This window comes from Leeia speluncae (genome assembly GCF_020564625.1).
Taxonomy (GTDB): domain Bacteria; phylum Pseudomonadota; class Gammaproteobacteria; order Burkholderiales; family Leeiaceae; genus Leeia; species Leeia speluncae.
The window spans coordinates 114,206-171,876 of record NZ_JAJBZT010000005.1; the positions used below are offsets into that span (position 1 = coordinate 114,206).

Below are 57,671 nucleotides of genomic sequence, written 5' to 3' on the forward strand. Positions count from 1 at the left end.
CGAATAATCTCTAACGCTTGCGCAGAACTTAAACCACCCGCAACAGGCGTGCCGGTACCCGGTGCAAAAGCAGGGTCTAAGCAATCAATATCAAAGGTTAAGTAGGTTTGGTGTTCACCCACAATTTCCTTTACCTTTTTCACCACTGCTTGCGGGCCATTCGAATGCACCCACTGCGCATCTAGCACATTCATCCCCATAAAATCATCATTCCATGTTCGAATACCAATTTGCACCGAACGCTTAGGATCGATCAGCCCTTCTTGAATGGCTTTATAAAACATCGTGCCGTGATTTAAGCTATCTGGTGAATCATCTGGCCAGGTATCGCAATGCGCATCAAAGTGAATCAAACTTAATGGTGCGCCATATTGTTCTACATGCGCCTTAAGTAGTGGATAGGTGATGTAATGATCACCGCCAAACGTCAGCATCGTTGCCCCAGAAGCAAGGATGGTTCTCGCATGTTCCACAATGCTATTCATGATGGTATGTGGGTGATGCGCATCAAACCAGCAATCGCCATAATCCACCACGGCTAGATCATCAAACGGATCAAAGCCCCATGGGTAAGGTTTTAGCTCGGCCAACTGTACACTCGCCGCACGGATCGCAGCGGGGCCAAGCCGAGCACCCGGGCGAAAGGTGGTGGCTAAATCGAGCGGTACACCGCTAATTACCACATCGGCACCGGTTAAGTCCCTAGTGTAATTACGGCGCATAAAACTCAGCACGCCAGCGTAAGTATTTTCAATGGAACTACCATACAGACTAGTACGGCGAATCGCGCCATCACCATATACCGGATCTTTGGGTTGATTGGGTTGCGTCATTTCAGCTTACCTTTTTTATTCGTTTGATTGATGATGAAGCATTACTTAGCAGATTTAAAGCGATAGAAAAATTGTTGGCGTTTTAGCTGATACGCTTGCGGTGCAGACACGGATAACGCCAATTGGCGAATAGTGTCTGCGGGTAGATAAATTTTAGGATCATTGCGAATTTCAGGCCTCACGAATGCCGTTGCCGCCCCATTAGGATTCACAAACGATAGAAAGTTAGTTGTCTCCGCGGCAACTTTCGCTTCCATCATGTAGTTAATAAACCGATGGGCGTTATCAGGATGCGGCGCGTCTTTAGGAATGGCCATCATATCCATCCAGGCAGGAATCACTTGCTTCGGCAGCAGATAAGTCACGGTATCTTTACTGCCGACTTCTTTCGCCCGTTTTGCCGCTGTATACGCATCACCAGAATACATCATGGCCACGCACACATCGCCACCGCCAACAGGGTCTATCGGTGTCGAGTTAAACAAGCGAACATCCGCTCTGGCGGGTTGAATGACCTTCATCGCCGCATCGAGTGCCGTTAAATCAAACTTGCCACCGACAAGGCTTTTTCCTTGATACGCCAGCGCCATATTGCCAACATCCGTCGCCGCATCTAGGTAAGAAATTCCACATTTTTTTAGTTTGCTGGTGTAACGCGCATCAAATAGCAAAGCAAGCGGGTCTGCAGGCATTGGCATGCCCGCTAATGCCGCTTTTACCGCAGCAGGGCGAATCGCCACGCCAACCGTTCCCCAAACATAAGGCACACCATATCTGTTACCGGGGTCTACATCTGATGCTTTTCCCATCACGTTGCCATCTAAATTATGATAATTCGTCAGCTTCTTTTTATCGATGGGTAGATATAGCCCTGCCGCAATCTGCTTACTCACAAACTCCGAGGCAGGAAACACCACATCGTAACCGCTACGACCGGTTAACAATTTGGCTTGTAAGACTTCATTACTTTCAAACTTATCATAGATGATTTTAATACCGGTCTCTTTGGTAAAACGACTAAGCGCATCTGGCGCAAAATAATCTGCCCAAGCAAAAATATGTAACTCTGGCATTTCAGCGGCCTGCGTCACAGCAGATAACCCCGATAGCACCATTGCAGCGATTAAACGTAATTTCATCCGACCCTCTCCATTTGGTCTATATTGATCCGCCTCATTAGCCAAACTATTAGCAGATAGCCTCTACCTACCCATACATCGCTAACAAATGAGTGACATAACATGAATTTACGTTGACTCTCTATCTCGAGACAATTAGCATCACTGACACCCATATTAGTTTTTCTAATACCAATGAAGCCATTACTCCCACTCCCTCTTTTACAAGCATTCGAAGCGGCTGCCCGCCTAAAGAACTTTTCAAAAGCAGCAGATGAGATGGGTATTACGCAGTCGGCAATCAGCCAGCAAGTGAGAAAACTAGAAGATTTTGTTGGGCAAACCTTATTTACCCGATCAGGGAATGGCGTCGGCTTATCCGCCGCAGGGGAAGTACTATTTCAATCGGTTTATCAATCGCTACAACTGCTCAACCATGGATTAGAGCGTATTGAGCCGTATCGCGACCCGGCATCCGTCATTATTAACGTCCCAGCCGATGTCGCACATGGATGGTTGATTCCCAAATTACCACAACTGCGAAAAACCTTTCCCTCGCAAGAAATCTGGCTAACCATTCAAGAAACAACTGAAACGATCGACAGAATTGATGTAGACATTGCGATCACCCGTAAGCCCATCTTTCAAGAAGAGATTGAATGCACGCCATTATTAGAAGATGAATATATTGCCGTGTGTAGCCGGGAATGGGAGGCAGACCTCACCAGCAAAGGCTACCCCGGCATCTTGAACCATTCACCGCTACTATGCCTAGAACGTGATCCAACCTGGGGCGGCTTATTGGCAAGATCACAAAAAATTCATTACCAGCGCAGCATCACAAGTGACGACCCAAGGGTGTTGCTCGACGCTAGCTTACAATCTGCAGGCATCGCCTATTTGCCGAGACTCCTGTGCTTACCCTACTTAGCCACTGGCAAGCTCATTCACCTATCTCAAATCCCCTCTCAACTACGTGGCAGACTCTGGATTGCTAGGTCTCTACAACTACCTCGCACACCGATTGTAAATGAGGTTTTTGATTGGCTAGCCGCAAATTAGTTTTTTACTATCGAATTATTATTTACAATCAATTAGACCTATCATAATTCTCTCCGTAGACTTGCTCCATATTCACCGGAAACGAAGGAGCACACCATGTCTATCCGTACCCCAAAACATACTTACCAAACCTCTTGGTTAGAAACCTTGGCTGCACTTGCACAAGCTTACTAATTGAATTCACATAATAAATAGAGAGAACAGATCATGACTAAGCCAACACAATGCCCAGTAATGACCACCAGCGCAGGTGCGCCGATTGCGGATAACCAGAATAGTTTGTCAGCCGGCCCACGTGGCCCATTGTTAATGCAAGACTGGCAATTAATTGAAAAGCTAGCACATCAGAATCGCGAACGTATTCCAGAGCGCGTTGTGCATGCAAAAGGCTGGGGCGCCTACGGTACATTAACCATTACAAATGACATTAGCCAATACACCGTTGCAAAAGTCTTTAGTGAAATAGGGAAGAAAACCGAACTGATTGCACGTTTTTCTACCGTTGCGGGCGAACAAGGTGCGGCAGATGCAGAAAGAGATGTGCGCGGCTTCGGGATTAAGTTTTATACCGAAGAAGGTAACTGGGATTTGGTGGGTAACAACACACCGGTATTCTTTATTCGTGATCCGTTGAAGTTCCCAGACTTTATTCGCACCCAAAAACGCCACCCTGCGACAAACCTTCGCTCGAATACCGCCGCATGGGATTTCTGGAGCCATAGCCCTGAATCGCTTCATCAAGTCACCATATTGATGAGTGATCGTGGTATTCCGGCTAGCCCACGCTTTATGAATGGTTACGGCAGCCATACCTTTAGCTTCTGGAATGCAAACGGCGAACGTTTCTGGGTGAAGTTTCACTTTAAAACGAAGCAAGGCCAACATACCTTGAGCAATGAAGAAGCGACTGCGATCATCGGTAAAACGCGTGAAAGTTACCAAGAAGATTTATACGGCGCAATCGCTCGTGGCGACCATCCCAAATGGACGATGTACGTACAAGTGATGCCAGAAAAAGAGGCCGAAACCACACCGTACAACCCATTTGATTTGACCAAAGTATGGCCACATAGCGATTACCCATTGATTGAAGTCGGTGTGATGGAGCTAAACCGCAATGCGGCGAACTACTTTGCCGAGATCGAACAACTCGCGTTGTCACCATCTAATATTGTGCCGGGCATTGGCTTTAGCCCAGATAAAGTATTGCAAGCCCGTGTGTTTAGCTACGCAGATGCGCACCGTTATCGCTTGGGAACGCACTACGAGAGTTTACCGGTTAACCGTCCGAAATGCCCGGTTCATCACTATCACAAAGATGGCTCGATGAACCCTTACGGACAAGATTATGCGCAAATGACAGGACACCCAGATGCGTATTACGAACCCAATAGCTTTGGTGGGGCGACTCAAAACCCTGCGGTGGCAGAACCACCGTTGGCGATTAACCTCGAAGCAGCGCGTTGGAATCATCGTGATGCAAGTGGATCGGGAGATGACTATTACAGCCAGCCTCGCGCCCTTTGGAAATTGTTTGATGCAGCACATCAGGCACGCGTTTGCGCCAACATTGCTGGCAGTATGGCTGGGGTACCAGATTTCATCGTAGAACGTGCATTAGCCCACTTCGATCAAATTGACCCTGCTTACGGTGCTGGAATTCGAAAAGCACTAGGCAAATAACTAGCACACGCCCCTCTTAATGCGAGTAAGCAGCATAAGAGGGGCGTGGCTAATAGTCGCCACCACGTAGCGCTTACAGTACAATTGCATACCTTCATGACAAGGAAGTATGCAATTGATCAGCATCTATCAGTTAAAACCCGCCTTTCAGTCACTTTTACGCCCTTTTGTTCGCCAACTAGCGGCCATTGGCGTGACAGCCAATACAGTCACCCTCTTCGCCTGGCTGATTTCCGTCTTGCTGGGTACTTTTCTATTTTTTGCCAAACCGGCAGCACATTGGTTTTTACTCGTCCCGCTGTGGATGCTACTTCGCATGGCGTTAAATGCCGTGGATGGCATGCTAGCGAGAGAGTTCAACCAAAAAAGCGCCCTCGGTGCGTACTTGAATGAACTCACCGATGTAGTAGCGGATGCCGCCCTCTTCCTTCCTTTTGCCCTCATCTCTCCATTTAGCGTGTGGTCGGTTGGTGTGGTCATTTGGCTAGCAGCCGTTTCTGAAATGACGGGCGCGCTTGGCCCGATGATTGGCGCCCCCAGACAATACGATGGCCCAATGGGGAAGAGCGATCGCGCGTTTATTTTTGGCTTATTAGGCTTATTAATCGGCTTAAACATCCCTCTGCCACAATGGGTGACATGGGTGTTGCCGGCATGTGCGCTGCTCATGGTGCTAAACATCGTTAACCGAATTCGTAGTGGTTTACGACATAGCCAATCCGCTAGCAAGCAATGAGGAAACCGCCATGATCAATCGCTTCATTGCTGGTGGATTTTGCTGGTTTGCGCGTTTACTCACTGGCTTAACCGCCAATTGGATCGGCACCGAACCCAACAAAGTAGCACGAATCTACTACGCCAATCACAGTAGTCATGGTGACTTTTTGCTCATCTGGGCCAGCCTACCAGATGTGCTTCGCCCCTATACCCGCCCCGTCGCTGGTAAAGATTATTGGGACAAAGGGCCAATTCGTCGCTTTCTTATCCAGCAAATTTTTCATGGCGTCTTGCTAGATAGAAGCAACCCGCGCGAAGCAGCAAAGGGGCTGGATGTAATGGCCAAAGTGCTAGATGGTGGGGAATCGCTCATTTTATTCCCGGAGGGCACCCGCAATCAGGGGACCGAACTCCAACCGTTTAAAGGTGGTATCCACCATTTAGCGCAACTCCGGCCAGAAATCGAGTTAGTCCCCGTCTGGATTGAAAACATTGGCAGGGTCATGCCAAAAGGCACCTTTGTACCCGTGCCACTGCTATGCAGCATCCGGTATGGTGCGCCACTGTTACTCCAAGAAAATGAGTCGAAAAAAGAATTCCTGACTCGCCTAGAAAATGCCCTCAAGGCACTTTCCGCCCAATAATGTAGAGAAAATGATGCTCGATACCTTGTTAGCCAATCCGGTCTCCCAAATCTTTGTTGGGGCGTTTGCCTTACTCATTATTTTTAGTGCCATTGGCGCTGGTTTAAAATGGGGAATAGCCAAAGGCAAACCGCATAATGTCATTGATAATATGAATAGCCGCACCAAAGCTTGGTGGGTGATGGTCGGGTTACTTGCCGTCACTTTTTGGCAAGGTCGCAATGCCATCATCGCATTATTTGCGCTGATTTCTTTTCAATGCCTGCGAGAATACCTATCACTTATCCAAACCAGACGTGGCGATTACCGTGCCATGTTGTGGGTATTCTTTTGCTTCTTACCCCTTCAGTATTACCTTATCTGGGATGACTGGTATGGTCTCTATAGCATCTTCATTCCGGTCTACGGCTTTTTGCTTTTGCCAATCTCTGCGTCCCTTGGCAAAGACGTCACCCAATTTTTAGATCGCGCAGCAAAAATCCAATGGGGGCTGATGATCTGCGTGTACTGTCTATCGCACATTCCTGCGCTGCTTACCTTGCATATCCCCGGCTATCCACGCCCAGAACTGCTGATTCTATTTTTGCTGTTTGTGGTGCAGTCGAGCGACGTGTTCCAGTACGTGTGGGGGAAGCTACTCGGCAAACACAAACTCTCCCCTGCTATTTCGCCCTCTAAAACGGTAGAAGGGTTAATTGGCGGCGTATTTACCGCGACCTTAGTTGGCATGTCACTCTGGTGGGCCACCCCATTTACACCGCTTCAAGCTGCACTAATTGCACTCACCATTAACATCCTTGGTTTCTTTGGTGGTTTTGTTCTTTCTGCCATCAAGCGTGATCGGGGCGTAAAAGACTGGGGGGATCTAATTGAAGGCCATGGCGGCATGTTAGACCGGGTCGATTCGCTCAGCTTTGCGGCACCAGTGTTCTTTCACATCATCCGTTACTGGTGGGTTTAAGACAGATTGTTACAAGCCGTCACAAAATGTCATTTGAATTTTTCACGCCGCCTTATTAGCATACCAATCAAAGAAAAACGGCGGGACGGGAAAGATGAAACGGATACACACCTACTTGGTTGGCGGCTTAATTAGCTTAGTTAGCCTTGTCTCTATCGCAGGGCCACTAAGAGACCTCATTGCAGAGCGGGTAAAAGAGCGACGCGAAACAAGGCAAAACGAAGCAAGCGCGGGCAGTACCACCACAGTAGAGATGCGTTTTGATGGCAGAAACCGCACGTTTACCATCCATCTTCCCAAAGGATATAACCCATCCAAAAACACTCCGCTAGTACTGGCATTTCATGGTGGCGGCGGTAGCATGGAATTTATGGGCAAGGACAGTAACTATCACCTGATTAGCAAAAGCGATAGTGCCGGTTTTATTCTCGCCTTACCCAATGGCGTCGGTACAATTGGCGACAAACTTGCCACTTGGAACGCAGGCCGCTGTTGCGGTAAAGCCAGAGATGAAAACGTGAATGATGTGGGCTTTGCCAAAGCCGTTGTCGAATACATGAAGCAGCACTACAGCGTGGATGCTCGCCGCGTCTACGCCATCGGGATGTCTAACGGTGGGATGATGAGCCACCGTCTAGCCTGCGAAGCGAGTGATGTCTTCACCGCCATTGCATCTGTTGCCGGCACCGACAATACCACTAGTTGCAATCCAAGCCGCCCTATCCCGATTCTGCACATCCACGCCAAAGATGATGATCACGTACTGTATAACGGCGGCGCAGGCGAAGGCGCCTTCAGAGACGAATCGAAAGTCACCGACTTCACCTCTGTGCCACAAACCATTAACAACTGGGCAAGCCGAAATCGCTGCTCTTCTGCCCCCGCTAAACGTACCCTCACCGTTGCAGGCGCGTACTGTGAAGATCGTACCGGCTGCGCAGGCGATGCGACGGTCAGACTCTGCGCTACCGACACGGGCGGGCACTCTTGGCCGGGCGGCGGGCAAACCCGATCAGACAAAGCTGGCCCCAGCCAAGCCATTTCAGCGAATGACGAGATCTGGAGGTTTTTTGGTCAGGTGCCGATGAAGTAAAACGATACTGCCGCAATAATCAAACATTCAGCTTTCAAATGTCTTATAGCACTGGCATTTTTTAAAACATCCTCTACACTTAGTCCATTGTATTAATCAAATGTACTTTGGACTAAGTGGCAACCCTCATCCCCAACCTCAATAGCAGCCTTGGCAGAATGACCAATGGCGAAAAACGTTTCGCACGCCGATTAGAATCGCTACTAGAAGAAGATTACCTTTGCTGGTACGACGTTACCGTTGGCGTCAAACGTCGGCGCCCTGACTTTCTGATTCTGAATCCGCATCGCGGTCTGCTTGCGCTGGAAGTCAAAGACTGGAAGCGCGACAGTATTTTGCGAATTGATCCGCAATTAGTCGAAGCAAACTTTAATGGCAAACTCGTCAAAGAACCGAATCCGCTATTAAAAGCACGTGACTTTATTCAAGTAACTGGGGAAGCATTAAAAGCAGATCCACTCCTGTGCTTTCCACCGGATAGCAAATACGCAGGCAAGCTTTGCATGCCGTACGGTCATGGGGTTGTGCTGCCAAATATTACCCGCTCTGTTTTCGATCAGTCCGGTTTAGCAGAAGTGCTTACCTCACACTTAGTCATTTGCCAAGATGAAATGACAGAGTCCGTAGAAGCAGAAACCTTCCAGCAAAGACTGTGGCAAATGTTCAGCCAACCATTCCGCTGCATGCTCACGCTCCCGCAAATCGACCGTATCCGCTGGCGGCTTTTCCCCGATGTGCGCATTAGCGCACATCAGGGATCGTTATTTGAGAGCGCCACCCAAATTGCCGACGCAAGCGCCTTGCCTGAGTTAGTTCGCGTGATGGACATTCAGCAAGAACAACTCGCCAGAAGCCTAGGCGAAGGGCATCGTGTTATTCATGGCGTGGCAGGCTCTGGCAAAACCATGATTCTTGGCTACCGTGCAGAATATTTGGCAAAAACCGCTACCAAGCCGATTCTCATCTTGTGTTTTAACCGTGCCCTCGCCCAAAAACTAAGCGTCTGGATGGCAGAAAAAGGATTATCGCAAAACGTCGTCGTGCGCACCTTCCACCGCTGGTGTCAGGATATGCAAACCACCTACCAGTTAGCCAAACCGCCGGCGGGAGATGGTTATTACGATGCACTAGTGCAAACCGTGATTGATGGCGTCAATCAGAAACAAGTCCCAGCAGGGCAATACAGCGCCTTACTCGTTGATGAAGGACATGATTTCCAGCCAGAATGGTTCCGGCTGATTGTGCAAATGGTCGATCCAGACAGTAATGCGCTGATGGTGTTATACGATAGTGCTCAGGATATTTACCAAAAACGCCGCAAGAATAAATTCAGTTTTGCCAGCGTAGGTATTCAGGCGGTGGGGCGTACCACTATCTTGAAACTCAATTACCGAAATACAGCAGAAGTGCTCGCGGTTGCTCATGCGTTTGCCAGTGAAGTCATGACGCCTGAAGAGGCAAGCGAAGATGGCACACCACTGGTTTCACCAGAAACCGCAGGCAGACACGGCCCCGTACCAGAGTTTATCCAGTTACCCACCTTTAATAGTGAAGTCCGCTATTTGGCAGATCGTTTTACCGGCGCCCATGCGGATGGACTACGGTGGGAGGACATGGCGGTGCTAGCCTATAGCAACCGCCACCTCGATCAAATTCTCGATATGTTCAAATCGTCCAACATCCCGGTCAAAAAAGACCAAACGGACGCAGGCGTTTCTCTGCTCACCCTACACAGCAGCAAAGGACTAGAGTTTCCCCTAGTCGGGATCGCCGGGATTGGAGAATTACCCTACGCCAGCCACGATGCTGCAGAACAAGCACGGGTACTGTATGTTGGGATGACGAGGGCAATGGATCAATTGGTGATGACGAGTAGCAAGGAATCAGAGTTTAGCGAGAAGGTGCGCGCTGTGTGTAGCAGCATTTCGTAAACGACGCCCCCCAATCTTTGCGATGCTACACACAAAGATTGGGGGGCTCTCTCAATGCGCCGCTTCCCAGTTTTCACCGACTCCCACTTCTGCCAGTAGCGGTACGCGCAAGCTAGCAGCACCGGCCATCAGTTCTGGCAGTTTGGTTTTTACCAATTCAAGTTCTGCATCTGGCACTTCCAGCACCAGTTCATCGTGTACCTGCATAATGAGGCGGGTGGTGAGTTTTTCTGTGGTTAGCCAACTATCCACCGCTATCATCGCGAGTTTGATCAGGTCGGCGGCGGTGCCTTGCATTGGGGCATTGATCGCAGCACGTTCGGCACCTTGGCGGCGCATCACGTTAGCGGCTTTGATTTCTGGTAACCATAGCCTACGGCCAAATACCGTTTCGACATAGCCTTGGTCTCGTGCGGCATGGCGGGTGCGCTCCATATAGTCTTTTACGCCAGGGTAGCGTTGGAAGTAGCGGTCGATAAAGCCTTGCGCGGTGCCACGGTCAATTTCTAGCTGAGAAGCCAGTCCAAAAGCGGACATACCGTAAATCAGGCCGAAGTTAATGGTTTTAGCGTAGCGGCGCTGGTCGCTCGTCACCTCCTCTACCGCCACACCAAACACTTCGGATGCCGTTGCACGGTGCACATCCTGCCCATCGGCAAACGCAGCCAACAGCCCAGGGTCTTCCGACAAATGCGCCATGATGCGGAGTTCGATTTGCGAATAGTCGGCACTCACTATCTGGTAGCCAGCCGGGGCAACAAACGCTTCACGAATACGGCGACCTTCTGCAGTACGCACCGGAATGTTCTGCAAGTTAGGTTCGTTGCTAGACAAGCGGCCTGTCACCGCTACTGCTTGCGCGTAGTTGGTGTGTACACGGCCGGTCGCAGCATTGACCATTAGCGGCAGTTTATCGGTGTAAGTCGATTTCAGTTTGCTGAGCGTACGGTTTTCCAGCAGCAGTTTCGGTAGCGGGTAATCTAGTGCCAGTTTTTGCAGCACTTCTTCATCGGTAGAAAAACCACCACTCGCGGTTTTCTTTACATCCTTGGTCGGGATGCCCAACTTTACAAACAAGATTTCCTGCAGCTGTTTTGGCGAATTCAGGTTAAACGGTTGCCCGGCAATCTCATATGCTTTTTGCTCTAACTCCAGCAAACGAGTGCCGATTTCATGGCTTTGACGTGCCAACTTGCCGGTATCTAGCAATACGCCTTGGCGTTCTATTCGGCACAAGATTTCTGACACTGGCAATTCTAGCTGGCGATAAACGTAGTCCAGTTCTTTCGATTTGTTGAGTGATGCTTGGAAATGCTGCACCAGCCGCAAGGTGATGTCAGCATCTTCTGCCGCATACTTGGCTGCGTCTTCAATACTCACTTGGGCAAACGGGATTTGCTTCGCGCCTTTGCCGCAGAGTTCTTCGTACTTTATGGTGGTTTCGCCCAGATACTTCTCGGCCAAATCATCCATATTGTGTGGCTCGTTACTGGCCAGCACGTACGATTGCAGCATACTGTCTTCTGCCACACCGCCCAGCGTAATGCCGTGGTTGGCAAATACGTGGCGATCGTACTTCAGGTTTTGGCCAGCTTTCGGGTACTGATTGCCTTCTAGCCAAGGACGCAAGGTAGTTAGTACTTTGTCTAACGCAAGTTGCTCGGGTGCGCCGGGGTAGCTATGCCCAATCGGGATATACGCAGCTTCGTAAGGCGTCACCGCAAAAGAGATTCCGACAATTCGTGCGACCATGCTGTCTAGGCTATCGGTTTCGGTATCTACCGCAGATAATGATGCACTCGTTAGTTTCGTCACCCAAGCGGCTAATTGTTCAGTCGTCAGGATGGTTTCATAGCGGCGTTCTTGCGGCACTACCGGTGCGGCAACGGGGGTTGCGGCAAACAAATCGCCCATTTCGCCTGCGGCCAATTCCACTGGCGCGGTTTGACCATCCGCTAACACCACCGCGCCCGCCTCTTCCAGCTCTCGGCTCCAGGTATTAAACCCGCAACGGCGGAATAGCGTTAATAGTTCATTGGCTGCAACCGGACGGTTGGTGAGGTCAGCCCAGGTTTCTTTGAGCTCAACATCGCATTTAATGGTAATCAGTTGGCGGCCCATGGGTAGCCAATCCAGTGCGTCGCGCAGGTTCTGGCCTACCACACCCCCTACTTCTGTAGCACGGCTCATCAGGGTGGCCAGATCACCAAACTCGGTTAGCCATTTCACAGCGGTTTTGGGGCCGCACTTGGTCACGCCCGGTACGTTATCGACCGTGTCACCAATGAGCGTTAGGTAATCAATAATGCGGTTAGGTGGCACACCAAACTTGCCCACCACACCCGCTTCGTCTAGCACCTCGTTACTCATGGTGTTGACTAGTCGAATCTTGTCATTCACCAGCTGCGCCATATCTTTATCACCGGTAGAGACGATCACCTCCATCCCTTCCGCTGCACCTTTATGTGCCAATGTGCCGATCACGTCATCGGCCTCTACGCCGGGCTCGATAATGACCGGGAACCCCATTGCACGGATGATGTCATGTAAGGGTTCGATCTGTTCGCGTAAATCATCCGGCATAGGAGGCCGCTGTGCCTTATACTGTGGGTATAGGTCATCGCGAAAAGTCTTGCCCTTGGCATCAAACACCACGATGCTATGTTCAGAAGGGTAATCTTTTTGTAGGCGTTTTAGCATATTCACTACGCCATAGATGGCCCCTGTAGGCTGGCCGGTTTTGGCACGGAGGTCTGGCATGGCATGAAATGCCCGATACAGATACGAAGAACCATCCACCAACACCAGTTTTTTCATTTTTCAGCCTACTTTCTGGCCAGTAATTACTGACCTGATGATACAAATAACAACAACAGGGCTTTGCTAGCCAACGAGATAAGAAAAGGAGCAAACCATGAGTTTACAGGACAAACTACCTAAAGTGCTCGATCCTGCTGCTCAGCAGAAACCGTATTCTGCCAAAGAATCTTGGCGGTTGATGGAAATTCTGTCCGAATTTGTGGAGGGCATCGAGAAACTTACCCGCGTGCTTCCGGCGGTTAGCATTTTTGGTTCGGCCAGAACCAAACCTGATCATCAATTTTATAAGCTCACCGAAGATATTGCTCGTCGATTATCCGATTCGGGCTTTTCGGTCATTTCTGGTGGTGGGCCAGGCATTATGGAAGCGGCCAATAAAGGCGCTTTTGCGGGAAAATCACCCTCTATTGGATTAAACATCTTGTTACCGCATGAACAGAGCGGCAACCCTTACCAAGATGTGAGCATTAACTTTAAGTTTTTCTTTGCGCGCAAAGTGATGTTTGTGAAGCACGCCACCGCTTATGTGGTGATGCCTGGCGGCTTTGGCACGTTAGATGAACTATCAGAAGCGTTAACGCTTATCCAGACCGGTAAAGCGAAAAAAATCCCCGTGATTTTGGTCGGCAGCGAATTCTGGAAAGGTCTGGTACACTGGTTTGGCGAAACGCTAGTCAATGAACGCATGATTAATCCGGATGATATGAACCTGATTCATGTGACGGATGACCCTGCGAAAGTCGTCGAACTTATCTTTAACCATTACGAATCACGCAGTCGAAGTCAAAATTTGACGGAACGTGCATCGACATTCTCTTTATGAACTTTCACAAGACATTTATACTCTCGGCTGCGTTTATCGTAGCTACCGGGGCGCAGGCAAAATCTGCGCCCGCACTACCCCCAGATGCACCGCCCCTACCGGATGTGCCACCACCGGAGTTGACGGTAGATATTACCGATGAACCTGCAATTGTCAGCACCCGTAAAGGCGACCTGCTGGAGGAAAAATTCATCCGCCGCGGCAAGGTTTACCTGATCAAGGTTACGCCAGATAACCGTCCGCCGTATTACATGGCAGACGAAGAAGGCAAAGGCGATTTTGTTAAGAAAGACAATATCGACCCAAGCATGTGGAAACCAAACTGGCTAAATCAGCCGCAGTGAGTATTTTATGTCTGTTTTTACCCCGGTAAGCGATGCAGAACTGTCTGCATGGCTTCAACAGTATGAGTTAGGCGAACTAAGCAGCTTGCAAGGCATTTTGGCTGGTATCGATAATAGTAATTTCTTTGTGACCACCTCTGGTGCAAATGCAGGAAAATACGCTAACCAAAGTCGTTTTGTCTTAACGCTTTTCGAAAACTTAAAAGCGGAGCAGCTGCCATACAACCTAGAGTTGATGGAGCATTTGGCCAACGCTGGTTTACCAGTGCCAGCACCAATCCGTAACCGGGACAATATCTATCTAGGCACACTGAACGGCAAACCTGCTTCGCTGGTGACCCGCATGAAAGGTGATTGGTCTGATAGCCCAAGCGTGGCACGCTGTGCAGCCGTTGGTGATATGCTGGCAAAGATGCACGTCTCTGGCCAAGGCTATAGCAAGCAACGTGAAAACACCCACGGCAATAGCTGGCGTATTCGTACGGCGATTGCGGTTTCTCGCTTTCTGACCGATGCAGAACTTGGCTTGATGGAAACCGAAGTTGCGCTACAAGCAACATTTGACCGTAGCCACCTGCCGGTTGGTGCGATTCATGCGGATCTATTCCGCGATAACGTGCTATTTGAAGGTGAAGCCATTGGCGGAGTGATCGACTTCTATTTCGCCTGTACCGATACCTTGATGTACGACGTGGCCATTACCGTGAATGATTGGTGTATGGGCAGCGATTACCAATTTGACATGGCGAAGTACGATGCCTTCTTACGTGCTTATCAAGCGGTTCGCACCTTTACCAAAGAAGAAGTAGAAGCATGGGATATGATGCTGCGCGCTGCGGCATTACGCTTCTGGCTATCTCGTTTGTACGATTACTTCTTGCCAAGACCTGCGGAATTAAACCAACCGAAAGACCCAAGACACTTCCATCGTATCTTGTCTCGATTGGTTCAAGGCACGCCTGCAATTCCTACGTGTTGATTTTTCTCTATACGGGTAAGTGAATGGATCTTCAAGCACTAGAAAATCACCGGACTTACCTGTATCGATATGCTCTCTTGCAACTCCGCGACCCTGAGCAAGCGGAAGATGTCACGCAGGAAACGCTACTTGCAGCACTCGAACAAGCCGATAAGTTTGAGGGAAAGTCTTCCCTCAAAACTTGGCTCACAGGCATTCTTAAATTCAAAATTATCGATTTAATTCGCTTAAAGCAAAAAGAACCGACCGCAACAGAAACCGAGCAAGACAATCTGGCGGGGCTTGGTGAATTAGAAGAGCTTTTTGATGAGCGCGGTCACTGGGCAGCACCCGGCGTATCCGATTGGGCAAAGCCAGAAAGCGCCATGAGTAATAGCCAGTTCTGGCAATTGTTTGAGTGGTGCTTAGCCAAATTACCCTTAAAAACCGCCCAAGCATTTATGATGCGTGAAGTAATGGGGATTGAACTCGCAGATATTTGTAAGGATTTGGAGATTACCGCGACTAATGGATCAGTACTACTGTATCGCGCGCGGATGGGCTTAAGAACCTGTCTGAATGAAAAATGGTTTGCAGGAGAAGCCCAATGAGACCACTAAAAAGCTGCCGCAAAGCGACTTTTTTACTCTCTTGCAAACGAGATAGGCCGCTAACCACCACCGAAACCGTATGGCTAAAAATTCATCTAGCCATGTGCATTCATTGCAGACGCTTTGGCAAGCAAATCGACCACCTAGGTTCGATTGCCAATCTGTTTCCTGAATCCTCAGAAAAATCCAGATAAAAAAATGCCCTACCGGTGGGCAGGGCATTCAAAATAAAGTCCATTCCAATTCAGTTGACTAAACTGAGGCAAGTTGCTACTGCAGTGGGGTATTCATTCTCAAAGCAGTAGTTTGTATTCTACTGCGCACACTTACATTTGGACAAATGCTTTTTTAACGTAAATTTAAAATTTGTCATCCATACCACACATACGTGCGTTATTATCTTAAGCATTACTCATAAGTAGATTTGAAAAATGTCCGAGAGTCTAGACATTATTGCCTTAAAGAAATTTCGCATGATCTTCAAAAGTGTGCGCTCACACTTTCATGAAGTAGAGCAGCAGTGCGGTGTGAGTGGCTCACAGTTATGGTTGCTATCCTGCTTAAAAAAGAAAGATAAACAGCGCGTCACTGAACTTGCGAATGCACTATCCATCCATCAGTCTACCGCCAGTAATTTGATTGAAAAAATGGTGCGAGAAGGCCTTGTTAAGAAAGAAAAATCGCTTGCTGATCAACGAGTAACACTCATTTCTCTAAGTGACCTAGGTTTAAGCGTTGTGTCCAAGGCTCCTGGCCCTGCAGAAGGCATTTTACCTGCGACGCTAAAAACACTTTCCGCTACCGAATTACATCAAATTTGCCAATCTTTAGATTTGATTTTATCGAAGATGGACATTGATCCTGCCGCTGGCCAGACCCCTCTTTCGGATCTTTAATCCGACGCTACTGTCTAAATTGCTTCCATGTGCATACAAATGAACTAGCCTTGACGGCTAGCTAGTTTGTATAGCAGTATAAAAATATATTTGTACAAATACATTTGGAGGCAATCATGTTAGCAACAGTCGTAATCCCTGCACTTAACGAAGAATTGAGGATTGCCGAAGTTGTTCAGTTTGCCACTGCGAGCAAGTTAGTCGGCGAGGTATTGGTTATCGATGACGGCTCTACGGATGCAACCGCCATTAGGGCCAAAGAAAATGGCGCCTATGTCATTACTAGCTCATTACTAGGAAAAGGCGCATCCATGGCAGATGGATTGGCACATGCCCATTTTGATCTGATTTTGTATCTTGATGGTGATCTAGCTGGTTTAAAAGATGGATTAATTGAGCAACTACTTTACCCGCTATTGATTGGTAGTGCGGATTTCGTCAAAGCAGCCTTTGGCCGTGCCGGTGGGCGAGTAACTGAACTGACGGCCAAGCCGCTAATTCGCACCTTCTTTCCAGAATTGGCACATTACAAACAACCATTAGGCGGCATTATTGCTGCCCGTAGATCGGTATTAGAAACCTTAAAATTTGAAGATGATTACGGCGTGGATGTCGGCTTATTGTTAGATGCCTCCTTAAAAAACGTCAAAATTGCGGAAGTGGAAATTGGTCGTATCGAACACGATAGCCAATCGTTAGAAAATCTCTCGCGCATGGCCGACCAAGTCAGTCGCACCATTTTCCGTTATGCACAAGAAGCGGGGCGTTTTACACAAGAACAAGTGAGCGAGGTAGTCGAGTCTGAACGTCATCTAGAAGCAGAAATTGACCGTGCTGCCATCGCTAGTAGCAAGCACCCAAAAATTGCTATTTTTGACATGGACGGCACCTTAACGAGTGGACGATTTGTACAGCATCTGGCTGCAAAATGCGGCAAAGCTGAAGAATTGGCTTCTTTACTAGACCATTCAGACCTAGACAGCATTACACGCAGTAACTCCATTGCACGCTTGTTTAGAGGCGTACCGAAGCAGATCTTTTTAGAAGTTGCAAAAGAGATCCCTCTCAATCGCCATGCGATTGAGACGATCAAAATTCTCAGACAAAACGGCTACACAGTTGGTGTGGTGAGTGATAGCTACTACATTGCGACTGAAACCCTTAGAAAGCGTGTTTTCGCTGACTTTGCTCTCGGTCATTTATTGCAATTCAGAAATGATATTTGCACAGGTGGCCTACGCCTCAATCCGGTATTTGAAATGGACAGCGGTGGGTGCGGTAAGCACAAGCACTGTAAGAGCAATGTGCTACGTCAATTAGCCGAGCTGCGTCACCAACCATTTGAAAACCAGATTGCGATTGGAGACAACCTGAACGATCTTTGCATGCTAGAGATGGCAGATGTTGGCTTTGCTTATGATCCGAAGCACGACTCACTTCGTGAAGCGCCGATTCAAGTGATTCACGATCTTTATACCATCGTGTCTCATCTCGATTTAAACACCGACATTCACGCAACAGGAGAAGCATAGAATATGACAGGGATAAGTATTTGGGAAAAATTCGCTGACTTCTTAGGGCACCTATCTAACACCGCTCTTCGTATTACGCTAGTCGTGGTATTGGCCTATGTTGCCATTCACCTCGCCCAAAAAGGGATTGTCGCGCTGCGAAAGCGTATTACCTTACGCATGGGGGATAATGAATCCAAGAAGCGGGCAGAAACCATCGGCCGCGTTTGTCGCTATATTGTGACGGTCGTCATTTCATTGATTGCGGGCATGCTGATTCTAAGCGAACTCGGCGTGTCTGTTGCCCCAATTCTTGGTGCGGCAGGGGTTGTCGGTTTGGCGGTGGGTTTTGGCGCACAAAGCTTGGTCAAAGATTATTTCACCGGCTTCTTCTTATTGTTAGAAAACCAAATTCGCCAAGGCGATGTGGTTAAACTAGGCAACCATGAAGGTTTTGTAGAAGAAGTTACCCTCAGATTTGTTCGCCTACGCGATTACGAAGGCAATGTGCATTTTGTGCCCAACGGTACTATTTCTACCGTCGTGAACAAAACCAGGGAATTTGCTTTTGCGGTACTAGACGTGTCAGCTGGTTATGATGATGATTTAGAAATGGCTATTCAAACCATGCAAGACACGATTAGTAAAATGCGTACGCAAGAAAAATGGCAAACCATCATCTTAGATGAGTTTGAATTTGCTGGTGTCGATGTACTAGGTGAATATGGTATTTCATTGAAAGGCCGCATTAAAGTGCAGCCACTTCAACAATGGAATGTACGCCGTGAATTCTTACGTCAGATCAAACATGCTTTTGATCAGAAGGGTTTGACGATTCCCTACCCTCAGCTGACACTGCATCGTCCTCAAGAGGAATTGGTTGCACATGAAGACGCTTGATAAAGTTGTTAGCTAAAGAGTGGTATAGCGGTGGGCTGATTAGTCTTGAAATTGCATTAGCAATAAACGCGGTAGCAATGAGACTAATCACCATCGCATGCCCATCTATCATTTCCATCACAATCACAAATGACGTAATTGGTGCTTGCGTGACTGCCGCTAAAAAGCCTGCCATTCCCAACGCCATCCAAGCCGTCGTCGTCACATCCCCCAGCCCTGTTAGCGACAAGTCTTGCCCAATCCCCGCCCCTACCGCCAAACTAGGTGCAAAGATACCACCAGGAATCGCCGCAAAATAAGAGAACAGCGTTGCCAACATTTTCTCGAACGCGAATAAGAATGGCATGGTTTGCTCGCCATCTAGTGCCAGCTTGGTCACCGAGTAGCCACTACCATGCACTGCGCCGTGTGACGCCACACCAAGCAATGCCACCATCAGGCCACAAAATGCAGCAAAACCAACTGGATTATTCTTTCTGAACGCGCCAATTCTTCCGCCCCAAGGCTGGCTACCCACCACCATTAAACGGCTAAACACACCACCCAAAACGCCACACATCCCTGCTGAAGCCAATACAGGCAGCCAAATGCCAGAGGAAATATTCGCCACTGATAATCGGCCAAAGTAGGTGTAATTCCCCTGCATAGAGATAGAAATCACACCAGCAAGAATAATCGCGGTCAGTAGCACACCGTTAGTACGCTCTTCAAACTTCTTACCCAATTCTTCAATCGCAAATACGATTCCCGCTAGTGGCGTATTAAAAGCAGCCGCAATACCAGCTGATCCACCGGCAATAATGAGTTGATGGGCAGAAATCGGAAAGCGACGCGGTAGCCAGCGTTGGCAGTACGCCATCAGGCTAGCGCCAACTTGCACAGAAGGCCCTTCACGCCCGGAAGAAAACCCGCAAAGCAAGGCACCAGTCCCCATGATGATCTTTCCAACAACAATTCTTAGGGACAACAATGGAGTAATTGGAATCTTTGAAGCGGATACGTGAATCGCGGCAATCACCTGTGGAATACCACTCCCCTCTGATCCAGCAAAATATTTACGGGTGAGCCAGGCAATTCCGGCACCACCTAGCGGCGTCACAATGAGCGGCATCCACCACGCCAAACGGTAGCCCTCGTTGAACCATTCGATACCTAAGTCTACTAACCTAGCAAAGAAAACAATGACTAAACCCGCAGCAAATGCCATCAGCCAAATGACTAAACGGCCTTGCCATACACGCCAGTCATTTTGACGTAATAAACGATTTCGAATGGTTTGATAATCAGGGATATGCATAGGGGCGTACAACGTCAGTTAGCTGTATAATGTAAATCATTATACATTTGTACAAATGTGAAATGAGGTTATTTTGGAAATATCTTCAAACATCCAACTGATTGGCACCATTATTTTTGGCATTGCCATCCTTCATACCTTTTCTACAGGCTTCTTTGAGCACCTTGCTCATAAAAATCCTGCCAACGCAGGGCTGTGGCATTTGCTTGGAGAAGTAGAGGTCGTGTTTGGCTTTTGGGCGATGGTGCTCATGCTTGCCATTTTCTTCGTTGCTGGCGAAGAAACCGCTATTCATTACATAGATGGTCGAAACTTTACCGAACCGCTCTTCGTCTTTGCGATTATGGTGATTGCTGGGACTAGCCCTATTTTGACGAGTGTCATGAAAGTGGTGAATGTATTAGGCAAGGCAAGTCGCTTACCAGGAAGCTTAGGTCAGTACTTCCTGATTATGTCGCTTGTGCCTCTAGCAGGTTCATTTATTACCGAACCAGCTGCCATGACACTTGCTGCGATCATGCTTTCTGAGAAAATTTTTCAGCACAATATTTCTAATAAGTTGAAATACGCGACGATTGGTTGTTTATTCGTCAATATCTCAATTGGCGGCACCCTGACTTCTTTTGCAGCACCGCCCGTATTAATGGTGGCTGGCGCGTGGAAGTGGGATAGCAACTTCATGTTGACCACCATTGGCTGGAAAGCCGCCATTGCGATTGGCATCAATACGGTGTTGTTGTGTGCAATTTTCTTTAAAGAACTTCGCCAGCTTACCCCATCTAGTGATGCCAATCAGGCTAAGCGTATTCCTTTGCCACTCGTGATTGTGCATTACCTATTTTTAGCTGGCGTGGTAATTTTCTCTCATCACCCTGCTATTTTCTTAGGCCTTTTCCTGTTCTTCTTAGGTTTAGCACAAGCCTACGAAAAATATCATCAACGCCTAATTCTAAAAGAAGGGTTATTGGTTGCCTTCTTTTTAGCGGGATTAGTCGTCTTAGGTGGTTTGCAAGAGTGGTGGCTAAAGCCGGTTTTAGTCGCCATGACCAGCGATCAAGTTTTCTGGGGGGCAACCATTTTGACGGCCTTTACCGACAATGCCGCTTTAACGTACTTAGGTTCTTTGGTCGATAATTTGTCGCCGGAGTTTAAATACGCCCTAGTGACAGGAGCCGTAACAGGGGGTGGCCTCACCATTATTGCCAATGCGCCTAACCCTGCTGGCGTAGCGATTTTGAAGAACTACTTTGAAGAGTCTTCTATTAAACCGCTGAAGTTAGCCGCCGCCGCCGCAATACCCACCCTTATTTCTGCCACCTGCTTTTTGATGCTGTAAACAAAAACGCTGCGATATATTCGCAGCGTTTTTTATCTATAGTCACCGATTGCAAATTGCTAAGTTATATCGCAGGGTCTCCCTGCACATACCGGCGTAAACAGATCACCGCCTCTTCCTCTGTATCGAAGATAAACAAAGGGTATGGTGGTTTCTGTACGGTAAGATAGGTATTAATCAGATTCCGCACATGCCAACTATCCGTCACATAAGCCACAGCGGTAGTAATTGAGCAGTAATCCGGTGATCGTAGTGCTTTGGGTAGTTGCGAATCAATACTGGGGCGGCCAGTTACTTTGACTAACACGGGCATGGCTAGCTGGCTAATTTCGCGACGCCGACGCAGCACCTCAGCCAATCCTTCACCTGATAAGTTAGGATTGTGCCCGTAGTCGATACACATGATGCCATCTGTTCGTAACTGAACAGTTGGTGTGTGTATATGTGGTAAGGAAGGCGCTGTCATGACTACATTTCTACTACTTTTTATCCCGATAATTTCATATTAACAGAGATTTTGAGAAGCAAAAGTTAGAAATTGTTAACTCTTTGCGGCACTGCATGACAAGATTTGTAGCAAACCGAGCAACCACGAGACCTAGCTTCAATTGCAAAGCGGTTTAAACGGTCACTCAAAAAGTTGCTTGCGTGATGTGAAATGTGACGCGACTGATTGACCAAATATTAGACAATTCGTAGGTAATGAATTAATCATATTGAATTTACATATTTTCAATTATTCAATTTGATCAATTTGTGGTGTTACTTTTTGAAAAATTATTTAGCAGGGACAAATCGACTTAACCAAGCCAATGCCTCTTCTTCTTGCTCGAATACAAATAGAGGATAGCTAGGTGTCTGGATAGTCATATAGGTATCTAGCAATTGTCGTACATACCAACTGCTAGTGACATAGGCAACCGCGGGAGTGACTTCGCAATATTCCGCAGACTTCACAATCGAGATTATTTTAGGGTCTAAAATTGGACGCCCATCCATCTTTATCATTAAGGGCATTGGTTTGAGAGAGAACTCTCTTCGAATTCTCAACACTTCTAATACCCCTTCAGATGTCAGTGTGCGTGCATAGCCATGATCAACACACACAATACCATCCTCTCGGAAAATAATTTCCGGAATATGTAATTTGGGTATTTCAGACGGATTCATTAAATAAAATCAATTAATTAAAACATTCAATGGCGAATCATAACATTAATGGGCTAATTAATTGTTTACTGTAGATTGTATATCTTAATTAAGATTGATCAATCTTTGTAAATCCGTAATAGCATTTTGGACACATTGACCGATATCGAGCATTTCCACCGATTTCTAATTGATTCCCAGAGGTTTCTTGCTTTCCGTTTGCGTCTAGTCTTGCGTTCATGGTCGCTTTGCGCCCACACAAGCAAATGGTTTTCATTTCTTCTAGATCATCCGCCAATGACAGCAGGTATATCGATCCCGGAAATGGTTCGCCGCGAAAATCGGTACGCAAACCATAGCAAATCACCGGCACCCCCAAGCGGTGAGCGACTTCGTGCAGCTGGCGAACATGTGCTGGCGTCAAAAACTGAGCCTCATCAATCAGTAAGCAATGTGGTGCATTTTCTGCAATGGTGCCAACAAATTCGGTTGTCTCGTCAAATAACTCGGCTTGCCTACTCACCCCTAAACGAGAGGCAATCGTGTCAACCCCAAAGCGATCATCAATTGCAGCGGTGAACAAACGTACACTCATGCCCCGCTCTTCATAATTGTGCGCAACTTGCAGCAAAATTGTAGATTTGCCGGCATTCATCGCCGAATATCGAAAATATAACTTAGCCATCTCTTAACTCTTATTGCTATTTCTGTCTTTCATTAGCGCAACATACGCCATTTACGTATGCGATTTTCATTCAAACAAATATCACCTTGTCAAGAGTAAATATGCGGTCTATACCGAAATTACCCCAGTTTTTGAGCGGAGTTTATCGTGACCGTCATCACCCCACGTCTGATTGTTGGATTAGCCCTACCTGCGATTGCAGGCGCGGCTGCGCTACTTATTGCAGCAAGCAATCAAGGGATCGCATTGTGGCTGGTGATTGCCTTTCTAGCAACCGCTGCTATCTCGGTTTTTGTGGTGGCATCGGCAATTAAGCACACCATCGAAGTCAATATCGCTCATTTGAAAATGAATGAGGTAACAGAAACAGCCACTCAGCCAGACAATAATTTACCGGAATTCTGCAAAGAAGTTTTACCTGTTTGGCGCGGCCAAGTATCAATGGTGAGCACCCATGCGGAATCGGCGATTAACCAATTAGCTGAGCGCTTTAATAGCATTTACCAACGTCTACAAACAACCATCAGCATGTCGAACGCGAGTGCGGGTGACAGCTTGGCAAGCTTGTTACAAGAAAGCAAAGCACATCTCGAAAGCATTATCACGCATTTGCAATCTACGCTTTCCCAAAAAGAAAGCCTGCTGCAAGAAATGTCCAAGCTATCTTCCATCACCGAATCACTTCAGCGCATGGGGGAGGAAGTTGGTGAAATTGCCAAACGCACTAACCTACTTGCGTTAAATGCAGCGATTGAAGCTGCGCGCGCAGGTGAAGCAGGCAGAGGTTTTGCAGTGGTGGCTGATGAAGTACGTAACTTATCCAACCTATCTGGCGAAACGGGTAAACGCATTAGCGAAACCGTTTCTACAGTGAATCAATCCATCATCGCGACCTACCAGATTTCTAAACAGTACAGCCAGCAAGATGAGCATACCGTTCGAGATAGCAGCCAAACCATTAACGATGTGATGCAGAAATTCGAAACGAGCGCTTACTTCCTAAAAGCAAATTCAGATGAGTTGGTTAGCACTAGCCAAAGCGTGAGTAATGAAGTGGCCGATATTTTGGTGGCCTTGCAATTCCAAGACCGCATTAGCCAGATGCTAGCGCACATTGGTTCGGATATTGAGCGCTTAGAAGGGGAAGTTAAGCGGTCCGACCAGTTACAGCTAGACACCAAAGCTTGGCTAAATCAGTTGAAATCAACCTACACCACCCCGGAACAACATGCGTTACACCACGGTGGTTCCGTTAGCAGTAATAAGCCACCCGAGAGTGAAATTACATTTTTCTAATATCGGTGAAGATAATTTTCATCACCAACATTGTCAGTAAATTGAGGAGCAAGACATGTCCAAGACCATTTTAATCGTGGATGACTCCGCCTCTCTTCGCCAAGTAGTCGGAATTGCACTCAAAGGGGCAGGCTATGAGGTCATAGAAGGCGTCGATGGAAGAGATGGATTGACCAAACTAGATGGTAGAAAAATTCATCTCATCATTAGTGATGTCAACATGCCCAATATGAACGGTATTGATTTTGTCAAAGCCGTTAAACAAAACCCGACATACCGCTTTACCCCCATCATTATGCTCACAACAGAAGCAGGGGAAGACAAGAAAAACGAAGGTCAAGCTGCAGGTGTACGCGCCTGGGTAGTAAAACCCTTCCAACCGAATCAGATGTTAAACGCTGTTTCTAAGCTGATTTTGCCTTAAGCCAATCATAAAAATAAGGGAGGCATAAAATGAGCACAACCATGGTGACGTTACCAGCAGAGCTGACCATCTTTACGGCGGCAGACTGTCATCAGATTTTATTGACTGCGTGCAAAGAAGGCTTGGCACTCACCGTCGACTTAGGAGAAGTTGGCGAGATTGATGGTGCTGGCTTACAGCTTCTGATTGCCACACGGCATCAGGCGATGAAGGATGGTCTTCAATTAACGTTTACCAATCATAGTGCGGCGGTGCTTTCTTTATTGGATTTATGTGATTTAGGTGGATTCTTTGGTGATCCAGTGATCATCTCCAAAGGAGAGTTAGCATGAATCTGGATGAAGCCCTACAGACGTTTATCTTAGAAAGTAGAGAACTCTTAGAGAGCATGGAAGAGGCGCTGCTAAAGCTTGAGCAGTCTGCAGATGAAGAATCTGTGAATGCCATCTTCCGTGCCGCCCATACCATTAAAGGATCAGCGGGTTTATTTGGCTTAGATCATATTGTTGCCTTTACGCATGTTGCAGAGAGCGTTCTGGATAAAGTGCGCTCTGGTCAGATTGGTATTGATAGCGACTTAGTGGCGCTATTTTTATCGGTTTCAGATCATCTAAATACCCTCATTGATAGCGTTGCGAACGATACAACTCTAGATGATGACACGCGTGCAGCAGAAGCCGAGTTACTCGTTCAGCTAGAAGCCCTAATGGGGGATGAGCGTGGTACATCTAGTGTGATTCCGCAAATGCCGGAAACGGGACATACCATCAAAGAGGACAACGGCCAAAGTGTCACGTCTGACAACTGGCATATTTCGTTGCGATTTGGTGAAGATGTGATGCGAAATGGGATGGACCCAACGTCTTTCCTGCGTTACCTCACGACATTTGGTGACATTCTCTCCATCATTACGATGACAGACCGTGTGCCAGCATTAGAAGACATGCAACCAGAAAGTAACTATCTAGGCTTTGAAATGAGCTTTCATAGTGGTGCCGATAAAGAAACCATTGAAGGCGCCTTCGAGTTTGTCTGGAATGATAGTGATATTCGTATCCTCCCTCCTCATAGCAAAGTCTCTGAATTCTTAGACATTATTAATAAGATGCCTCCAGAGCCGATGAAGCTCGGTGAGATGCTAGTGCAATGCGGTACGTTAACCGCACATGAGCTAGAAGTTATTTTGGCGATGCAAGAAAAACACCCGAGCACTAAGAAAATTGGGGAAATCTTGGTCGAGCAGCAAGTGGTAGAGCCAGAAGTAGTAGAAGCCGCACTGGTGAAACAAAAGCAACAGACCAAAGAAAGCAAGCAACCCGTAGAAGCCAGCATGATTCGGGTTGATGCCGCCAAACTCGATCAGCTCATTAATTTGGTGGGTGAGTTAATTATTGCAGGGGCAGGCACACAACTCGCCGCCCAAAAATCCAAAGCAATGGATTTACTCGAATCCACATTGATTTTGTCTCGTTTAGTCGAACAAGTGCGGGACTCTGCACTGAATCTTCGGATGATTGCGATTGGTGGCACCTTTAACCGCTTTAACCGCGTAGTCCGCGATGTGGGGCAAGAGTTAGGCAAAGATATTCGCCTACAAATTTATGGCGAAGATACCGAACTAGACAAAACCGTTGTGGAAAAAATTGGCGACCCGCTCACCCACTTAGTCCGCAATTCGATGGACCACGGTATTGAAGCTGAAGAGGTTCGGATTGCAAATGGGAAACCCGCTTTTGGCACCGTCATTCTAAACGCCTTTCATGATGCAGGCTTTATTGTGATTGAGGTATCAGATGATGGTGGCGGCCTTAATAAACAGCGCATCGTCAACAAAGCTATCGCCAAAGGGTTAATCCCAGAAAACCACACGCTAACAGACAAAGAAATCTTCAACCTGATTTTTGAACCTGGTTTTTCTACAGCAGAGCAATTAAGCAATTTGTCTGGCCGTGGCGTTGGCATGGATGTGGTGAAACGAAATATCACCGCGTTACGCGGCACGATTGATCTCGCTAGTGAAGAAGGCAAAGGCACCACCACTCGCATCCGCTTACCGCTAACACTGGCAATTATCGATGGTTTCATGATCGGGATTGGGAAGTCGACCTTTGTTGTACCACTGGAATCGGTGGTGGAATGCATCGAACTCAATCAGGTCTCTTTAGACAACAACGGCGATCACGACTATCTCAATCTACGCGGAGAAGTACTTCCCTTTATTCGCTTACGAGAAATGTTTGAAGTAGAAGAAGAGCCCGTTCGTCGTGAAAACGTGGTGGTCGTGCAGTTTGCAGGACAACGAGCAGGTTTAGTAGTCGATCACTTGATGGGGGAATTCCAAACGGTGATCAAACCCCTTGGAAAAGTGTTTAGCCATACCCGTGGCATTGGAGGATTTACGATTTTAGGCACCGGTGCAGTTGCGCTCATTCTGGATATTCCGGGCTTACTCGCACAAGTGTTGCAAAAACAAAATGCACAGAAACCAGCTGTTGCATTCATCACCAACAAGCCATCCGTTTAGTCACAGCGTAGTTAGCAACACCACAATTTGAGTACGTTTAATACGCTGCTTATTAGCAGCCATACCCGATCAAGTAAAGGGGGAGAGACAAAATGACCGTCGCTAAAAGAATGTTACTACTGGTGCTATCAGCCATTATCGGTATTGTATTAATGGCAGGTATTGCTCAAGTACAGATCAATCGCGTATTTGATAGCGCGAACTATGGCAACGAAAATACGGTGCCAAGTCTGGTTATATTGGACCAGTTCCGCAAAAACGTCCTTGTTGCTCGGCTAGGAATAATGACTCACGTTATTAATACCGAAGACGCAAAAATGGCAGAAATTGAAACTCAGATCAAATCTGCCTTAACTGATGCAGATAAGAATATGAAAGAGTATGAATCTGCCCTATCAGATGAAAAAGACAAGGCAATGCTTGAAGCGGATAAAGCTAACTGGCAGGTTTTTGTTAGTCAGATCCCAGGCATCTTGGTGAAATCTCGCTCCAATGAAACCGAACAAGCGCGTCTTTTGCTTGAAAAAGCGCTTCCTGCTGCAGACAAAACGGCCGCAAGTATCAACGAGCACTTTGACTACAACGTCAAGCTTGGCGATGACGGGATGAAAGAAGCACAAAATACCAAGTTTAATGCAACGATTATGTCTTGGATTATTTCTGCGATCACACTGTTTGTCGTTGGTTTTATTGGCTTACTCATTACCAAAAATATGCTTAGACAACTTGGTGGTGAACCAGCGTATGCACGAGACATTGTGAAGAAAATTGCGGAAGGAGACCTCAGCATCACGGTTGAAACCAAGCCTGGCGATACATTTAGTATGCTTGCCGCAATGAAAGAGATGACTGATCGCTTATCTAGCATCATTAGTGAAGTCAGAGGAACAGCTGACTCACTAGCCTCTGCATCAGAAGAAGTCGCGGCTACCTCACAAAGCCTCAGCCAATCCACTTCTGAACAAGCGGCATCGGTTGAAGAAACTTCTGCCTCGATGGAACAGATGGCCGCTTCGATCACCCAAAACACTGAAAATGCCAAAGTAACGGATGGCATGGCCAGCAAAGCGGCGAAAGAAGCCAACGAAGGGGGTGAGGCAGTATCTCAAACCGTTGCAGCCATGAAAACCATTGCAGAGAAAATTGGGATTGTCGACGATATTGCGTACCAAACCAATATGTTGGCACTTAACGCGGCAATTGAAGCAGCCCGTGCAGGTGAACACGGTAAAGGGTTTGCAGTGGTGGCGGCAGAAGTCAGGAAACTCGCCGAGCGCTCGCAAGTTGCAGCACAAGAAATCGGTGAAGTGGCAAAAGGCAGCGTGGCGTTGGCAGAACGAGCCGGCCAATTGCTAGATGAAATTGTGCCATCTATCGCAAAAACCTCCGATCTTGTACAAGAGATTACCTCTGCGTCTGAAGAGCAATCTTCTGGTGTAGGGCAAATCAATGTAGCGATGAATCAACTCTCCCAGATCACACAACAAAATGCATCGGCTTCAGAAGAGTTGTCGGCCACCGCTGAAGAGATGTCTTCACAGTCTGAGCAACTACAGCAGTTAGTGAGCTTCTTTAAAGTGGGTTTCAGTAACTCGGCTCAAAACCACTCGATTCGCCACATTAGTAAAAAGCCAGGAAAAGTGAGCAGTCAACCAGCGAAAAACGCGAATGACTCCTCTAGCTTCGTTCGCTTCGAGGAATAAAGGGGGCTCGTCATGAGTAATTTAGTCAAACATGATGGAGCAGCGGTGGCGAAGGAGTTGCAAGCCGTTGCTCAGCAGTACCTCACCTTTGTACTGGCGGGTGAAATGTATGCGGTCGGCACCATTAGCGTAAAAGAGATCATCGAATATGGTCAATTAACAACCGTCCCCATGATGCCGAGTTTTATCCGAGGCGTGATTAACCTAAGGGGTGCAGTCGTTCCGGTCATCGATCTAGGGGCCCGCTTCGGTGGCAAACAAACCGAAATTCACCGCCGTACCTGTATCGTGATTTTGGAGGTGATTCAGGATCAAGATACACAAGTGATTGGGGTTATTGTGGATGCCGTTAGCGAAGTATTAGAAATACCAATTAACGATATCGAACCCCCTCCTGCTTTTGGCGCGAAAATTCGTACCGACTTTATCGCCGGCATGGGGAAAGTAAACGGAAAGTTTGTGATTCTCCTCAATGTAGGACAAGTGCTTTCCGTCGACGAAATGTCTACTTTGGCGGCAATAGGCACTGGCTCAGCCATTGCAGAACAATAAATATAGCCATTGAGCAGGTGAAAGAAGGAGGGCAGGATGGATATTCATCCATTATCGGACAAGGAGTTCGAGCTATTTCGCGGCATGATTTATCAAGTAGCCGGTATATCGCTGTCTGATATCAAAAAACCATTAGTCAGTGGCCGGCTCGCCAAACGTGTTCGTCATTTTGGCAAACAGCGGTTTGGCGATTACTTCAAAATCATGATGGCAGATAAGGCTGAATTCCAGAATGCGATTGACCTGCTCACCACCAATGAAACTTACTTTTTCAGAGAGCCAAAGCATTTCGACTTCTTGCGAGACACCATTATTCCGGCTTTGCGTCAAAAACCCAAAGTCAGAATATGGTGTGGAGCAAGTTCAACAGGTGAAGAGCCTTACACCATTGCCATGATGTTGGCCGAACATTTGGGAAGCAGCGTCTGGGAGTTACTCGCTTCGGATATTAGCACCCGTGTGTTAGATACCGCCCGCAAAGCACTCTACCCGCTTGAAGATGCAGAAGGAATTCCTAAACCCTATCTAGTCAATCACTGCCTAAAAGGTGTGGGCGATTTAGAGGGCCAGTTTTCTATTCAGCCGACCATTCGCCAAAAAGTGCATTTCCGTCAAATCAACTTAAATGACAATTTACCGAGTGATATCGGCGAATTTGATACCGTTTTTCTACGCAATGTGATGATTTATTTCAACATGGAGACCAAACAACAGGTCGTTAAACGCGTGGTGAAACAGTTAAAACCAGGCGGGTGGTTTATCGTTAGTCACTCAGAGAGTCTAAATGGCATTACGGCAGAGTTAGAAATGGTCAAACCCTCGATTTATCGTAAACCCATAAGGTAGTGCCATGCACCCGCCAAGAGGGTTTATCGAAATTTTTCTGCAACCAGGCGATTGGTACTTTGCAGACGAGCTCACCAGAATTCGAACGATCTTGGGCTCTTGCGTGTCGATCGTAATGTGGCATCCACGCTTACATCTAGGAGGGATGTGCCATTACATGCTACCAACAAGAAAGCACCAGCAAGTGCATGAGTTAGATGGGCGGTATGCCGATGAAGCGATTGCCCTACTTATTGACTCGATTAAAGAGGCTGGTACCTCACCCAAAGAGTACACCGTCCGCATGTTTGGCGGAGGGGATATGTTTCCGCATCTAGAGAAACACAAGATCTCGAATGTCGGACAAAACAATGTGATTGCGGGCAGAAAACTACTAGCCGCGCATGGATTAAAAATCACCGATGAGCACGTAGAGGGGGCAGGACATCGTAATGTGTCATTTGATGTCTGGGATGGCAATGTCACCATGAAACAAAGCATGCGGATGGAGCTTGGCCCTCCTCGCGTACGTTCACTATCAAAATAAGTCACCTGAACTCATTCATCATCAGGAGAGGAACATGGCAACCATAAAGGTATTAATCGTTGATGATTCTGCGGTTGTTCGGCAGGTTCTATCTTCCGCTTTAGCACAAGACCCTTCTATTGATGTCTACGCCACCGCATCCGACCCTATCTTTGCGATGGAAAAGATGAAAACACAGTGGCCGGATGTGATTGTTTTAGACGTCGAAATGCCCCGAATGGATGGCATTAGCTTCCTGAAGAAAATCATGGCGGAACGCCCAACGCCAGTAGTAATTTGCTCGACGCTAACAGAAAAAGGGGCGGCGACCACCATGGAAGCCATGGCAGCAGGCGCAGTCACGATTGTGACCAAGCCGAAAATGGCACTAAAACAATTCTTAATTGACGCTGCAGATGAGCTGATTTCTTCTGTTAAAGCGGCGTCACAAGCGCGAGTCTCCCGGCTACGCAATACCGTTGCGCCGGTGGTGAATGCAGCACCAGCCGCTCACACAGAAGGCAGAAGTTCTGCGATGGCGCAGACCACAGACTTTGTGGTGGCAATTGGCACCTCCACTGGTGGCACTCAGGCCTTAGAACTTGTCCTCAAAGCCCTGCCGCGCGTTTGCCCTGGCATTGTGATTGTTCAGCACATGCCAGAGAAATTCACAGGGGCATTTGCAGAACGGCTTAATGGCTTGTGCCAAATCGAGGTAAAAGAAGCCGCCACCGGCGACCGCGTAATTCCAGGGCGAGCCATCATTGCGCCGGGCGGAAGGCACATGCAGCTCAAACGAAATGGTGCGCAATATCATGTCGAAGTGATTGACGGCCCGCCGGTAAATCGCCATCGGCCATCGGTAGATGTGCTGTTTAGATCCGTTGCCAAGTTTGCGGGTAGAAACGCGTTAGGCATCATCATGACAGGAATGGGCGGCGACGGCGCTCTCGGACTAAAAGAAATGCATGATGCAGGAGCAAATACGATCGCCCAAGATGAGGCTAGTTGTGTGGTGTTTGGCATGCCAAAAGAGGCGATTAAACTAGGTGCAGCAGATAGGGTGATCCCGCTAAATGCGATTCCTAACAGCATTATTGGCGGGAAATAGCAGCGATTTTCAGAGAAATGGCGGATCAGGTGTTTGACGCCTTATCCGCTTTTTTTGTTAGAAATATTTAGTCGGTGCTTGGTAACTTAAATTGTCGACGTAACCAGCGGATAGGCGCGCCAACGATGGGTAACTTTTCAAACAACTCTTCCGCCGCATCCCAATAATCCCGATGATCAATCACGCGGCCATCTTCACCAAAGAATAAATGCGACCCACCTTCGATTTGGTAAGCCTTTCCTTTTAGCTCAAATAAAAATCGCCACGTTACAAAGGCTTGCTGACCACTCGCAAGCTGATTACTGATTTCAAAACGCGGATTCACTGTGGTATGAAACATGTGAGTAAAAATTGCCTCGATAGCAGCATGTCCTTTTACCGTATTAAACGGATCGCGAAAACGCGCATCCGGGTGATACCAGTGGCTCACTTGCCCCACGGTATCTGGGCTTAGCGAAGCATACCAAGCCAATAATGGCGCCAAACAAGTCTGGGTAGATGCATTACTCAATTATTCGCTCACCAATTTACTCATTAAGGCAAATTGCCACCGGTAGGGTAACCACCGAATCAACTTCAGGACCGTGGTAAATCGCCAAGGAAAATGAATCTCAAATCGACCACGCTTCACTCCTTGCCAAATCGCCCCTGCGGCTTGTTCTGGTGTTTGTAATGCAGGCATTTCAAACTCATTTTTAGCGGTTAGTGGTGTTTTTACAAACCCGGGATTCACCAAATACACCCCAATCCCTTTCGGGTGTAAATCAGTATAAAGCACTTCGGCAAGGTTAATCAGTGCGGCTTTACTCGGCCCGTATACACTCGCGTTTGGCAAGCCCACATACCCCGCAACACTGGCCACTAAAACAATACCACCACTGCCTCTTTCCATCATGGCAGGCAGAATAGTCGATAGCCCCGAGTACACACTCATCAAATTCACATTAATCGTTTTTTTGGCCGATTCTGGGGTAACGTCCCATGCTCGCTCGGGTAGATAATCCCCCGCGCAAAACACGACCAAATCCACCCCTTGGCCAGACTCGACAATCGTTTCAAAAGCAGATTGCCAAAGCGCGACCTCGCAAACGTCAAACGGTAATAGTTGTGCGGCCTGATGCTGCTTGGCGACCTGCATCAGCGCATCAATTCGCCTGGCACTTAAGATCACTTGCGCGCCTTCATGCAAGGCCTGCGTCGCCAGTGCCGCACCAATGCCGCTAGATGCACCGATGATCCAGACACGCTTACCGGCGAGCGAGGAAAAAGTAGGATTAAGGGTTGACCACATGATCTGGCTTTCTGAAAAATAGCGTCACTTGCCCTAGTTCGAAACCAAACTTTGACATGCTCGCTTTATTAATCATGTGACCATCGTCCATCAGGTACATCCAATCATCAAAATTCACCTCATAGACTTTGCCATCTACCGGCAACAGCATCGTGTATTGCCAATGCAGTGCATTTCCCGCCACCTTGCCAATCGCCTCCCCTTTTACATCTGCCGCCGTACCTTTCCATTCACCTTGGCCTTGTGGGGTTAGCGTCCAAACTCTTTGCTGTTTGGTACCATCGTCATAGGTGAAGCGCTCATCTAGCACTAGCTTACCGTCTGCCGCTACGGTTCCCGTAATTAGCACATGAAAGCGCTTATTGAGTTCGCCATTGCGCTTTTGGAACATCCCCCACGCCTCTGTTTTTCCAGCAAAAAACTGGGCAACATCTAACTTGGGTGTTAGCTGCTGATATTGCTGAACATCTGGCGCCGCGCAAGCCGTGAGTAATCCGCATAGCGCCAACACACATCGTTTAATCATGATGAACATCCTCTCGATAAAAGGCCGAAGGCGCGATTACATACTCGTGCGTTTGCCCAACAGCTGCTCGCGTAAACGACGATCTTTCGATTGCGGGTCTAACCAAATCGCAAAGAAATTCTTTGCAAATTCGGGGTCTTTAATTTCTGATAACAATTGGCTTTGCGAATAAAACGCACACCCAACTCCCGGCCAGTGCACCCCAATCAGTTGGTCACCCGGTTTCACATCAATAAACGCTTTTTCCATCCAGCCTTGCCACTGCTGCATTTGGCTAGACTTAGCGGATACACCACTAATGCGAGACATCTCATCCATGCTGGCTTCAACAAATTCACTTTTGCTAATGTTTCTAGCGTAAGTGAGCTCTAAGGCATAAGGCTGACTGGGGTTAAAGGGATACTGCTTACTCCATAGTCTGGCTTGATAAATAGAGAAACCAAACCACGTCATTTCGCCACTGCCGACCACCCGCAGATCTGTCGGTAATCGGCTTTGCCAAATTGGTTGTGCTTGGGCAAACGAGGTTGTCAGCCAAAGCGCCACCAACCATAGAAACGCTTTAGTTTTTTTGCAGAAGGAATTGGCAAACATCGGTTCGACCCTCATCAAATCCTGCTTCGCAATAACATAGATATAAGCGCCAAATACGAATAAAACGCTCATCAAACCCTTGCTGACGTACCGCATGAATTTGTTGCTCGAATCGGTAGAACCAGCGGCGGAGCGTTTCCGCATAATCCACACCAAAATTCAGTTGGTCTTTCAGTTGTAACCCATACGATGCCGCCTGCTTCGCAAAGCCACTTGGGGTCGGCAACATACCGCCCGGAAAAATATATTGCTGAATAAAGTCAGTCGTACTGCGATACCGATCAAAGTAAGTTTCATCAATGGTGATGCTTTGAATCATTGCTTTACCGCCAGGCTTCAAGCGCTGATGCACCATTTCAAAGTAAGTTGGCCAGTATTTCTCACCGACGGCCTCAAACATCTCGATCGAGACGATCGCGTCAAATTCGCCTTCAATATCTCGGTAATCACACAAAGAGAACGTCGCGAACTGAGACAACCCTTGTTTTTCAATACGTGATTTAGCAAACTCAAGTTGTTCGGTCGATAAGGTCACACCATTTACATAGATACCCTGCTTCGCGGCGATCTCGGCAAACCCACCCCATCCACACCCCACCTCTAAGACACGATCGCCAGCCTTTAAACCCAACTGATCAATCATGCGCTGGTATTTAGCGGTTTGCGCATCGATCAGAGGTTGATCAAAGTTGCCATTAAACCAAGCACTAGAATAAGTCCAAGATTCATCTAGCCAAAGTCGATAGAACGTATTCCCAATATCGTAATGGGCATGAATATTCTTCCGGCTGCCGCGCTTACTGTTTTGACGGAACAGATGTTTAATACGATACCACCACCCCGTTAGCGCACCGGCTTTCATCACCCGATTAAGCACTTGTTCATTACGCAGCACCAGCCGAAGTAGCGCGGTTAAATCTGGCGTATCCACCCAACCGGCGGCATAGCTTTCAGCAAACCCAATATCCCCATCGCGCAAAATGCGGCTTGCAGCAGTCCACTGGTGAAAACGAATCATCGCGCTTGGCGGCTCATGCAGATCACCGAACACCAGCAACTCGCCTTCAGGTGTTCTTACTTGCAGATGCCCTACTTTTAGCTGTGCTAACAAACCAAGCAGCACCGTTGCCGCCAGCGGCCGGCTTTTCCTTGCTTCTGCTTTTAAGGAAGGTAGAAAGGTTTTCAACGTTCGTCTCCTTCGGTAATCGTCTGTAGTGGTGGATTAGGCCGTTTATGAAAAGGCACTTTCTTCCACCACAACTTCAAAGCTTGCCAATGAATCTTTGCCACCACGCCCAAGGTCAAAAAGGGCTGTTTAAGTACTGCAGAAAAGACGTTCTGACTAGATAGTGGCGATTTGTAGCCACCAATACTGGTCTTAATCAGTAAGCCATCTGCGTCGAGGTAATCAATACCAACAAAACAAGACGCATCGGTTTCTCTCAACCGAAACGTGTAATAACCATCTACTGCGCAAAATGGCGACACATGCATCACTTTTTGGGTAACTAGGGTCGTTTTCTCAGAAATGGCTTGATGATCTTTCGCGGTTAATAAATACAAATGCGTATCGCCAAAGGTGTTATTCACTTCAGCAATCATCGCGATTAATTCGCCATTTTTGTGATGGCACAGCCAAAAACTCACCGGGTTAAATACAAAACCAAACACCCGTGGAAAGGTCTGCAGCCAAATTTCACCATCTGCCTCTACACCATGACGCGCCAACAAATTGCGCGCCCATTGCTGCAAATCACTACCATCTCTCGGCCCATAGTCTTTTAACCAGATAGACCAAGGCCGCAACCGATTGACGCCAAAACACCAAGATTGCGCGGCATAGATTGTCGACAGATTCAAACGCACCGCAAATACAGGATAGATAAAGCGGTTGTGCACCGGCCGCACCCGTTCATGCATCACTTGGCCCGTCAGAAGCCAACCGGCAGACGAGTGGCTTACGTTGGTTTTCATGGCAGCACCGTCCAATCGGGTGCCAGCCCCCATTCACGCGCGACACGCAAGGCAGACTTCAACCCATCTTCATGGAACCCATAACCACCCCATGCACCCGCAAACCATGTTCGATTTTTCCCTTGGATATTCACCAATTCAACTTGCGCGGCAATGGCTGCGGTATCAAAAATAGGATGTTCATATTGAAAGCGAGCAATTACTTTCTCTTCGTCAATCTGGCTAAATGGGTTAAGTGTGACCATTACCGGCTGAGTAAATGGCAATCGTTGTAATTGATTGAGTAAATACGTCACACAAACCGAGCGCTCACCCGCAATCGATTGTCCACCCAAATAATTCCAAGCAGACCAAACACTTTCCCGAACGGGCAACTGGGAACGGTCAGTATGTAAAATCGCTTCATTCGCCTGGTAGCGGCATGCCGCCAATACGGCGTTCTCCGCTTCGCTCGCTTCCGATAAAAGTTGCAATGAAGTCGGTGCATGGGTCGCGAACACGACCTGATCAAATCTTTCAGTACCCTTCTGGGTGATTACTTCCACATAATCCGGATATCGATCAACACGTTTCACCGGTGTTGAAACACGTACATCGGGCAAAGTCGCCACAATTTTTTGTATATAAGTTTTCGCCCCACCTTTGACAGTTAACCACTGCGGGCGATCTTTCACTTGCAGTAAGGAATGGTTTAAGCAAAACCGGATAAACGTACTAGCAGGGAAACTGAGAATATCTTTGGGGGATGAGGACCAAATCGCAGCCGCCATCGGGATGAGATAGGTATCTTGGAACGTTGCGCCATAACCATCCGCCAACAACAACTCGCCTAACGTCATCGGATCGCGAAGAACACGTTCTAGGTTAGCTTCTGCTTCACGGTTAAATCGCAAAATATCTTGCAACATGCCAATAAAACGAGGCGACAATAGGTTTTTACGCTGAGCAAATACCGTATTTAAGTTCGTACCCGCCCATTCCAATTTGCCTTTATCCATCGATACTGCAAAAGACATGTCTGTCCCGTAGGTTTCTACGCCTAGCTCGGCAAACAGTGCGAGTAAGTTGGGATAGGTGCGCGGGTTGCAAACAAGAAACCCCGTGTCTACAGGGGCGGTTTTTCCTTCTAGGGAAACATCCACGGTGTTGGTATGCCCACCAATGTAATCCCCGGCCTCAAACAAGACCACGTCATGCGCCTTGCTTAAAAAATAAGCCGATGCCAAGCCTGAAATACCGGCTCCGATCACCGCAACACGTTGTGGTTGTTGGCTTATTTTCACTTGATCACCTATCTCAAAAAGATAAAAAGGATTGGGTTTTTTACTTCACCTGTTATAAGATTAATACTAGTTTGAAATAAAATCTACTGATTAGTAACTTTTTTTACCAAAGGGTTTTAAAGATGGGCTTGTTAGGCAAACTCAGTTTCAAGGATCAAGCCTTTCGGCTGCGTGAAGACGCTATATTAGATGCCACCACGCAAACGCTGACGAGCAAAGGCTTTGACCTGATGACCATGGACGATGTCGCCAATTTAGTCGGCATCTCTAAACCTAGCCTGTATAAACACTTCAAATCGAAAGACGATTTGGTCGGCGCCGCGATGGTACGGTTAATTGATGGCGCACTCGCCTTTTTAGATGACCTAGATAAAACATTAAGCCCAATAGAAAAATTGCGGGCGTTATTAGAATGGGCGCTACGGGTTCGCCTAGAGGGAGGCATGCCCTTCTTGCCGTCAACTAGCCCGCAAGTGAGAGCCATGTTGCTCAAAAACCTGACCTACATTGCCAGAGTACTGAAACTCAATGGCCAAGTAGAAGGTTTTATTAAGGCAGCGCAGAAATCGGGGGAGTTAAACACCAACCTGCCCGTGCAGGTCATACTGTTTAGCTACTACTCGCGCACTTGTGATCCGGCGGTAGAGTTTTTGCAGTTATACAGCAAGCTTAGTAAAGATGAGATTGTCGAACGCATGCTACAAATCTGTTTTGAAGGGATGGGCAAACAGTAAGTAGGCTTGTTTCTAAGCATCCAAACAATAAAAAACGCGACCCTTGAGTCGCGTTTTTTATTGTGATAATCACTGAAGCCGTTATTGCTTACTTATCAGACATACACAACACATGAGGATGACGCTCACCATTCATTGCCATTGCTTCCAAGCTCTGGATCACCAGCATACTCGCCGATTCCATCTCTTCTACCTGAGACAGCATCTGATCTACTTGGCCATTTTGGAAAGCGCTAATCGCGGCAATCGCTGCATGGTGCACTTTTTCATGCGGACGCTCTAGATCACGATAGCCGCCTAGTTGCGAGAAGCAAGCATGTCCTTCGCCTTGGTAATACCACTGACCTAAACGGCAATCCATGTGCGATGCAAAATTACCCACACCTTCTTGAGACACACCAAACAACACTTGGTATACCCGGAATTTGTATAGCAGGTGATCCACCTTGGCCAACTCACAGAATCCACGCAAAGCAGACACCGCCACTTGCTGTTCCATCGAAGAAGACATTTCAAACAGTTGCTTCACAGAACTAGCCGCCGCAGCGCCATCTTGGCTAAATGTGCCAGCCTGTTCTGCCAAGGAAGACATGCTCTGACGGCTATCTTTACTTTCGTTACTGATCTGAGTGACTAAGGTAGAGATTTCCGTCGTCGCGTTCGTGGTACGTTCTGCTAGTTTACGTACTTCATCGGCCACCACCGCAAAACCACGGCCCTGCTCACCCGCGCGCGCCGCTTCAATCGATGCGTTCAGTGCAAGCAAGTTGGTTTGATCAGCAATTTCTTTAATCAACTTCACAATGCCACTAATCGCTTGTGCACGGGTATCCAAAGTACCCACCAATTGCGCAGCCGCACTAGAGTTTGTAGCTAGGGTCGACAAGCTACCTGCAATTTGTTGAACCGAACTTAAACTACTCTCGGATAAATCTTGTGCTTCAACGGCCTGCGATTTCTGATCCCGCATGGTATTTGCCATGGCAGCTAAAGATACTTGCGTTTCAGAAATCGATTGTCCAAATGATTGTAAATGTCTGGCTAATTGCTGCATTTCCATGGCTTTTGCCCGGCAATGGCTAGCATCTGCTTCGGCAGATTCTGCACGTCTTAGTGCGGCAGATAATTCAGATTCTTTTTCTGCGAGTTTCGCTCTTAATGCATTTAGTTCTTGTTCATTGACTTCTTGTTTTTTAGCGCTGAACCACATTTGCAAAACTCCTCATCGAGGTTAAATAGCCACAAGAGCGCCCGTACTCTCGTTTTTAGCCACCTGATTATGTCACATTTAAAAGAAAAAACGATGCCTCTACACGCCAAAAAACCACAAAAAGATCATGGGCTTAAACCCCATATTTACAAAAAAACTTAAAAAGACATTGGCGAAGTGCTTTCACACCGTCTAGTCTTAAATGAAGTATCACCGCCCGATCGTCTTTCATGAAACCAAGCACCCTCATTCCTTTTCCGTTACAGCAAGTTCTCATTGGTATTTGTCTTGCCTGCTACTTAATGACAGGGCTGGTCGTACTATTTGGCCACAAGGCTGAAGACACTAAGCAAGATAGTTCCTATGAGATGCAAGTTGAGCCCTTAATTATCTTTAATCGGTTGTCACAAGATATCTTGCATCTACGAATCCACATGCAAGATGCACAACAAAAAAATGGTGCCACTCAGCAACGGACGGATTTAGACACCGCAGAAATCCATTTGCATGAGATTAGCAGCCTACGAAACGACCTCATGTCATTGCAGTCTCACGCACATACATTAACGGATCTACAAAGGTTTCAAGCCATCGCGCAACAGATCAACCAGAAAACATCTGTTGCGCTTCAATTACCGTCAGATGAGTTAACCAGCTATTTGAAAAATGAACGTTATTTTGAACTGTTACACAACGCCAAAGAAATCATCTCGGCACTGGAAACCGAACAACAAAAATATGTACTGACATATTTTGCGGAAGAGCACGAGGAAGAACGCAACCAGGCGATCATGATCGGCGGACTCATCTTTCTAGGTAGCCTTGCCGCTTTGTTTGCACTCATCAGCAGTATTCGTTCCTCGCAAAAAATCAAACAGCAAGCGGTTCAACTTGCCCAAGATCCCCTCACCGGATTGTGGAGCAGACAAACACTTGAAAAAGATTTAAACCATTGTTTAAGCAATGATCTACAAAAAGACTTTCCTCATGCACTGCTCTACATCGACTTAGATGGCTTTAAAACCATCAATGATGTGTGCGGTCATGACGCGGGCGATATCGTCCTTAAACAAGTCAGTTCGCTCCTCAAATCGGTCGGTTCCATTCATCAGCGCGTTTACCGCCTAGGTGGTGATGAATTCGCCATTTTAATCAGTAACCGATTTCCATCCGATGTAAAAGCACAAGCAGAAAGCTTACGCCAACTCATTAGCCAGCACCGTTTTGTGATTGCTCAACACTTATTTCATATAGGCACGAGCATTGGCATTGTACATTTTCATAAAGATTGGCTATCACCCGGCCAAGTCATGCAAGTGGCCGATGCCGCTTGCTACACGGCAAAAGCAGCGGGTAAAAACCAAATTCATGAATACGCAGAAAACGACCTCGCCGTTGAAACCCGGCTCTCGAGTGCCTCTTGGATTAGCCGCTTAGAACATGCATTAGAACATCATCAGTTTGTGCTGTTCGCTCAGCGAATTGTGCCAGCACATGGACAACATAAAATGTTGCATTGTGAAGTGCTCCTTCGCTTACTAGATGAGAACGGCCAACTCATTCCTCCTGTGCGCTTTTTACCCGCCGCAGAACAACATCAATTAATGTTCCGCATAGATTTATGGGTACTTGCTAATACGCTCTCGCTACTAGGCCGACATGCCGACAAAATGGATCTTGTACACACCATCTCGATCAACCTTTCAGGAAAAACGTTATCAGACCCTCGCTTTTTAGAAGAGGCCATTCAACTCTTTCGTAAAGCAGTCTTCCCTAGCGAGAAAATTTGTCTAGAGATCACAGAAACCAGTGCAATTTCCAATCTGGAACAAGCCAAAATGGTGATGAATGAATTAGGGAAAATAGGCGTTAAATTTGCACTAGATGACTTTGGCAGTGGTATTTCCTCGTTTGGCTACCTAAAAGCCCTACCGATTCAATACATTAAAATTGATGGCCAATTTGTACGCGCCATGCTCATTGACGATGTCAGTTTTGTGACTGTAAAAAGCATTACCGAAATCGGCCACACCCTCAAACGTCAGGTGATTGCAGAATTTGTAGAAACCGAAAATATTGCAACATCATTAAGCAATATGGGGGTAGATTTACTTCAAGGCTACGCCGTACATAAGCCAGAATTGTTAGAAACCCTCATCCAACACGCTCTAGAAGAGTAAACCGACTTGCGAGTCAACAAAAAACCATCAAATACCAGATAAAACCTTGATTTAAAAACGCAAATTTTATTAGAAAAAATATGCTTTTCGTCTAATGTGAAATAGAGCAGCACAAAAAAAACAAAGGACGACGACATGCGCAACAATCAACCTGTCACTCAGACAGAGTACCAACTCGACCCTGATAAACCGATTGTGACCCGTACAGATACCAAAGGACGGATCACGTATGCCAACCCTGCCTTTATTGAAATTAGCGGATTCAGTAAAGAAGAGCTAATGGGGCAACCACACAATATCGTTAGACATCCAGACATGCCTCCCGCCGCTTATGAAGATATGTGGCGAACGCTCAAAGCGGGCTATCCGTGGCGAGGCATTGTTAAAAACCGCACCAAAGATGGCGGATTTTATTGGGTAGAGGCGTATGCCACGCCGATTACGGAAAATGGCGAAATTACTGGTTTTATCTCGGTGCGAAACAAACCGACAAGACAGCAAATCGACAAGGCCGAAACCCTATACAAAGCGCTGAATCAAGGCAGTGCCAGCATGCCTGTCACGCCGACCACACAAGGTATCCCATCGTTAACCATTTTACTCACTATCATTGGGATCGCCTTTTTAACCGGCATCAGTGAAGCAATGCCTATCCCTCATGAAATTGGCTATGCGATCGATGCCTGCGGTGCAGCAATCGTTTTAGGACTGGTCTTCTACTTCTATCAAAAAGTCATCAAGCCTTTTGACGCCATCAAACAAGCGGTTCGAGATATTTCTGAGCACAACTACAAAACGAATATTCCCGCCATGGGGTCTAGAGAAGTCTACGAAATCCTCACCGGTTTAAGAACGCTTCGAATTCATGTACGGGCAACGCTGTGTGATGTGCTTCAAGTCTCCAAATCCGTCGATCACGACGCGCATACCTTGCAGTCTCATGCGTCTGCACTTGATAACAGCGCAGAAAAAACACAAGATCAAATGAGCGCGATGGCCGCTGCACTCGAAGAACTCAGTGTCTCCGTCACCGAAATTGCAGAAGCCACCCGCACCAGCACGCAGCAAGCCAACAAAACGCTAGCCATTGTGAATGATGGCATGGCTCATGTGGATCAATCTATCTTGTCAGCTGGGGAAGTCGTTGAAGTTGTCGGCCATACGCAAACAAAAATCGAAGCGCTAAAAGACGCTGCAGAGCAAATTTCTAAACTCACCGGCACCATTAAGTCGATTGCTGACCAAACCAACCTACTCGCCTTGAATGCCGCCATTGAGGCTGCACGCGCTGGCGAACAAGGACGAGGCTTTGCTGTGGTTGCCGATGAAGTAAGGAAGCTCGCAGAGCGCACCACACTCAGCACCGTTGAAATTGCTGCAACGGTGAACAAAATCGATATTGGCATTCAAGATGCCAGCAACCAGATTGCAGAAGTTGTAAATGCGGTGGAGAAAAGCACGGCATCGATTAATCACAACAAAGATAGCCTAATGGAAATTGCGGCAGCCAGTGAACAAGTCCGCCACTCTGCCTCTGAAATTTCCAATATGCTCGAGCAACAATCAGCTACTTCGCAAGAAATTGCGAACACAGTGGCTAGCATTAATATCATGACAGAACAAAACAGTGCGTCAGGTCATGCAGTGAGTGAAGCTTCCAGTGAACTAAGACAAACCTCACAGAGTCTTAATGAACTATTAGCACAGTTTTCTAAAGCCTTGTAATTCAGAAAACAGACCTAATATGTAAGGATAGTTGCAAAGATTACTCCCAAAAAAGGGTCTACTCGCTGTGAGTAAGCTTGCAAAACTTATTCAGTAATTGTTATTTATTTCAATTACTTAAAATTTTATTAGACAAAACCACAATCGTTTACTAAAGTGAAGTTATTGGCACACTCGTCGAAAGGCGGGGCCGCAAAGTTTCCGGTCTAAGGGATCTAATCCTATGATAGCGGGGCCGCCTGTAGAAGTAGGTCTATCTACAGAACGCCCCACTTGACCGGACGATTGTAGAAATGAAATGAGGCCGGATCATGCATAACGCCAAATACAAAGCGCAAACCAAAGCAATGACCAAAAAAATGCCAAAAGCGATTTTGCTTGCAGCAGGTATTTGCTCGGCTCTCTACATTCTTCTGATTAGCCAGTACGGACACTAATCCTCCCAGTTTTTCGCATAGGCATTGATTCGCTCGATTTGTCTGTGCGTTTACCGCGTCGTTCCTCTCCGCTAGCGGAGATTTACAAACACCGGTCGGTCGGCCATCAGGTATAATCGACCGGTGTTTGATTTCTTTTTGCAAGATGAAGACGCATCTCACCACGCCATCACGCCTCATTGCCTACTTTGCTAAGTGGATTGCAATTGCATCGATCATCGCTTTATTGGCGGGATCTGCTTCTGCATTTTTCTTAATTAGCTTGGAGTGGGTCACTCATACTCGCTTAACCAATCCACTACTCTTACTTGGCCTTCCAATTGGCGGGGCATTTGTGGGCTGGTGCTATCATCGTTTTGGGCAATCCGTCGAGGCGGGCAACAACCTCTTAATTGACGAAATCCACGATCCTAAACAAATTATCCCGCTCCGCATGGCACCACTCGTGCTCATGGGTACGTTAGTGTCCCATTTGTTTGGCGCATCCGTCGGCAGAGAAGGCACAGCCGTGCAAATGGGTGGCGCCCTAGCAGATCAATTAACCCACTATTTCCGGCTTAATCAGGCAGATCGGAAACTCATTCTAATGTCTGGGATTAGTGCTGGCTTTGCCTCTGTGTTTGGTACGCCGATTGCAGGTGCAATATTTGGGCTAGAGGTATGGATGTTAGGGAGATTGCGGCACGATGCGCTATTTCCTTGTTTAGTGTCTGCCTTTCTTGCCAATCTCGTCACCGGGCTTTGGGGTGTACATCACACCCATTATCAGATTGGGCTTATCCCTGATTTTTCTATCAGCACCTGGCTTTGGGTTCTCTTCTTAGGTGCAGCAGCGGGCTTATGCGGCAAAGGGTTCGCCACACTCACCCATTTCATCGGTAGCCGAGCTAAAAAAGCCATCCCCTCTCCTGTTTTACGTCCATTTATCGGCGGCGCGGTGTTGGCGGCCCTCTTCCTCTGTTTCCCTTTGTCCGCCTATTCTGGATTAGGTATTCCGGTGATTCAAAGCGCCTTTCACCAAACGCTAAATGCATATGATTGGTTAGCTAAACTGCTACTCACCGCTTTTTCGATTGGCACCGGCTTTAAAGGTGGCGAAGTCACTCCCCTCTTTTACATGGGAGCCACGCTTGGCAATGCCATTGCTCAACTCAGCCACTTGCCCTTAGGCCTCATGGCAGGGCTTGGTTTTATCGCTGTTTTCAGTGGTGCGGCCAATACGCCGCTCGCCTGCACCCTAATGGCAATCGAGCTCTTCGGCGGTCAGATCGCGCTCCCCGCTTTATTCGTCGCCACGGTTAGCTACCTATTTTCTGGTTCGGCCACCATTTACAAAGCACAACGCAGCGAATCTCCCTAAGTAATACAGCAACCTACAAAGCTTTGACCAAATGATCAACTCGACATCCAAAACGTTGACCTGACGCAAATTTTTCACCTCAACTGCCATGACAAAATTCAGCATCTCTTCGTGCTCCGTTTGTCATCATGGCCAAAAAACCCGAACTCATCTGCCCAGCAGGCAGCCTCCCCGCCTTAAAGCAAGCAATTGATCACGGGGCAGATGCTGTTTACTTAGGGTTAAAAGATGCCACCAATGCAAGAAATTTTGCCGGGTTAAATTTTGATACGCCATCGGCAAAAGAAGGGATTCGCTACGCGCAGCAACGAGGCAAAAAGGTACTCATGGCGATCAATACCTTTGCCCAAGCAGGTGAAACCAAAAACTGGCAGCGCGCGGTCGATACCGCTGCAAATTGGGGCGTGGACGCTGTCATCTTAGCGGACATGGGGCTATTAGATTACGCCGCAAAAACGCACCCACAATTAAGAAGACATTTATCTGTACAAGGCTCTGCCACCAATTACGAGGCGGTTAACTTTGCCAAAGAAGCATTTGGAATTGAACGCGTTGTTTTGCCCCGTGTACTGACCATTGCACAAGTTGAGCACCTCATTCAGCACACCAAGGTAGAGGTTGAAGTCTTCGGGTTTGGCAGCCTTTGCGTCATGGTAGAAGGCCGCTGCCTACTCTCCTCATACGCCACGGGCGAATCCCCCAACACCGCAGGCGTTTGCTCGCCAGCCAAAGCGGTACGCTGGCATACAGACAAAGATGGGCTAGATGCTAGGCTCGGCGGCATTCTGATTGATCGCTACGGCGCATCAGAAAATGCAGGCTACCCAACGCTCTGCAAAGGACGCTTTCAAGTCAACGAAGAAACCTATTACGCCTTAGAAGAACCCACCAGCCTCAATGTGCTCTCTGCCCTACCAGAACTCATCCAGATTGGCGTCTCTGCCATCAAGATCGAAGGTAGACAAAGAAGCCCCGCCTATGTCGCCGAAGTCACCAAAACCTTGCGTGCAGCGATAGATGGGGCCATGGACGATGGGCCTCGCTTCCAAGTCAAACCCGTATGGCAACAAACACTAGGCAAGCTATCCGAAGGTCAACAGCAAACGCTCGGCGCCTATAGCCGGCCTTGGAAGTAACCGGTAAAAGAAAGAATTGGCATGTTAAAGCTTAGCCTTGGCCCCTTGCTCTACTTTTGGCCAAAACAAACCGTTTTAGACTTCTACGCGCAGATGGCCGAATCCGCTGTCGATACCATCTATGTCGGTGAAGTCGTCTGCAGCAGACGACAACAGCTACGCCCCGCAGATTGGATTTCCCTCGCAGCAGATCTCGCCAGCACAGGCAAAGAAATCATTCTGTCTTGCCAAGCACTATTAGAATCAGAAAGTGATCTCAAAGCCTTACGAAAATACTGCGAACAAGATCAGTTCAAGATAGAAGTGAACGACATGGGCGCACTGAGTTTAGTCGCTGGCAAAATCCCTTTCGTCGCAGGGACGCATCTCAATATCTACAACGAAACCACCTTAGCTTTTATCGCTAGCAAAGGCGCGATTCGCTGGGTACCCCCCGTTGAATTGCCGCAATCAAAATTACGCACGATTCTTCAGCATGCACCAGAAGGCATAGAAACCGAATTATTTGCTTACGGCAAATTACCACTCGCGTTTTCTGCTCGCTGTTTTACCGCTCGTCACTACAATCTGAAAAAAGACGATTGCCAATTTAAGTGTCTAGCGCACCCAGACGGTTTGGCGCTCGACACCAGAGACAACCAAACCTTTTTATCCATTAACGGGATTCAAACGCAATCGGGCGCCTGCCAACAATTATTGGGCGCGTTACCCGATATCCGCGCATTAAACATTAGCCATCTTCGGATTAGCCCACAGTCAGTCGGCACAGAGACCGTTATTGACCTATTTAATGACGCACGAGAAAACCACCTACCAACCGACTGGTACACCACCTTAGCGCAACTAAACCACGGCGCCCTATGTGATGGATACTGGCTTGGTGAAGCTGGCATTGCAAACAATAGCAACCTCGCCCCAAAGGATCATCAGCATGTCCACTAATCGTGCACACTTCCTTGCCCCACTTAAACAACTGATTAGCAAGCTACCGAAGCGTCCACCATCGGATGTCATGGTAGCGACGCTTAACTTTGCCAAACTTTCAGGCAAACTGCCAAACGATTGGACATTCCTGCTAGGAAAGCATATTGCCGTCCACTTTCTCGATTTACCTGTCGAGTTACATCTTGGCTGGAGCGGCCATCGCTTTGTGGTGGTTAGCGCAAACACACCCGCGGATGTTATCTTTACTGCTTCATATCAAGATTTTCTAAGCCTCCTCAGACGCCAAGAAGATCCAGACACCCTTTTCTTTCAGCGCCGCTTACAAATTGAAGGCGATACCGAACTCGGGCTAACCCTGAAAAATATCCTAGACAGTATTGAACTGCCTAGCTGGCTAACCACGCATCACTAGCCCTAGCGCTGGCACAAATAAAAAAGCCTGACTATTTTCACAGTCAGGCTTTTTAGTGTTTCACGATCACCAATTAGCTTTGGCGATCCACTGCAATACGGGTAAGTGCAGCTAAGTGTTGTTTGGTTTCGCTATCTGGCAATTGTGCAATCGCATCCATCGCCAAACGAACCTCCCCTTCGGCTACTTCCCTTGCGCTTGCAATTGCGCCCGTTTCGTCCATCAGGCTCATCAAGCGTGGCATCACTTCCAAATTACCGGCAGCAATCAACTCTTTTAGCTGAGGGACTTCTGCCTCTGGCGCACGTTGCAAGGCATAAATCACTGGCAACGTTAGCTTGCCTTCACTCAAGTCATCGCCAACGTTTTTACCAATATCGCCAGCATTGCCAGAGTAATCCAATACATCATCAATAATCTGGAAAGCAGTACCCAAATGCATACCGTATCTCGCCAAACCATCTTCCACCGCATCCGTCGCACCGGCAACCACCGCACCTAAACGGGCAGAGGCTTCAAACAACTTCGCGGTTTTATAGCGAATTACTTGCAAGTACGCGTCCACGGTAATATCCGTGTCACCAATATTCATCAGCTGAAGCACTTCGCCTTCAGCAATCAGATTCGTCGCATCTGCCAGAATTTCTTGCACACGCATACTGCCGATACTCACCATCATCTGGAAACTACGGGAGTACAAGAAATCACCCACCAACACGGCTGCTGCATTACCAAACACCGCATTGGCTGTTTTTTGGCCACGGCGCATGCCAGACTCATCCACCACGTCATCGTGCAGCAACGTAGAGGTGTGAATCATTTCTACAACGGCAGCTAAAGTGAAGTGGTGCGTCGATTGGTTGTTACACGCCCGAGCCGCCATTAAAGCAAGCAGAGGTCGCAAACGCTTACCGCCATTGCCAACAATATATTCAGCAATTTGGTTTACCAACACGACTTCAGAATGAAGATGCTCGCGAATACAACGATCCACCGCTTGCATATCTTCAGCAAAAGCGGTTCTGACATCGGCAAAAGTAATGGAAGAAGACACGATCAAACCCTGATAACATTGCGTTTAGTACGAAAAAAATGCGTACTAAATAAGGTCAATTAATAGATTGCGCATGAGTGTACCGCAAATAGAGGCATCCCGTCCGGTCTGAATGCGCCATTCTACGTAAAAAACCGGTAAACCATGACCAAAGACAGAAAAAGTCTTGACAAATCAATCACTTTCCAGAATAATTCGCGATTCGGTTAAAGACCGAAGTAATTTTATATTTATTCTGGAGCATGTTATGTATGCGGTCGTAAAAACTGGTGGCAAGCAGTACAAAGTTGTCATCGGCGAAAAACTAAAAGTAGAACAGATACCAGCAGACATCAACAGCGAAATCGTATTGGCAGAAGTATTGCTGGTCGCTAATGGCGAATCAGTAACTGTTGGTACTCCGCTGGTTGCTGGCGCTACTGTTAAAGCCACTGTTGTTTCTCAAGGTCGTCACGACAAAGTACGTATCTTCAAGATGCGTCGTCGTAAACACTATCAAAAACGTCAAGGCCATCGCCAGAACTACACCGAACTTCAAATTACAGCGATCAACGCGTAATTGGTTTATCGGAACTAGCAAGGAGTATTGAAACATGGCACACAAGAAAGCAGGCGGTAGTTCACGTAACGGCCGCGACTCAGAAGCAAAACGCCTAGGTACTAAAGCTTACGGTGGCGAATTAGTATCTGCTGGTAGCATCATCATCCGCCAACGCGGCACAAGATTCCACGCTGGCGATAACGTCGGCATGGGTAAAGACCACACTTTATTCGCTAAAGTTGACGGTCACGTTGAGTTCGCTGTTAAAGGCGCACTAAAACGCAAAACAGTAAACATCATCCCAGCTGCATAATTAGCTGAATGACATTGCTGTCAAAGCCCTATTCGCAAGAATAGGGCTTTTGTGTTTTCAAGCTTTTTTAATCTAAGCTTGAATAAATTTTAGTTTTTGAGTTTTCAGTTTCTATTGTCTAGTCGCTATCAACCATGGCGCTTAAAGAATAGCAATTGAATTCCAGCAAGTGCCCAAAGGCACAGAGGTAGAACATGAAGTTTATTGACGAAGCACGTATCGAAGTGCAAGCAGGTAATGGCGGCAATGGCTCAGCCAGTATGCGTCGTGAAAAGTTTATTCCACGCGGCGGCCCAGATGGTGGCGATGGTGGTCGTGGTGGCAGCATTATTGCGGTGGCAGACGAAAACATTAACACCCTAGTTGATTACCGCTTCGTTAAATCTTACCGTGCAAGAAATGGCGAAAATGGTCGTGGCGCAGATTGCTACGGCAAAGGTGCTGAAGACGTCTACCTACGCATGCCAGTGGGTACCGTGATTACCGACCGTGAAACCGGCGATTTCGTTGCCGACCTTTCCCACAACGGTCAAGAAGTGGTACTAGCTCAAGGCGGCAAAGGTGGCCTTGGCAACTTGCACTTCAAGTCATCCACCAACCGCGCACCTCGCCAATTCACCTATGGTGAAGAAGGTGAACACCGCGAATTAATGCTGGAACTAAAAGTACTTGCAGACGTTGGCTTACTTGGCATGCCAAACGCAGGCAAATCCACCTTTATTCGCGCGGTTTCTGCTGCGCAACCAAAAGTGGCTGATTACCCATTTACCACCCTTCATCCTAACCTAGGCGTTGTGCGTATCGACCACGAACGTAGCTTTGTGATTGCAGACATTCCTGGTTTGATTGAAGGCGCAGCGGAAGGTGCAGGTCTTGGACACCGCTTCCTAAAACACTTACAACGGACCGGCCTACTGCTACACATCGTAGATTTGGCTCCTTTTGATGAAGGTGTCGATCCAGTTGCAGAAGCGACTGCAATTGTAGAGGAACTCCGCAAGTACGACGAAGAACTCTACAACAAGCCACGCTGGTTAGTGCTTAACAAACTAGACATGATCTACGAAGAAGAGCACAAAGAGAAAATCGCCGAGTTCTTGAAGCGCTATAACTGGCCAGAGAATCCAGATCCGCTAGCGCCGTTTGATCCAATGGCTCCTCGCTGGTTTGCGATTTCCGGCCTCACTGGCGATCATTGCAAAGAACTAACCTACGCGATCATGGACTACCTTGACGCAACCCGCCCAAAACGGATCAAAGAAGAAGCTGGGGAAGAAATCCCTACAGAACCAGAACCTTGGGACCCAACCAAGAGCTAAGCAACAGAAAGCGCCCTACCGGGCGCTTTTTTTTATTTGCAACCATCTTTTCAACACAAACGTCATAAAAACCGTTAGCATTAGACATTCCAAACGCATACAACGATCAATATATGTCTACTTGCTCACGATTCCAACATCTTACTTTTGCAGGCACATTAGCTGCCGGTCTTGTTTGTTCTGCATTCATTCTTGGCATTTACGGCAAGCAAGCCGCAAATGCTAACCAGCAAAACATTACGGTTAAAGGACTTGCCGAAAAGCCCGTACAAGCAGACCAAGGGGTGATTTATCTATCGCTATTTGGTAACGGCGCCACCCTGCAAGATGCTTTACGCAACTTACGCGAACAACGCCCCACCCTACAAACCTTCATCAGCCAACATGGTTTTGACAGCAAACAAACCGATTTTGCAAATGAAGAATTCGCTCCTGTTTTTCAAAAAAATGAAAACGGCGAATATACTTCCATCATCGATCATTACACCGCACAGCAACGCGTAACCCTGCGCCATAAAGACGTTCAAAAGATCGCCAAAACCACTTCTGACGTTTTAAAACTGCAAGAAAATGGATTAAACGTCACGAAAACAGGTACCGACTACTTAGTAAGCGATTTAGAAGCGATCAAAATGTCGTTAATTGGTAGCGCGACGGACAATGCCGGCAACCGTGCCAATGAGTTTGCCAAGCATGGCAATATTAAAGTGGGTTCAATGCGATCCGCCTCTCAAGGTGCATTTTATATCTTGCCCGTTAATGGAACCAACGATAATACCGGTGACTACGGCGGCGTGTATGACAAAAGCACAATTAACAAAGTTGCACGCGTCGTTGTCACCGTCACTTACAACCTAGAATAACGTTTTCTCGCACCGGCAACTGGCCGCTTACGGTATAATGCGGCCAGTCCAGTTAACCGCCTTTATCATGTCAGAGTCATCCCCGCCATTTGCGGACTTTTTCCAAACCAAAATAGCGCCAGAAGAGTTGCCAATGTTGCAACCGCTCTTGGGCGCGCGCGATTTATTGGGCACGTTTATCGCCCTATTTCGCGGCGGCGAAGAAGAAGTCATTATCCGCCTCTTAGTGTTAAGAGAAATTGGCGCACGCGCGGATGCGCCACGCTGGTCTCCACAAGATTTACAGCAACACTTTGCCTACTTAAACCCGGTTAAACTCGAAACGGTGTTAAAGCGTTTACGTGAGCACGGGCTTCTTATCTGGGATGGCGATAGCGGCCTTTACGAGCTATCCGATCCGGCACGTGCGGCACTTGCCTCACTCTCTACGCTACTCGGTTTTGCCTCTAAGCCCGACTTAGAGCTCGATTACCTCACGTCGCAAGTCGCGGCAGGGCAATCCGTTGGACAAGTCTCTCAAGAAGCAATGAAGCACCTGCTTGCCGCACTGAATAAACTCTACCAAGAGTTTACCGATGCGCTCGAGTCACAATCCGAAATCCGCATCCAAGCGGCACAAGGGAAACTCGAACGTGTTTGGCAAAGTGTAGAGAAGGCCACCGCCGTCGCGAGAACCATTTATACCGATGATGCAACACCCGGCGATCTACTCAGTACGGCACAAGCTATTTCACTATCTCAAAGCCGCTTACTGAACCTAATGGGTACATTCAAGCGCCGGCTTGCTCAGTTGCAACAGCAGCGTGTCCACCTTGGTCATTCTGGCTTAACAACTCATGACATCACGCAATGGCTACGTCAGCGTTCACAGAATGAACTTGCCCACTTTTTATTCGAGCAACTCCCTGTCCTGCCTGACCCTGTATTTGTGACGACAGATGAATTACTCGATGTCGCTGAGTTTGAGTTAATCGACAAAGACAGGTCACAAGAGGCCACCTTTGAGTTACCCGCGGCTACCACCGCGCAAGACACACAAATTCAAGAAGAAGTATCGCTACTTGCTGCTACACGTTTCTTTGAACGACTAACCGATATTGATAAGCCAACCACCTTAGGTGAAGCCTTAGTCACTAACGACTACGCGACGACGGCCTATCGTTTATCACTCTTATCTTTGTTAGGCGATCCAGACTCAGAAGTTGACCATAGCATTGTTGCCGATTTAGCCGCACTACCACTGACGCTAGAAGCGAGTGGAGAAGTGGAGCTATTACCCGAGCACCCTGCCGTCAGCCGTATTAGTCTTGGCCGACTCACCCCAAAAAATTATGTTGAACCCGAAGTGCCATCTACAGATGAAACTTCCCCCTCTCCGGAAACTCCATGAGCGATCCAATAGCAACCCTCATTGCCCGCCTCTTGGCTCACCGGGTTTTGCCACGACATGACCCGATGGCAAGACGCGCTCTGATTGACGAACGCTTTCGCCAAGACCTAGACCAACGACTTGCTGCAAGTGGGCTCTGCCTGTTAGAAAATCCGTATGCAGAGCACATCTCGATTGCATTGGCGAGTGAGCAAATTGGCCCTGTCTTTGGTAGTGATGATATTTGGCAAACCAATAACCAAGGGATGAAACGAGACGCAATTGCCTTGCTGACCGTGTTATGGTCTTTGATTATTTTGCCAAAACGTCAACGTCAGCATTCTCGCCGTACCCGTGAAGAGCTAGATCAAGCCGATCTGTTTGGCAGCGAAAAGCCTATGCCAACACAAGAAGTTGCCAGTGTACTCTCAGAAGAAGCGCTCATTGCCGACTTTGGACATGTACTTGGCGGTAAAGGCCGTATCAACATGAACCTAGGCCAACTGGCACGTCTTGGCTTTATCAAACGTTACAACCACCAAATCACTGAAGGTCCTTTACTAGATTTGGCACTGGATTACAGTAAGCTCGCCCCTCGTATTATTGATGGTGCACTAGGCGATGTGCTGCGCGAAATGGGCGCAGACATCCCAACGGAGATGCCGACGCTCGCATCTGAAGAAGACTACATCGATGAGGAACCGAGCTGATGTTTCGTATTAATGCAATTGAGATGGTGCATTGGGACTTCTGGCAACGCATCGAAGTCCCTTTAGATGCACAAATTGTGACCATTATTGGGCCAAACGGCTCGGGTAAAACCACCCTACTTGATGCGCTACGTACTTTGCTAGCGCTAGAATGTTCTGGCCGTCGCGATTACAAACGCTATGTGCGAAACAACAAAGCCCCTTTTGCCTGGCTTCGTGGCGTAGTCGAAAACCCGCGTACAGGTGGTTTATTTCCTTACCCATTCTGGCCGATTCAAAGCGAGCACGTCACGTTATTTTGCCGCATTAAGCGCCAAGGTGGAGATTGGGTTCGCCAATACGCGATTGCAGCAGATAATGTGTCCTTAACACCTGAAACTGAAGCGCAACTGGAATGGTTAGGGGTACAAGAATACCGCCGCCGGCTAGAGCAAGCCGGCTTAACCGCTGCGATTGCCAAAGTACTGGCGCTAGAGCAAGGTGATACCGATAAGCTTTGTGAATACAGCCCAAAACACCTGCTAGATCTGGTTTTCCAAGTGTTTGGCGACAAAGCGGTATTGGATCATTACGCGGAAGCAAAGGACGAGCAGAAAAAAGTTGAGTCCGAATTACTCGAATTACAACGCAACTTAAATGCGCTGGAAAACGAAGTAGAACAAGCAGACCAGCGTGCCTCTCGTTACCTAGAATGGCGCCGTTTAAATGATGAATTATCACGTATTGAAAGTGAGACACTGCCGCGCGTTCGCTTGGAAGATCAATACGTCAAAATTAATGAACAATGGCAAGAGCGTAAGCAACTATGGCAACAATGGCGCAACGCGTCCACACTTGCCGCCACACGCTCAGCAGAGCACGAGTCACTCACCAGCGAAACAGTGGCTGCCAAACAAGCCATGGATACCGCGCAAAAAGCAGAAGACCAAGCGCGTGAAGCCTTTGCCGGTATTAGCCGTAAACTAGAAGAAATTGATGAAAAATTAGCCGAGCGCGATAGCCTTAGCCAGTTAGCGAGAGAGTTGCCAGACCAAGCCCGCATTGCCGAAGAAGTAGGCAAACTGCGTCAGCAACTAGAAAATGCACGCCGCCAGAAAACTCGCCTAACCCAAGAGCGCAAAGACTGGGCCGAGCAACTAGAGGCACTGAAACTAACCGGTCGAATTCCACTACCGCATGATGTTACCCGTTTCCGCCAGCAACTAGATGGCGAGGGCATCACCCATGATCTGGTCAGTGAACTGGTTGAAATTACCGACACTCGCTGGCAAGCGGCTGTCGAAGGTTTGCTGCGCCCTAACCGCTACGTGGTCTTGCTAAAGCGCCGTGAAGACCGTCTACGCGCCCGTGAAGCAGGTCAACGAGCACGTTATCGCCACTTTGTGTCAGAAGATCGTGACCCAGTGCCAATGGCACGTCCAGGCTCTCTACTCGAAGCCGTTCGTTTTAGCGCCGATGTCCCGTCATGGGTAACTGATGCGCTAAACCGCGTGAGTAAAGTCGACAATGTACGTGACGGCGAAAAAGTACAAGGCGATTGGATTACCCCAGATGGCTACTTCAAAGAGCGTCGAGGTACGCGCTTTATCGCGCCAGATGCAGCAGATTTTGTTTTAGGCGCAGGCACGTTAAAGCAACGCCAACGTCAATTAGAAGACCAAATTGCCGCGCATTTGGATGAAGAGCATCGCCTCGACAAGCAAATTACGCATTTGCATCGTCAGCTAGAACCGCTACAAAACTTATTGGATGGCGTATCAGCAGCCTCTCAATTAGCGTTGCGTAGCGCAGAATTTAATGATGCAGAAGCCGCAAGACCAGAGCTTCAGCAGCAAAAATCTGCCCTTGGTGAAACCTTACATACCGCTTGGCGAATTAAAGAAACCGAACGTGATGCGTACCTAGCGAAAGAGCGTATTCAAAGCGAAGCTTGGCGAGCATGGCAAGAAGCACTTACCGTTGTACAAAACACGCAAAGAGAACGCCGTGGTAAACGCTTCTACCTAAACGAATTACTGCAGGCTTTGCGCCAAATGCGTAGCGGCATGGTTGCAGACTGGCTTTTAGCCGAAGCACGCCAGCAATTACGTCAGCAGTACCCAGATGTTGCTACCGTACTCGCCTACCGCAAAGCCCAGCAAGACTTGTTAGATGCAGGTCTATTACGTGGCGACTGGATTACAGACGATACTGTGTTACTGCGTCGTGATCGCCTACGTCAGCAGTACGACGAACGCGCAGAGTTGGTCAACAACCTATCCATTCAGTTAGAGCGAGCCAAACGTCTAACAGAAGATGCGCGAGCGGCTTACATCAACAAACTGAAATCGACCATTCGCCAATACGCCAAAAACATTAAGGGCCTAGGTGAGCTAGCAGGGATTGAAGTAGAAACCGAAACGCCACACTTAGAAAACGACGACATTGTGCTCAACCAAGCAGGCCTTCAGGTGAAGTTTAACTTCGACCAAAAAGGGATGATGGGCATGAACGATGGAGAAGCGTCTGGTGGTCAGCAGGTGATGAAATCACTGATCTTGCTGGTGGGTCTGATGATGAATGAAGAACGTCCAAGCGGCTTTGTGTTTATTGATGAGCCATTTGCTCACTTGGATATTTTCAACATCGACCGTGTGGGGGCGTTCCTGAAAGCAACAGAAGCGCAGTACCTAATCACAACGCCTAACACGCATAACATCAACATTTTTGAGCCAAGTGAACTCACGTTAACAACGCGCAAAAAACGTCCAGGTGAAGCATGGGCACCAGCTTTGTTACAAACTCGTAGAAAACAAACAACTTTTGATAAGCGTCGTTAATTAGCTGTTACAGCCAAACAAGCACTTACTTGTTTGGCTGTAAATTTATCTCCGTTCGCATTTGATTCTGTTCTGTGAGCTTTCCTAAGTTAATCACTTCCCGATATTTCCACTTCGTATATTTTTTATAGATTTGATCGAGCTTGCCAGAAGCAATGTATTGCTTTAGCGCGTGGTCAAAATGGTGCATTAACGCCGTTTGTTTCGCGTTAAATGTCAGATAGAGCGGCTCAGAAGCCACCCCGGGGGTGAGCATCCGAATATGCAGCCCTTGTTGCTTTGCAATTTCTGGCCCACTAAACATATCAAGCAGCGCAAACTCATAACGCCCGGCGCCTAATTTACTAACGACTTGAGTATCATCAACCCCATAATCTTTATCCCACCCTTGGAAGCGCATAATGGGCATCGGGTAATCATACCCTTTGACTAGCCCAACCACCTTCCCCTTCATCTGTTCCCAACTAAATACTTGGTAAGGAGACCGTTCTAACACGTACATGCCAATCGGATACGCTGCCGTCGGCGTTTCCCCATTGATCA

Annotated in this window: 56 protein-coding genes, 1 pseudogene and 1 riboswitch (2 of these 58 running past the window's edge); of the genes and pseudogenes, 40 read left to right on the plus strand and 17 right to left on the minus strand. The window is 47.7% G+C overall.

Translation table 11 applies throughout. From position 1 onward, the window contains the following. Both speB and LIN78_RS10310 read right to left on the minus strand, forming a co-directional pair. Positions 1–833 carry the 5' portion of an agmatinase gene (gene speB, locus LIN78_RS10305; protein WP_227180717.1) on the minus strand. The gene continues 151 nt to the left of window position 1, outside the view, so 833 of the gene's 984 nt are visible here — the first part of the coding sequence; it begins with the start codon at positions 831–833; its stop codon lies beyond the left edge, outside the window. Between the two features lie 41 nt (positions 834–874). Next, complete coding sequence (locus tag LIN78_RS10310; protein ID WP_227180718.1) at positions 875–1,972, minus strand: extracellular solute-binding protein; 1,098 nt, start codon at positions 1,970–1,972, stop codon at positions 875–877. Positions 1,973–2,146: 174 nt separating this feature from the next. Between LIN78_RS10310 and LIN78_RS10315 the strand changes: the two genes are divergently transcribed. The 7 genes from LIN78_RS10315 (at position 2,147) to LIN78_RS10345 (ending at position 10,042) form a co-directional block, all read left to right on the plus strand. Beyond that, positions 2,147–3,013, plus strand: a complete 867-nt coding sequence (locus LIN78_RS10315; RefSeq protein ID WP_227180719.1) for a LysR family transcriptional regulator — start codon at positions 2,147–2,149, stop codon at positions 3,011–3,013. A gap of 207 nt (positions 3,014–3,220) precedes the next feature. Beyond that, positions 3,221–4,696 (plus strand): catalase, encoded by a 1,476-nt coding sequence (locus LIN78_RS10320; protein ID WP_227180720.1) that lies wholly within the window; start codon positions 3,221–3,223, stop codon positions 4,694–4,696. 118 nt (positions 4,697–4,814) lie between these two features. Further along, positions 4,815–5,432, plus strand: a complete 618-nt coding sequence (locus tag LIN78_RS10325; protein ID WP_373307753.1) for a CDP-alcohol phosphatidyltransferase family protein — start codon at positions 4,815–4,817, stop codon at positions 5,430–5,432. A 10-nt stretch (positions 5,433–5,442) separates the two neighbouring features. Beyond that, positions 5,443–6,057, plus strand: coding sequence for a lysophospholipid acyltransferase family protein (locus tag LIN78_RS10330; RefSeq protein ID WP_227180722.1), 615 nt, complete (start codon positions 5,443–5,445; stop codon positions 6,055–6,057). Positions 6,058–6,067: 10 nt separating this feature from the next. Beyond that, positions 6,068–7,018 (plus strand): phosphatidate cytidylyltransferase, encoded by a 951-nt coding sequence (locus LIN78_RS10335; RefSeq protein WP_227180723.1) that lies wholly within the window; start codon positions 6,068–6,070, stop codon positions 7,016–7,018. A 94-nt stretch (positions 7,019–7,112) separates the two neighbouring features. Then, positions 7,113–8,111 (plus strand): extracellular catalytic domain type 1 short-chain-length polyhydroxyalkanoate depolymerase, encoded by a 999-nt coding sequence (locus tag LIN78_RS10340; RefSeq protein ID WP_227180724.1) that lies wholly within the window; start codon positions 7,113–7,115, stop codon positions 8,109–8,111. 116 nt (positions 8,112–8,227) lie between these two features. Beyond that, the gene (locus LIN78_RS10345) at positions 8,228–10,042 is read left to right on the plus strand and encodes a DEAD/DEAH box helicase (RefSeq protein WP_227180725.1); all 1,815 of its coding nucleotides are present in this window, start codon (positions 8,228–8,230) and stop codon (positions 10,040–10,042) included. A 51-nt stretch (positions 10,043–10,093) separates the two neighbouring features. Here LIN78_RS10345 and polA read toward each other — a convergent pair whose 3' ends face one another. Continuing rightward, a complete protein-coding gene (gene polA, locus LIN78_RS10350; RefSeq protein ID WP_227180726.1) occupies positions 10,094–12,859 on the minus strand; it encodes a DNA polymerase I in 2,766 nt (921 codons plus the stop codon). 97 nt (positions 12,860–12,956) lie between these two features. On the opposite strand from polA, the gene LIN78_RS10355 reads away from it, so the two are divergent. The 8 genes from LIN78_RS10355 to LIN78_RS10390 all read left to right on the plus strand — a co-directional run bounded on the left by LIN78_RS10355 (position 12,957) and on the right by LIN78_RS10390 (position 18,905). Further along, positions 12,957–13,685 carry an LOG family protein gene (locus LIN78_RS10355; RefSeq protein WP_227180727.1) on the plus strand — a complete coding sequence of 243 codons (729 nt, stop codon included), beginning with the start codon at positions 12,957–12,959 and terminating at the stop codon, positions 13,683–13,685. Further along, positions 13,682–14,029 (plus strand): DUF2782 domain-containing protein, encoded by a 348-nt coding sequence (locus LIN78_RS10360; RefSeq protein ID WP_227180728.1) that lies wholly within the window; start codon positions 13,682–13,684, stop codon positions 14,027–14,029. The genes LIN78_RS10355 and LIN78_RS10360 overlap by 4 nt, the downstream gene beginning before the upstream one ends. A gap of 7 nt (positions 14,030–14,036) precedes the next feature. Then, positions 14,037–15,008 carry a homoserine kinase gene (locus LIN78_RS10365; RefSeq protein ID WP_227180729.1) on the plus strand — a complete coding sequence of 324 codons (972 nt, stop codon included), beginning with the start codon at positions 14,037–14,039 and terminating at the stop codon, positions 15,006–15,008. Between the two features lie 23 nt (positions 15,009–15,031). Then, a complete protein-coding gene (locus LIN78_RS10370) occupies positions 15,032–15,598 on the plus strand; it encodes a sigma-70 family RNA polymerase sigma factor (RefSeq protein ID WP_227180730.1) in 567 nt (188 codons plus the stop codon). Further along, positions 15,595–15,792 carry an anti-sigma factor family protein gene (locus LIN78_RS10375; protein WP_227180731.1) on the plus strand — a complete coding sequence of 66 codons (198 nt, stop codon included), beginning with the start codon at positions 15,595–15,597 and terminating at the stop codon, positions 15,790–15,792. The genes LIN78_RS10370 and LIN78_RS10375 overlap by 4 nt, the downstream gene beginning before the upstream one ends. A 237-nt stretch (positions 15,793–16,029) precedes the next feature. Further along, positions 16,030–16,494: a MarR family winged helix-turn-helix transcriptional regulator gene (locus LIN78_RS10380; protein WP_227180732.1), complete on the plus strand. Its 465-nt coding sequence runs from the start codon at positions 16,030–16,032 to the stop codon at positions 16,492–16,494. A gap of 116 nt (positions 16,495–16,610) precedes the next feature. Continuing rightward, a complete protein-coding gene (locus LIN78_RS10385; RefSeq protein WP_227180733.1) occupies positions 16,611–18,026 on the plus strand; it encodes an HAD-IB family phosphatase in 1,416 nt (471 codons plus the stop codon). A gap of 3 nt (positions 18,027–18,029) precedes the next feature. Then, positions 18,030–18,905 carry a mechanosensitive ion channel family protein gene (locus tag LIN78_RS10390; protein WP_227180734.1) on the plus strand — a complete coding sequence of 292 codons (876 nt, stop codon included), beginning with the start codon at positions 18,030–18,032 and terminating at the stop codon, positions 18,903–18,905. Here LIN78_RS10390 and LIN78_RS10395 read toward each other — a convergent pair. Further along, the gene (locus tag LIN78_RS10395; protein ID WP_227180735.1) at positions 18,808–20,202 is read right to left on the minus strand and encodes a chloride channel protein; all 1,395 of its coding nucleotides are present in this window, start codon (positions 20,200–20,202) and stop codon (positions 18,808–18,810) included. The two genes, LIN78_RS10390 and LIN78_RS10395, sit on opposite strands and share 98 nt — an antisense overlap. Positions 20,203–20,275: 73 nt before the next feature. Here LIN78_RS10395 and LIN78_RS10400 point away from each other — a divergent pair, with 73 nt between their 5' ends. Beyond that, a complete protein-coding gene (locus LIN78_RS10400) occupies positions 20,276–21,538 on the plus strand; it encodes a putative Na+/H+ antiporter (RefSeq protein ID WP_227180736.1) in 1,263 nt (420 codons plus the stop codon). A 64-nt stretch (positions 21,539–21,602) separates the two neighbouring features. Here LIN78_RS10400 and LIN78_RS10405 read toward each other — a convergent pair whose 3' ends face one another. The 3 genes from LIN78_RS10405 to LIN78_RS10415 form a co-directional block, all read right to left on the minus strand. Further along, entirely contained in the window at positions 21,603–22,004 is a 402-nt protein-coding gene (locus LIN78_RS10405; protein ID WP_227180737.1) for a DUF7793 family protein, read from the minus strand. Positions 22,005–22,315: 311 nt separating this feature from the next. Next, positions 22,316–22,708: a DUF7793 family protein gene (locus tag LIN78_RS10410; protein WP_227180738.1), complete on the minus strand. Its 393-nt coding sequence runs from the start codon at positions 22,706–22,708 to the stop codon at positions 22,316–22,318. An 88-nt stretch (positions 22,709–22,796) separates the two neighbouring features. Further along, positions 22,797–23,372 (minus strand): thymidine kinase, encoded by a 576-nt coding sequence (locus LIN78_RS10415; RefSeq protein WP_227180739.1) that lies wholly within the window; start codon positions 23,370–23,372, stop codon positions 22,797–22,799. A 696-nt stretch (positions 23,373–24,068) separates the two neighbouring features. Between LIN78_RS10415 and LIN78_RS18455 the strand changes: the two are divergent. The 9 genes and pseudogenes from LIN78_RS18455 to LIN78_RS10460 form a co-directional block, all read left to right on the plus strand. Continuing rightward, positions 24,069–24,374 (plus strand): annotated as a pseudogene (locus LIN78_RS18455) (methyl-accepting chemotaxis protein); the annotation flags it as partial. A gap of 349 nt (positions 24,375–24,723) precedes the next feature. Next, complete coding sequence (locus tag LIN78_RS10425) at positions 24,724–25,092, plus strand: response regulator (RefSeq protein ID WP_227180741.1); 369 nt, start codon at positions 24,724–24,726, stop codon at positions 25,090–25,092. A gap of 29 nt (positions 25,093–25,121) precedes the next feature. Then, a complete protein-coding gene (locus LIN78_RS10430; RefSeq protein WP_227180742.1) occupies positions 25,122–25,424 on the plus strand; it encodes an STAS domain-containing protein in 303 nt (100 codons plus the stop codon). Beyond that, entirely contained in the window at positions 25,421–27,616 is a 2,196-nt protein-coding gene (locus tag LIN78_RS10435; protein WP_227180743.1) for a chemotaxis protein CheA, read from the plus strand. Before LIN78_RS10430 ends, LIN78_RS10435 begins: the two co-directional genes overlap by 4 nt. Before the next feature lie 92 nt (positions 27,617–27,708). Further along, a complete protein-coding gene (locus tag LIN78_RS10440) occupies positions 27,709–29,319 on the plus strand; it encodes a methyl-accepting chemotaxis protein (protein WP_227180744.1) in 1,611 nt (536 codons plus the stop codon). 12 nt (positions 29,320–29,331) lie between these two features. Then, positions 29,332–29,871: a chemotaxis protein CheW gene (locus tag LIN78_RS10445; protein WP_227180745.1), complete on the plus strand. Its 540-nt coding sequence runs from the start codon at positions 29,332–29,334 to the stop codon at positions 29,869–29,871. Positions 29,872–29,907: 36 nt separating this feature from the next. Next, complete coding sequence (locus tag LIN78_RS10450) at positions 29,908–30,717, plus strand: CheR family methyltransferase (RefSeq protein ID WP_227180746.1); 810 nt, start codon at positions 29,908–29,910, stop codon at positions 30,715–30,717. A 4-nt stretch (positions 30,718–30,721) separates the two neighbouring features. After that, positions 30,722–31,243, plus strand: coding sequence for a chemotaxis protein CheD (locus LIN78_RS10455; RefSeq protein WP_227180747.1), 522 nt, complete (start codon positions 30,722–30,724; stop codon positions 31,241–31,243). Between the two features lie 34 nt (positions 31,244–31,277). After that, positions 31,278–32,333, plus strand: a complete 1,056-nt coding sequence (locus LIN78_RS10460) for a protein-glutamate methylesterase/protein-glutamine glutaminase (protein ID WP_227180748.1) — start codon at positions 31,278–31,280, stop codon at positions 32,331–32,333. A gap of 67 nt (positions 32,334–32,400) precedes the next feature. Here the strand turns inward: LIN78_RS10460 and LIN78_RS10465 are convergent, their stop codons facing one another. From LIN78_RS10465 to LIN78_RS10495, 7 genes are read right to left on the minus strand one after another with little or no spacing between them, the layout of a single operon-like run. Further along, the gene (locus LIN78_RS10465; RefSeq protein ID WP_227180749.1) at positions 32,401–32,844 is read right to left on the minus strand and encodes a nuclear transport factor 2 family protein; all 444 of its coding nucleotides are present in this window, start codon (positions 32,842–32,844) and stop codon (positions 32,401–32,403) included. Then, entirely contained in the window at positions 32,845–33,624 is a 780-nt protein-coding gene (locus LIN78_RS10470) for an SDR family NAD(P)-dependent oxidoreductase (RefSeq protein WP_227180750.1), read from the minus strand. Then, positions 33,608–34,150: a DUF3833 domain-containing protein gene (locus tag LIN78_RS10475; protein ID WP_227180751.1), complete on the minus strand. Its 543-nt coding sequence runs from the start codon at positions 34,148–34,150 to the stop codon at positions 33,608–33,610. Before LIN78_RS10475 ends, LIN78_RS10470 begins: the two co-directional genes overlap by 17 nt. 36 nt (positions 34,151–34,186) lie before the next feature. Next, positions 34,187–34,744 carry a chalcone isomerase family protein gene (locus LIN78_RS10480; RefSeq protein ID WP_227180752.1) on the minus strand — a complete coding sequence of 186 codons (558 nt, stop codon included), beginning with the start codon at positions 34,742–34,744 and terminating at the stop codon, positions 34,187–34,189. After that, complete coding sequence (locus tag LIN78_RS10485; RefSeq protein ID WP_227180753.1) at positions 34,713–35,930, minus strand: SAM-dependent methyltransferase; 1,218 nt, start codon at positions 35,928–35,930, stop codon at positions 34,713–34,715. Before LIN78_RS10485 ends, LIN78_RS10480 begins: the two co-directional genes overlap by 32 nt. Then, complete coding sequence (locus LIN78_RS10490) at positions 35,927–36,718, minus strand: DUF1365 domain-containing protein (RefSeq protein WP_227180754.1); 792 nt, start codon at positions 36,716–36,718, stop codon at positions 35,927–35,929. Before LIN78_RS10490 ends, LIN78_RS10485 begins: the two co-directional genes overlap by 4 nt. After that, positions 36,715–38,001, minus strand: coding sequence for an NAD(P)/FAD-dependent oxidoreductase (locus LIN78_RS10495; RefSeq protein ID WP_227180755.1), 1,287 nt, complete (start codon positions 37,999–38,001; stop codon positions 36,715–36,717). Before LIN78_RS10495 ends, LIN78_RS10490 begins: the two co-directional genes overlap by 4 nt. 122 nt (positions 38,002–38,123) lie before the next feature. Here LIN78_RS10495 and LIN78_RS10500 point away from each other — a divergent pair, with 122 nt between their 5' ends. After that, the gene (locus LIN78_RS10500; protein WP_227180756.1) at positions 38,124–38,735 is read left to right on the plus strand and encodes a TetR/AcrR family transcriptional regulator; all 612 of its coding nucleotides are present in this window, start codon (positions 38,124–38,126) and stop codon (positions 38,733–38,735) included. 88 nt (positions 38,736–38,823) lie between these two features. On the opposite strand, the gene LIN78_RS18265 is transcribed toward LIN78_RS10500, so the two are convergent. After that, complete coding sequence (locus tag LIN78_RS18265) at positions 38,824–39,945, minus strand: methyl-accepting chemotaxis protein (RefSeq protein ID WP_284700250.1); 1,122 nt, start codon at positions 39,943–39,945, stop codon at positions 38,824–38,826. A 230-nt stretch (positions 39,946–40,175) separates the two neighbouring features. Between LIN78_RS18265 and LIN78_RS10515 the strand changes: the two genes are divergently transcribed. From LIN78_RS10515 to ubiT, 7 genes are all read left to right on the plus strand, one after another. Further along, positions 40,176–42,125 (plus strand): putative bifunctional diguanylate cyclase/phosphodiesterase, encoded by a 1,950-nt coding sequence (locus tag LIN78_RS10515; protein ID WP_227180757.1) that lies wholly within the window; start codon positions 40,176–40,178, stop codon positions 42,123–42,125. 135 nt (positions 42,126–42,260) lie between these two features. After that, complete coding sequence (locus LIN78_RS10520; RefSeq protein WP_227180758.1) at positions 42,261–43,850, plus strand: methyl-accepting chemotaxis protein; 1,590 nt, start codon at positions 42,261–42,263, stop codon at positions 43,848–43,850. 157 nt (positions 43,851–44,007) lie between these two features. Beyond that, positions 44,008–44,093: riboswitch (cyclic di-GMP riboswitch) on the plus strand. Positions 44,094–44,161: 68 nt separating this feature from the next. Next, positions 44,162–44,287 carry a hypothetical protein gene (locus LIN78_RS18215; RefSeq protein ID WP_264474587.1) on the plus strand — a complete coding sequence of 42 codons (126 nt, stop codon included), beginning with the start codon at positions 44,162–44,164 and terminating at the stop codon, positions 44,285–44,287. Between the two features lie 145 nt (positions 44,288–44,432). Beyond that, positions 44,433–45,647, plus strand: coding sequence for a voltage-gated chloride channel family protein (locus LIN78_RS10525; protein WP_227180759.1), 1,215 nt, complete (start codon positions 44,433–44,435; stop codon positions 45,645–45,647). A 128-nt stretch (positions 45,648–45,775) separates the two neighbouring features. Continuing rightward, positions 45,776–46,783: a ubiquinone anaerobic biosynthesis protein UbiU gene (ubiU, locus tag LIN78_RS10530; RefSeq protein WP_227180760.1), complete on the plus strand. Its 1,008-nt coding sequence runs from the start codon at positions 45,776–45,778 to the stop codon at positions 46,781–46,783. A gap of 15 nt (positions 46,784–46,798) precedes the next feature. After that, a complete protein-coding gene (locus tag LIN78_RS10535; protein WP_444543520.1) occupies positions 46,799–47,725 on the plus strand; it encodes a U32 family peptidase in 927 nt (308 codons plus the stop codon). After that, positions 47,715–48,140: a ubiquinone anaerobic biosynthesis accessory factor UbiT gene (ubiT, locus tag LIN78_RS10540; RefSeq protein ID WP_284700251.1), complete on the plus strand. Its 426-nt coding sequence runs from the start codon at positions 47,715–47,717 to the stop codon at positions 48,138–48,140. The genes LIN78_RS10535 and ubiT overlap by 11 nt, the downstream gene beginning before the upstream one ends. 73 nt (positions 48,141–48,213) lie before the next feature. On the opposite strand, the gene LIN78_RS10545 is transcribed toward ubiT, so the two are convergent. Beyond that, positions 48,214–49,143 carry a polyprenyl synthetase family protein gene (locus LIN78_RS10545; RefSeq protein WP_227180966.1) on the minus strand — a complete coding sequence of 310 codons (930 nt, stop codon included), beginning with the start codon at positions 49,141–49,143 and terminating at the stop codon, positions 48,214–48,216. Between the two features lie 298 nt (positions 49,144–49,441). On the opposite strand from LIN78_RS10545, the gene rplU reads away from it, so the two are divergent. The 7 genes from rplU to LIN78_RS10580 all read left to right on the plus strand — a co-directional run bounded on the left by rplU (position 49,442) and on the right by LIN78_RS10580 (position 57,128). Further along, the gene (gene rplU / locus LIN78_RS10550; protein WP_227180762.1) at positions 49,442–49,753 is read left to right on the plus strand and encodes a 50S ribosomal protein L21; all 312 of its coding nucleotides are present in this window, start codon (positions 49,442–49,444) and stop codon (positions 49,751–49,753) included. Between the two features lie 34 nt (positions 49,754–49,787). Continuing rightward, a complete protein-coding gene (gene rpmA, locus LIN78_RS10555; RefSeq protein ID WP_227180763.1) occupies positions 49,788–50,048 on the plus strand; it encodes a 50S ribosomal protein L27 in 261 nt (86 codons plus the stop codon). Between the two features lie 194 nt (positions 50,049–50,242). Further along, positions 50,243–51,367 carry a GTPase ObgE gene (gene obgE, locus LIN78_RS10560; RefSeq protein WP_227180764.1) on the plus strand — a complete coding sequence of 375 codons (1,125 nt, stop codon included), beginning with the start codon at positions 50,243–50,245 and terminating at the stop codon, positions 51,365–51,367. Positions 51,368–51,480: 113 nt separating this feature from the next. Next, entirely contained in the window at positions 51,481–52,230 is a 750-nt protein-coding gene (locus LIN78_RS10565; RefSeq protein ID WP_227180765.1) for an SIMPL domain-containing protein, read from the plus strand. Between the two features lie 67 nt (positions 52,231–52,297). Beyond that, a complete protein-coding gene (locus LIN78_RS10570) occupies positions 52,298–53,620 on the plus strand; it encodes a hypothetical protein (protein ID WP_227180766.1) in 1,323 nt (440 codons plus the stop codon). Then, complete coding sequence (locus LIN78_RS10575; RefSeq protein ID WP_227180767.1) at positions 53,617–54,309, plus strand: hypothetical protein; 693 nt, start codon at positions 53,617–53,619, stop codon at positions 54,307–54,309. Before LIN78_RS10570 ends, LIN78_RS10575 begins: the two co-directional genes overlap by 4 nt. Continuing rightward, a complete protein-coding gene (locus tag LIN78_RS10580; protein ID WP_227180768.1) occupies positions 54,309–57,128 on the plus strand; it encodes an AAA family ATPase in 2,820 nt (939 codons plus the stop codon). The genes LIN78_RS10575 and LIN78_RS10580 overlap by 1 nt, the downstream gene beginning before the upstream one ends. A 25-nt stretch (positions 57,129–57,153) precedes the next feature. Here LIN78_RS10580 and LIN78_RS10585 read toward each other — a convergent pair whose 3' ends face one another. Next, positions 57,154–57,671: the 3' portion of a substrate-binding periplasmic protein gene (locus LIN78_RS10585; RefSeq protein ID WP_227180769.1), read on the minus strand. It continues 283 nt past the right edge of the window; 518 of the gene's 801 nt are visible here — the last part of the coding sequence; its start codon lies beyond the right edge, outside the window; the stop codon is at positions 57,154–57,156.

Coding starts and splice junctions, on each gene's coding strand:
- LIN78_RS10450 (WP_227180746.1), top strand. CDS start 29,908: ATGGATATTCATCCATTATCGGACAAGGAGTTCGAGCTATTTCGCGGC.
- LIN78_RS10315 (WP_227180719.1), top strand. CDS start 2,147: ATGAAGCCATTACTCCCACTCCCTCTTTTACAAGCATTCGAAGCGGCT.
- LIN78_RS10430 (WP_227180742.1), top strand. CDS start 25,122: ATGAGCACAACCATGGTGACGTTACCAGCAGAGCTGACCATCTTTACG.
- LIN78_RS10390 (WP_227180734.1), top strand. CDS start 18,030: ATGACAGGGATAAGTATTTGGGAAAAATTCGCTGACTTCTTAGGGCAC.
- LIN78_RS10490 (WP_227180754.1), bottom strand. CDS start 36,718: ATGAAAACCAACGTAAGCCACTCGTCTGCCGGTTGGCTTCTGACGGGC.
- LIN78_RS10470 (WP_227180750.1), bottom strand. CDS start 33,624: ATGTGGTCAACCCTTAATCCTACTTTTTCCTCGCTCGCCGGTAAGCGT.
- LIN78_RS10475 (WP_227180751.1), bottom strand. CDS start 34,150: ATGATTAAACGATGTGTGTTGGCGCTATGCGGATTACTCACGGCTTGC.
- LIN78_RS10395 (WP_227180735.1), bottom strand. CDS start 20,202: ATGCATATCCCTGATTATCAAACCATTCGAAATCGTTTATTACGTCAA.
- LIN78_RS18265 (WP_284700250.1), bottom strand. CDS start 39,945: ATGTGGTTCAGCGCTAAAAAACAAGAAGTCAATGAACAAGAACTAAAT.
- LIN78_RS10370 (WP_227180730.1), top strand. CDS start 15,032: ATGGATCTTCAAGCACTAGAAAATCACCGGACTTACCTGTATCGATAT.
- LIN78_RS10340 (WP_227180724.1), top strand. CDS start 7,113: ATGAAACGGATACACACCTACTTGGTTGGCGGCTTAATTAGCTTAGTT.
- LIN78_RS10410 (WP_227180738.1), bottom strand. CDS start 22,708: ATGAATCCGTCTGAAATACCCAAATTACATATTCCGGAAATTATTTTC.
- LIN78_RS10415 (WP_227180739.1), bottom strand. CDS start 23,372: ATGGCTAAGTTATATTTTCGATATTCGGCGATGAATGCCGGCAAATCT.
- LIN78_RS10525 (WP_227180759.1), top strand. CDS start 44,433: ATGAAGACGCATCTCACCACGCCATCACGCCTCATTGCCTACTTTGCT.
- LIN78_RS10425 (WP_227180741.1), top strand. CDS start 24,724: ATGTCCAAGACCATTTTAATCGTGGATGACTCCGCCTCTCTTCGCCAA.
- LIN78_RS10455 (WP_227180747.1), top strand. CDS start 30,722: ATGCACCCGCCAAGAGGGTTTATCGAAATTTTTCTGCAACCAGGCGAT.
- LIN78_RS10570 (WP_227180766.1), top strand. CDS start 52,298: ATGTCAGAGTCATCCCCGCCATTTGCGGACTTTTTCCAAACCAAAATA.
- LIN78_RS10545 (WP_227180966.1), bottom strand. CDS start 49,143: ATGCAAGCGGTGGATCGTTGTATTCGCGAGCATCTTCATTCTGAAGTC.
- LIN78_RS10575 (WP_227180767.1), top strand. CDS start 53,617: ATGAGCGATCCAATAGCAACCCTCATTGCCCGCCTCTTGGCTCACCGG.
- LIN78_RS10360 (WP_227180728.1), top strand. CDS start 13,682: ATGAACTTTCACAAGACATTTATACTCTCGGCTGCGTTTATCGTAGCT.
- LIN78_RS10435 (WP_227180743.1), top strand. CDS start 25,421: ATGAATCTGGATGAAGCCCTACAGACGTTTATCTTAGAAAGTAGAGAA.
- LIN78_RS10520 (WP_227180758.1), top strand. CDS start 42,261: ATGCGCAACAATCAACCTGTCACTCAGACAGAGTACCAACTCGACCCT.
- LIN78_RS10330 (WP_227180722.1), top strand. CDS start 5,443: ATGATCAATCGCTTCATTGCTGGTGGATTTTGCTGGTTTGCGCGTTTA.
- LIN78_RS10365 (WP_227180729.1), top strand. CDS start 14,037: ATGTCTGTTTTTACCCCGGTAAGCGATGCAGAACTGTCTGCATGGCTT.
- LIN78_RS10385 (WP_227180733.1), top strand. CDS start 16,611: ATGTTAGCAACAGTCGTAATCCCTGCACTTAACGAAGAATTGAGGATT.
- LIN78_RS10335 (WP_227180723.1), top strand. CDS start 6,068: ATGATGCTCGATACCTTGTTAGCCAATCCGGTCTCCCAAATCTTTGTT.
- LIN78_RS10405 (WP_227180737.1), bottom strand. CDS start 22,004: ATGACAGCGCCTTCCTTACCACATATACACACACCAACTGTTCAGTTA.
- ubiU (WP_227180760.1), top strand. CDS start 45,776: ATGGCCAAAAAACCCGAACTCATCTGCCCAGCAGGCAGCCTCCCCGCC.
- LIN78_RS10320 (WP_227180720.1), top strand. CDS start 3,221: ATGACTAAGCCAACACAATGCCCAGTAATGACCACCAGCGCAGGTGCG.
- obgE (WP_227180764.1), top strand. CDS start 50,243: ATGAAGTTTATTGACGAAGCACGTATCGAAGTGCAAGCAGGTAATGGC.
- LIN78_RS10500 (WP_227180756.1), top strand. CDS start 38,124: ATGGGCTTGTTAGGCAAACTCAGTTTCAAGGATCAAGCCTTTCGGCTG.
- LIN78_RS10460 (WP_227180748.1), top strand. CDS start 31,278: ATGGCAACCATAAAGGTATTAATCGTTGATGATTCTGCGGTTGTTCGG.
- LIN78_RS10375 (WP_227180731.1), top strand. CDS start 15,595: ATGAGACCACTAAAAAGCTGCCGCAAAGCGACTTTTTTACTCTCTTGC.
- LIN78_RS10480 (WP_227180752.1), bottom strand. CDS start 34,744: ATGTTTGCCAATTCCTTCTGCAAAAAAACTAAAGCGTTTCTATGGTTG.
- LIN78_RS10380 (WP_227180732.1), top strand. CDS start 16,030: ATGTCCGAGAGTCTAGACATTATTGCCTTAAAGAAATTTCGCATGATC.
- LIN78_RS18215 (WP_264474587.1), top strand. CDS start 44,162: ATGCATAACGCCAAATACAAAGCGCAAACCAAAGCAATGACCAAAAAA.
- LIN78_RS10445 (WP_227180745.1), top strand. CDS start 29,332: ATGAGTAATTTAGTCAAACATGATGGAGCAGCGGTGGCGAAGGAGTTG.
- ubiT (WP_284700251.1), top strand. CDS start 47,715: ATGTCCACTAATCGTGCACACTTCCTTGCCCCACTTAAACAACTGATT.
- rplU (WP_227180762.1), top strand. CDS start 49,442: ATGTATGCGGTCGTAAAAACTGGTGGCAAGCAGTACAAAGTTGTCATC.
- polA (WP_227180726.1), bottom strand. CDS start 12,859: ATGAAAAAACTGGTGTTGGTGGATGGTTCTTCGTATCTGTATCGGGCA.
- LIN78_RS10310 (WP_227180718.1), bottom strand. CDS start 1,972: ATGAAATTACGTTTAATCGCTGCAATGGTGCTATCGGGGTTATCTGCT.
- LIN78_RS10355 (WP_227180727.1), top strand. CDS start 12,957: ATGAGTTTACAGGACAAACTACCTAAAGTGCTCGATCCTGCTGCTCAG.
- LIN78_RS10515 (WP_227180757.1), top strand. CDS start 40,176: ATGAAACCAAGCACCCTCATTCCTTTTCCGTTACAGCAAGTTCTCATT.
- LIN78_RS10440 (WP_227180744.1), top strand. CDS start 27,709: ATGACCGTCGCTAAAAGAATGTTACTACTGGTGCTATCAGCCATTATC.
- LIN78_RS10580 (WP_227180768.1), top strand. CDS start 54,309: ATGTTTCGTATTAATGCAATTGAGATGGTGCATTGGGACTTCTGGCAA.
- LIN78_RS10565 (WP_227180765.1), top strand. CDS start 51,481: ATGTCTACTTGCTCACGATTCCAACATCTTACTTTTGCAGGCACATTA.
- rpmA (WP_227180763.1), top strand. CDS start 49,788: ATGGCACACAAGAAAGCAGGCGGTAGTTCACGTAACGGCCGCGACTCA.